The following is a 55,820-nucleotide window of genomic DNA, read 5'->3' as shown; positions in this document are numbered from 1 at the left end:
TGTAGGCGAGCACACCGAGCGCCGCGAGGCCGCCGTAGGTGACGACCTTGCCGCCCATCTTGCGCGCCTTCTTGCTGCCCATCAGCAGGCCCAGCGCGCCCGCCGCCAGGGCACCGCCACCGGCGCCGGAGAGCAGACTGCCAAGGTCCAGGCCGCCTTTGCCGGATGAAGAGGGCTGGCCGCCGTCCTGCCGGGCCATGCCGTTGTTCTGCAGGAGGTCCTGGCCGGATTTGAGCAACTGGTCGAGCAGGCCGCGTGTGTTCATGGCGATCTCCACTGTCTCTTGGAATCGAAAAATGTGGATTCCGACTCTAGCCCGACGAGCGATTCAGACAGAGCGACAGTGTGCTTCCGAATATTGCGAGCCCTTCCCGGCGGGCCCGCAGGGCAATAAGCAGCTTTCCTTCGATAAAAAAGAATGGTCCTATAGATTTTCGATAATCAACAATGAAAAGGGCTGGAGTGCCGTTCTAGACGCCTGCACTCTGCCATCACCGATTCGCAAGCGGCCCACCGCCCATGATGACGCTCCGCCAGATCCGCCATTTCATCGCCGTCGCCGAGACCGGCTCGATTTCCGCCGCCGCCCAGGCCGTGTTCATTTCCCAATCGACCCTGACGCTGGCCATCCAGCAGCTGGAAGAGGAAATCGGCGTGCGCCTGTTCGACCGCCACGCCAAGGGGATGACCCTGACCCACCAGGGCCACCAGTTCCTGCGCCAGGCGCACCTGATCCTGGCCACGGTGGAGAACGCCAAGCGCAGCCTGCAGCAGAGCACCGACCAGGTGGCCGGCAGCCTGACCATCGGGGTGACCAGCCTGGTGGCGGGCTATTACCTGGCGGACCTGATCAACCGCTTCCAGCGCGCCTATCCCAACGTGCAGACCCGCGTGGTGGAGGACGAGCGCCCCTACATCGAACACCTGCTGGTGAGCGGCGAGATCGACGTCGGCGTGCTGATCCTCTCCAACCTGGAAGACCGCCACGCGCTGCAGACCGAAGTGCTGACCCACTCGCCGCACCGCCTCTGGCTGCCGGCGCAGCATCCTCTCCTGGAACGCGACAGCATCGCCCTGGCTGATGTGGCCGGCGAGCCTTTGATCCAGCTGAACGCCGACGAGATGGGCCTGCACACCCAGCGCATCTGGTCCCGCGCCGGGCTGGTGCCGCAGGTGACGCTGCGCACCGCCTCGGTGGAAGCCGTGCGAAGCCTGGTGGCGGCGGGCCTGGGCCTGTCGATCCAGCCGGACATGACCTACCGCCCCTGGTCCCTGGAAGGCGACATCATCGAGGCGCGGCCGCTGGTGGACCTGTCCGAGCCGCTGGACGTTGGCCTGGCCTGGCGTCGTGGCACCGCCCGCCCGCCGCTGGTGGACCCGTTCCTCACCGTGGCCCGCGAGCAGCCCAACGCGAAGAAGCTTTCCATCTGAACGTAGGGCGCATAACCGCTTGCGGTTATGCGCCAACAGGAATCGCGGAGGCACCGACGGCGGATAACGCTTGCAGCGTTATGCGCCCTACGACTCTGGCACCCGTGAACCAATCATTCGATTTAATAGAACGCCGCTTTCAGTAATTAGAATTTGTCGACCCCACGCCCGGACTCTAGTCTCTGCCTCCATACAAAGGGCCAGCTCCGGGTATCGCCCCATCCGGAGCACGCACATGGCCACCGAAAACAAGACAGATAAAAGACGAGCTTCGAAGATGACCGGCGCAACCCTGCACACCGCCTTGCTGATCGACGGCCAACTGGTCGCCGGCGACGGCATTGCCGAGCCGATCATCAACCCCGCCAGCGGCGAGACCCTCATCAGCATCGCCGACGCTTCCATCGATCAGGTCGAGCAGGCCATCGCCAGCGCGCACCGCGCCTTCCCCGCCTGGTCCCGCACCACGCCAGCCCAGCGCGCCGCCGCCCTGCTCGCAATTGCCGATGCCATCGACAAGCGCGCCAATGATCTCGCCCAGCTGGAATCGCTGAACTGCGGCAAGCCGCTGCATCTCGCTCGCCAGGACGATATCCCGGCCACCGCCGACGTGTTCCGTTTCTTCGCTGGTGCCGTGCGCTGCCAGCAGGGCCAGCTGGCCGGCGAATACGTGCCCGGCCACACCAGCATGGTGCGCCGCGACCCGGTGGGCGTGGTCGCCTCCATCGCGCCGTGGAACTACCCGCTGATGATGGCCGCGTGGAAGATCGCCCCGGCCCTGGCCGCCGGCAACACGCTGGTGTTCAAGCCGTCCGAGCACACCCCGCTGAGCATCCTGGCGCTGGCCCCGGCCCTGGCGGAAATCCTTCCCGCCGGTGTGATCAACATCGTCTGCGGCGGCGGCGAAGGCGTCGGCAGCCATCTGGTCAGCCACCCGAAGGTGCGTATGGTGTCGCTCACCGGCGACATCGTCACCGGGCAGAAGATTCTCCAGGCCGCCTCGCGCACGCTCAAACGCACCCACCTGGAGCTGGGCGGCAAAGCGCCGGTGATCGTCTGCAACGACGCCGACCTCGAAGCCGTGGTCCAGGGCGTACGCACCCACGGCTACTACAACGCAGGCCAGGACTGCACCGCCGCCTGCCGCATCTACGCCCAGGCCGGTATCCATGACCGCCTCGTCGCCGAACTGGGCGACGCCGTGGGGAGCATCCGCTTTGCCCGCAAGCGCGACGCCGACAACGAGATCAGCCCGCTGATCAGCGCCCGCCAGCGCGACCGCGTGGCCAGCTTCGTCGAGCGCGCCCTCGGCCAGCCGCACATCGAACGCGTCACCGGCGCCGCCGTGCATTCCGGCCCCGGCTTCTACTACCAGCCGACCCTGCTGGCCGGCTGCAAGCAGCAGGACGAGATCGTCCAGCGCGAGGTGTTCGGCCCGGTGGTCACCGTGACCCGCTTCGACCAGCTGGAGCAGGCGGTGGACTGGGCCAACGACTCCGAATACGGCCTGGCCTCATCGGTGTGGACGCAGAACCTGGACAAGGCCTTCCAGATCGCCAACCGCCTGCAGTACGGCTGCACCTGGATCAACACCCATTTCATGCTCGCCAGCGAGATGCCCCACGGCGGGCTCAAGCGCTCGGGCTACGGCAAGGACCTGTCCAGCGACTCGCTGCAGGACTACAGCGTGGTGCGCCACATCATGGCGCGTCACGGCCAGCGACTGGATTGAACCATCCGGCGGGGCACCCGCCGGCACATAAGAAACGCCCCGGCGGTACGCCGCGCGAGGGCTGTTGCTCGATTGAACTGCCCCACCAATAGAGACAACAACGAGAGGGAGACACCCGATGCGCAAGACCGCACTGCTCAGTGCCATCACCACCGCCCTGCTGGCCAGCGCCGGCGTCCAGGCCGCCGAGGCCCTGAAGGAAGTCGGCAAAGGCGAAGGCCGCCTGGACATCATCGCCTGGCCCGGCTACATCGAGCGCGGCCAGTCGGACAAGAACTACGACTGGGTGACCCAGTTCGAGAAGGACACCGGCTGCCAGGTTAACGTGAAGACCGCCGCCACCTCCGACGAGATGGTCAGCCTGATGGCCAAGGGCGGCTACGACCTGGTCACCGCCTCGGGCGACGCCTCCCTGCGCCTGATCTACGGCAAGCGCGTGCAGCCGATCGACCCGTCGCTGATCCCCAACTGGAAGAACATCGACCCGCGCCTGAAGGACGCCGCCTGGTACGTGGTCAACGGCAAGACCTACGGCGCGCCGTACCAGTGGGGCCCGAACCTGCTGATGTACAACACCAAGGTCTTCCCCACTGCGCCGGACAGCTGGAAGGTCGTGTTCGACGCCCAGAACCTGCCCGACGGCAAGCCGAACAAGGGCCGCGTGCAGGCCTACGACGGCCCGATCTACGTCGCCGATGCCGCGCTGTACCTGAAGGCCACCCAGCCGGAACTGGGCATCACCGATCCGTACCAGCTCGACGAGAAGCAGTACGCCGCCGTGGTTGAACTGCTGCGCAAGCAGCATGACCTGATCCACCGCTACTGGCACGACACCACCGTGCAGATGAGCGACTTCAAGAACGAAGGCGTCGCCGCTTCCAGCGCCTGGCCGTACCAGGCCAACGCCCTGAAGGCCGAAGGTCAGCCGATCGCCACCGTGTTCCCGAAAGAGGGCGTCACCGGCTGGGCCGACACCACCATGCTGCACGCCGAAGCCCAGCACCCCAGTTGCGCCTACAAGTGGCTGAACTGGTCGCTGGAGCCCAAGGTCCAGGGCGACGTGGCGGCCTGGTTCGGCTCCGTGCCGGCGGTGCCCGAAGGCTGCAAGGCCAGCACCCTGCTGGGCGGCGAAGGCTGCGCCACCAACGGCTACAACCAGTTCGACAAGATCGCGTTCTGGAAGACCCCGGTGGCCGAGGGCGGCAAGTTCGTCCCGTACAGCCGCTGGACCCAGGACTATATCGGGATCATGGGCGGCCGTTAAAAGTCATCAGGTAGCTGCTGCGCGGCCCTGATCCGCGCCCGGGCAGTGCTCGGAATCCTCACGTACTGAAGTACGCTGCGGTTCCTGCGCGCTGGCCGGACGCGGCTGAGGGCCTGCTCGCGACGCTTCCTGAAAGACTTTTCCGCTTTTTTCTATTTATCGATTCACCCGTATCTCAGATTCACGGGCAGGGCTCCCCTACGCCGGATTCCTGCCCCTTGGAGCGTGCACCATGACCACTCCCGCTGTTCAATTCACCCAGGTCTCCCGCCAGTTCGGCGAGGTGAAAGCCGTTGACCGGGTGTCCATCGACATCAAGGACGGCGAGTTCTTCTCCATGCTCGGCCCGTCGGGTTCGGGCAAGACCACCTGCCTGCGCCTGATCGCCGGCTTCGAGCAACCCACCGCAGGCTCCATCCGCATCCATGGCGAGGAGGCCGCGGGCCTTCCGCCCTACCAGCGCGACGTCAACACGGTGTTCCAGGACTACGCGCTGTTCCCGCACATGAGCGTGCTGGAGAACGTCGCCTACGGCCTGAAGGTGAAAGGCATCGCCAAGGCCGAACGCCTGAAGCGCGCCGAAGAAGCGCTGAGAATGGTCGCCCTGGGCGGCTACGGCGTGCGCAAGCCGGTGCAGCTCTCCGGCGGCCAGCGCCAGCGCGTGGCCCTGGCCCGCGCCCTGGTGAACCGTCCGCGCGTGCTGCTGCTGGACGAACCCCTCGGCGCGCTGGACCTCAAACTGCGCGAGCAGATGCAGAGCGAGCTGAAGAAGCTGCAGCGCCAGCTGGGCATCACCTTCATCTTCGTCACCCACGACCAGAGCGAAGCGCTGTCCATGTCCGACCGCGTGGCGGTGTTCAACAAGGGCCGCATCGAGCAGGTCGACACCCCGCGCAACCTCTACATGAAGCCGGCCACCCCGTTCGTGGCCGAGTTCGTCGGTACCTCCAACGTGCTGCGCGGCGACATCGCCCAGAATCTCACCGGCAACGCCCAGCCCTTCTCCATTCGCCCCGAGCACATCCGTTTCGCCAACGGCGAGCGCGGCACCTCGGACATCGAGATCAGCGGCCTGCTGCACGACATCCAGTACCAGGGCGCGGCGACCCGCTACGAGATCCGCCTCGACAACGGCCAGAACCTCTGCCTCAGCCAGGCCAACAGCCAGTGGGCCGACATCGACCTCGCCCACCAGCCCGGCCAGCGCGTGACCGCCCGCTGGTCGCGCGAGGCGATGGTGGTGCTGAACGAGGGCGCGTGACATGGAACTGACGATGAACGCACCGCTGCCGGCGGCCAGCAATGGCCCCCTGCGCCGCCTGTCGAACCTGCTGTACCGCAAGCCGACGCTGTACCTCTCGCTGCTGCTGGTGCCGCCGCTGCTGTGGTTCGGCGCGATCTACCTGGGCTCGCTGCTGACCCTGCTGTGGCAGGGTTTCTACACCTTCGACGACTTCACCATGACGGTGACGCCGGACCTGACCTGGGCCAACTTCGGTTCGCTGCTGAGCGGCTCCAACTTCGACATCATCCAGCGCACGGTGCTGATGGCGGTCGCGGTGTCCATCGCCAGCGGCGCAGTGGCCTTCCCCATTGCCTACTACATGGCGCGCTACACCACCGGCAAGACCAAGGCGTTCTTCTACATCGCCGTGATGATGCCGATGTGGGCCAGCTACATCGTCAAGGCCTACGCCTGGACCCTGCTGCTGGCCAAGGGCGGCGTCGCCATGTGGTTCGTCCAGCACCTGGGTCTCGAGCCCGTGCTGAACCTGCTGCTGGGCCTGCCGGGCGTCGGCGGCAACACGCTGTCGACCTCCAGCTTCGGGCGCTTCCTGGTGTTCGTGTACATCTGGCTGCCGTTCATGATCCTGCCGATCCAGGCGTCCCTGGAGCGCCTGCCGCCGTCGCTGCTGCAAGCCTCGGCGGACCTGGGCGCGCACCCGCGGCAGACCTTCTTCCAGGTGATCCTGCCGCTGTCGATCCCCGGCATCGCCGCCGGCTCGATCTTCACCTTCAGCCTGACCCTGGGCGACTTCATCGTGCCGCAACTGGTGGGCCCGCCGGGCTACTTCATCGGCAGCATGGTCTACGCCCAGCAGGGCGCGATCGGCAACATGCCGATGGCCGCCGCCTTCACTCTCGTGCCGATCGTGCTGATCGCCGTGTACCTGTCCATCGTCAAACGTCTGGGGGCCTTCGATGCACTCTGAGAAAGCTTCCTGGGGGCTCAAAGCGGCCGCCTGGGGCGGGCTGGTGTTCCTGCACTTCCCGATCCTGATCATCTTCATGTACGCCTTCAACACCGAGGACGCGGCCTTCAGCTTCCCGCCCAAGGGCTTCACCCTGCACTGGTTCAGCGTCGCCTTCGCGCGCCAGGACGTGCTCGAAGCCATCGAGCTGTCGGTGAAGGTCGCCAGCATCGCCACGCTGATCGCCATGGCGCTGGGCACCCTGGCCGCGGCCGCGCTGTACCGCCGCGACTTCTTCGGCAAGGAAGGCATCTCGCTGATGCTGATCCTGCCGATCGCCCTGCCCGGCATCATCACCGGTATCGCACTGCTGTCGGCGTTCAAGACCCTCGGCATCGAGCCGGGCATGATGACCATCGTCATCGGCCACGCCACCTTCTGCGTGGTGATCGTCTACAACAACGTCATCGCGCGCTTCCGCCGCACCTCCCACAGCCTCATCGAAGCCTCGATGGACCTGGGCGCCGACGGCTGGCAGACCTTCCGCTACGTGATCCTGCCGAACCTGGGCTCCGCGCTGCTGGCCGGCGGCATGCTGGCGTTCGCGCTGTCCTTCGACGAGATCATCGTCACCACCTTCACCGCCGGCCATGAACGCACCCTGCCGATCTGGCTGCTCAACCAGCTGGGCCGCCCGCGCGACGTGCCAGTGACCAACGTGGTCGCCATGCTGGTGATGATCGTGACCATGCTGCCGATCCTCGGCGCCTACTACCTGACCAAGGGTGGCGAAGGCGTGGCGGGGAGCGGGAAATAACCTGGGTGCCGTGCAGCCCTCACCCTAACCCTCTCCCGGAGGGAGAGGGGATGACCGTGCAGCGGGATGTCAGCGAGCTGCGGACGGCCCCCTCTCCCCTTGGGAGAGGGCTGGGGTGAGGGAAACGCCCAGCACCGGAACGACACAGAACCCCTCAGGCCCGCCGGCCCCAAAACCGGCAGGCCCCCAAGAAGAAACACCCGAACCGAATTTGCACCACGCTCCTGAACTAGAGGACTCAACCATGCAAACCAAACTGCTGATCAACGGCCAACTGGTCGCTGGCGAAGGCGAGAAACTCGCCGTCCTGAACCCGTCCCAGGGCACCACCCTGGTGGAAATCGCCGAGGCCACCCCGGCCCAGGTCGACGCCGCCGTGCTGGCCGCCGACGCCGCCTTCGACAGCTGGTCGCAGACTGCGCCCAAAGACCGCTCCCTGCTCCTGCTGGCACTGGCCGACGCCATCGACGCCAACGCTGAGGAACTGGCCCGCCTGGAGTCGAACAACTGCGGCAAGCCCTACTCTGCCGCGCTGAACGACGAACTACCGGCCGTGGCCGACGTGTTCCGCTTCTTCGCCGGTGCCTGCCGCGTGATGCAAGGCTCCGCCGCCGGTGAATACCTGCCGGGCCACACCTCGATGATCCGCCGCGACCCGGTGGGCGTGGTCGCCTCCATCGCGCCGTGGAACTACCCGCTGATGATGGTCGCGTGGAAACTCGGCCCGGCCCTGGCCGCCGGCAACACCGTGGTGCTCAAGCCGTCCGAGCAGACCCCGCTGACCGCCCTGCGCCTGGCCGAACTGATGGCCGGCATCTTCCCCGCCGGCGTGGTCAACCTGGTGTTCGGCCGTGGTCCGAGCGTCGGCGAGCCGCTGACCACCCACCCGAAAGTGCGCATGGTCTCCCTGACCGGCTCGGTTGCCACCGGCAGCCGCATCATCGCCGGCACCGCCGACACCGTGAAGCGCATGCACATGGAACTGGGCGGCAAGGCCCCGGTGCTGATCTTCGACGACGCCGACATCGACGCCGCCGTGGAAGGCATCCGCACCTTCGGCTTCTACAACGCAGGGCAAGACTGCACCGCCGCCTGCCGCATCTACGCGCAGAAGGGCATCTACGCCAAGTTCGTGCAGAAGCTCGGCGAGGCCGTCGGCAGCATCCAGTACGGCGAGCAGGACGACCCAAACACCGAGCTGGGCCCGGTCATCACCGAGCAGCATCTGGAGCGCGTCATCGGCTTCGTCGAGCGCGCCCGCAAGGTGCCGCACATCGAAGTGGTCACCGGCGGCAAGCGTGCCGACCGTCCGGGCTTCTTCTTCGAGCCGACCGTGCTCGCCGGCGCCCGCCAGGACGACGAAGTGGTCCGCCGCGAAATCTTCGGCCCGGTGGTCTCGGTCACCGAGTTCGACGACGAAGCGCAGGCGCTGGCCTGGGCGAATGACTCCGACTACGGCCTGGCCTCCTCGGTCTGGACCAGCGACATCGGCCGCGCCCATCGCCTGTCCGCCCGCCTGCAGTACGGCTGCACCTGGGTCAACACGCACTTCATGCTGACCACCGAGATGCCCCACGGCGGCATGAAGCTGTCGGGCTACGGCAAGGATATGTCCATGTACGGTCTCGAAGACTACACCGCGATCCGTCACGTGATGATCAAGCATTAAGCAGTGACAAGTCGGGCCCTCACACGAGGGCCCGATGTTTTACGGCGCCCCGCTCGACCGGGCCCGCCGCGCGGCCACGCATGCCGCCTACCCTTCCGGAGGGAAGGGCAAAACCATGACAGCCCCTGCCCCGGGCCATCACCTTGCAAGGATTTCCCATGACCATCACCCGCCGCGACTTTCTCAACGGCGTAGCCCTCACCATCGGCGCGGGCCTCACCCCGCTGCAGCTTCTCCAGGCCGCCCCGTCCGGCCGCTACTACCCGCCCGCCCTCACCGGCCTGCGCGGCAGCCATCCCGGCGCGTTCGAGGTCGCGCACCAGATGGGCTGGGAGAAGAAGGTGTTCGACACCGATGGCCTGAAGATCGAGGAGCAGTACGACCTGGTGGTGGTCGGCGGCGGTATCAGCGGCCTGTCCGCGGCCTGGTTCTACCGGCAGAAGCACCCCAAGGCGCGCGTGCTGATCATCGAGAACCACGACGACTTCGGCGGCCACGCCAAGCGCAACGAATTCCAGGCCGGCGGCCGGATGATCCTCGGCTACGGCGGCAGCGAAGCCTTCCAGTCGCCCAAGCACCTCTACAGCGACACCGTGAACGGCCTGCTCAAGCAGTTGAACGTCGATGTGGACCGCTTCGAAACCGCCTTCGACCGTGACTTCTACCCCAGCCTGGGCCTGTCGCGCGGCGTGTTCTTCGACAAGGCCGGCTTCGGCGAAGCCAAGCTGGTGACCGGCGACCCGACGCCGATGGTGGCCGACGACATCGCCCCGGAAAAACTCAACGCCCGCAGCTGGCGCGCGTTCATCTCCGACTTCCCGCTGCCCGAGGCCGACCGCCAGGCGCTGATCGACCTGCACGAAGCGCCCAGGGACTACCTCGTCGGCAAGACCCGCGAGGAGAAGGAAGCGCACCTGGCCAAGACCAGCTACCAGGACTTCCTGCGCAAGGACGTGGGCCTGAGCGAAGCCGCCACCCGCTACTTCCTGAGCCGCACCAACGACTTCTCGGCGCTGAGCATCGACGCCGTCTCGGCCGACTCCGCCTACTCCGTGGGCTTCCCCGGCTTCGCCGCGCTGGACCTTTCGCCCATCAGCGAGGAAGCCAAGGCCGAGATGGAAGAGCCGTACATCTACCACTTCCCCGACGGCAACGCCTCGCTGGCACGCCTGCTGGTGCGCGGCCTGATTCCGGGCGTGGCGCCGGGCAAGGACATGAACGACATCGTCCTGGCCACCTTCGACTATTCGAAACTGGACCAGCCGAAAAACGCCGTGCGCCTGCGCCTGAACAGCACCGCCGTGAGCGTGAAGAACCGCGACGGCGGCGTCGACGTCGGCTACAGCCGCGCCGGCGCCCTGCACCGCGTGCGCGCCAGGCACTGCGTGCTGGCCTGCTACAACATGATCATCCCCTACATCCTGCGCGACCTCTCCGCCGAGCAGAGCCACGCCCTGGCGCAGAACGTGAAGTTCCCGCTGGTGTACACCAAGGTGGTGATCCGCAACTGGCAGAGCTTCATGAAGCTGGGCGTGCATGAGATCTACGCGCCAAGCCAGCCGTACAGCCGCGTGAAGCTGGACTACCCGGTGGACATCGGCGGCTACAGCCACCCGCGCGACCCGAACCAGCCCATCGGCCTGCACATGGTCTACGTGCCCACCAGCCCCAACGCCGGCATGGACGCGCGCACCCAGGCCCGCGTCGGCCGCGGCAAGCTCTACGCCATGAGTTTCGAGCAGATGGAAGGCATGATCCGCGACCAGCTGCAGGCCATGCTCGGCCCGGCCGGTTTCGATCATCAGAAGGATATCCAGGCGATCACCATCAACCGTTGGTCGCACGGCTATTCGTACTTCTCCAATAGCCTCTTCGATGATGAGGAAGAGAGCGAAAAAACGATGAACCTGGCTCGCACCAAGGTCGGCAACGTCACCATCGCCAACTCCGACGCCGCCTGGGACGCCTATGCCCACGCGGCCATCGACGAGGCCTGGCGCGCGGTGGGCGAACTGTCCTGATGAACCCGGCGCCACGCCTCGCGTGGCGTCACTTACAACGGCCGTCCGGCCGACAACCCGCGGGCACGCCCGCAACGGAGGCAAGCATGCGTCACCTCGTCAGAGCGTTTTACCTGCTGTCGCTGTTCACCTTTGCCGGCCTTGTACAGGCAGCAGAGTCACCCAAGCAAATCGTCGACGCCTACATGGCCGCGTGGAACGCCCACGATGCCGAGAAGGCCGCCGGCTACCTGGCCAAGGATGCGGAATACTTCGACGTCACCGTCGGCACCCCGCAGAAAGGCCGCGAAGCCGCGCGCGACAATGTGATCAAGGTGTTCGTAGGGGCCGTCCCGGACCTGAAGTGGAAGATGAACGGCAAGCCGATCGTCGACAAGGACGGCATCGCCTTCCAGTGGACCTTCAGCGGTACCAACACCGGCGCCTGGGACGCCCAGACCCCGGCCACCAACAAGCCGCTGTCGTTCGACGGCGTGAGCTACGTGAAGGTGAAGAACGGCAAGATCGTCTACCAGGGGGATTACTACGACGCCCTGGGCCTGCACAAGCAGCTCGGCTGGTAAGGCTGTTCGCAGGAGCGGAACGTAGGGCGCATAACCCGGAACGGGTTATCCGCCGTCCAGCCATGACGGCGGATAACGCTGCGCGTTTTTCGCCCTACGGGTCGATATCCGGCATTTGTGTTCTACAGCCGCGCCTGAAGGCGCGGCTGACAAAACAAGTAGGCAAGCCCTCACCTTCCCATCTGCCCTCATCCGTCACAGCAGTCGCAAGCCATGCCAACCACACTCGAAAAACGGCCCGCCAAGGCCGAAGACAGCTCCAGCACCCGCTCCACCATCGACCAGGTCAAGCAACTGATCGCCGACCTCAACGTACGCTGGACCGAGATCAGCAAGGTCTCCGAAGTCATCAAGCAGATCGCCAAGAACACCAACCTGGTGGCGCTCAACGCCGCCATCGAAGCCGCCCGCGCCGGGGAAAGCGGCCGCGGCTTCGCGGTGGTCGCCGATGAGGTGCGCCGCCTGGCCACCCAGTCGGCCAACGCCACCGCCGACATCGGCAACGTCGTCGCCTCGATCAAGAGCGAGAGCGCCAAGGCCCTGGCCGATGTCGAGCAGGCCGAGCATTCCAGCCTGCTCGACACCGCCCGCGTGGTGCTGGCCAGCGAGACCCAGCGCCTGGAAGCGCGCTTCGCCGTGATGGCCACCGCGCTCTACGGCCTGAAGAACTTCCTGATCGGCATGAAGACCCGCAACCTCGGCCCGCAGCGCGAGCAGATCGACGCGGTGATGCACGAATACCTGACCCGCAACCCCGAGCTGCTGGCCTTCGCCTGCGGCTGCGAGCCCAACGCCTTCGACGGCCGCGACGGCGAATTCGTCGATGCCCCGGGGCACGACGCCAGCGGCCGCCTCATGGCCTACTGGCACCGGGGCAGCGGCGTGGCACAGCGCGAATGCCTGGTCGGCTACGACAAGGCCGACGGCAGCGGCGACTGGTACCAGATCCCCCGCGACAAGGGCCGCGACGTGTTCATGGAACCCTACGAGTACAGCGTCGGCGGCAGCACCGTGCTGATGACCTCGTTCATGTCGCCCATGTTCGCCAACGGCCGCTTCCTCGGTATCCTCGGCGCCGACTACACCCTGCACCAGTTGCAGGAGAGTCTCGGCAAGCTCACGCCCATGGGCAACGGCCAGTACGCGCTGATCTCCAATGCCGGCGTCTACGTCACCCACCCCGACGCCCGCCGCCTGGGCGACAAGGCCAGCGAACTGCCGCAGGACGCGCGCAGCGCCATTGCGCAGGGCAAGAGCTGGGAACAGGTGAAAGACCGCCGCGTGGAACTGCTGCAGCCCATTCGTGTGGGCGACAGCGACGCCCCCTGGGCCTTGATGATGAGCTTCGAGCTGGCGCCGGCGGGGGAGTGACAGTCGACAGGGGCGCCCTTCGGGCGCCTTTCGCGGAGAAGCCAGGACACGTAGGGCGTATAACGTTCGACGTTATACGCCCTACCCGCGCTCCGGCAGCTCGGTGATATGGATTTCAGTCACCAGCGTCGGCTTCACCAACGGTGTACGCGCCAGCAACGGACAGTAACGTGACAGGGCGCCGATCAGCTCCCACTGGGTGTCCAGCGACTTCGACAGCACGTCCACATCCGCCAGCACCCGCTGTCCCACGCGTTGCAGATGCGGGTCCGGGCTGTGGCCGAGCTCCACCGACAGCTGGGTGATCAGGGTGCTAAGGCTGGTCATGTTGCGAGTGGCGAGCGCAAGGATATTCGCCAACAGGGCGATCTCGGATTGCGGAATGGCGTCGGGCGTGGCAGATGCGTCCATGCGTGCTCCGGGGGGTAGTTGCGCGGTCCTTGCGCGAGCAGGGCAAGCCTAGCACCAGAATGCCGATTTGCGACAGATATCACATTTCATTTCTTTTCCCAGCCTGGCGGTCCCACGCCAGAGCACTTCACCCCCACTCCACCCCGGAGACCTGGCCCAAAACGCGACCTGATACTCAGATTCCCTCCTCGGCAACGGAAACGGCAGCGCGCATTTGAGTGCCGGATATCGGCTACCTATGATCCGCGACCATTTTTCGAACTTCTTCAACCGCTTGAAGATGCAGCCCCGATGGAACCGATCGCGAATCCCTCCCCAAATACCGATGCTCGGACGCCTCCGAATGGTTCGACCCCGGTAGCGGTTCCCCCGACTGAACGGCATGTCGACGGACAAGCTCCAGCTCGTAGCGACGACTCGTACGCCGAAACGCGCGATACCAGCCCGGAGCATTCGGCTCCCGCAGAGCCCCTGAGCAGCTGGGACGGGCCGGGCACCGCCTACACGCTGCCGCCCCTCCCGTTGATAGGCACGCCCGTCGCCGCGCAGCCGTCTGCGCCACGCCCGGAAACGCAGGACGACTCCCAATCGGCGCCCGAGTTGCCTCCGCTCGAATCCATACCCAGGCCGAGAACGAGCAGGACGCTGATCGCGTGCGTGGCCGCCGGTACGCTGATCACGGCTGCCGCAATAGCGCTCTGCAAGCCCTGGTCAATCGATGGCATAGCCACTGCCCCTGTCAACCCCAGGCCCATCGCCGACAGCGCTGCCCCCCAAGCGCAGCACCTCGTGGACGAAGATCTGCTGACCATCCCGCCCTCCGAGCCGGTGCCAGAGTTACTGCCCGCAGAGGCTGCCGATCAAACGCAACCTACCCCGGTGGATGCCCAGGTTCAGGCGCAAACGCCTTCGGAGTCCCTGGCGCCGGTCCAGCCGCAGGCCCCGGGGAGCGCCGCGCAAAGCCGGCCAGAATCGGCTCCGCCTGCCATTGGGGTACGCAAAGAGCCGCCGGCGCCTTCGCCACCCATGACCATCACCGCGAAAAGGCCCGAAAGGCCGGCGAAGCCCCAAAGTCGCAGCAGGGCTCCCTCACCCGCCACGAACGGCAGCCTGACCATCGCCATCAAGCCCTGGGGAGAGGTATGGATTGACGGCCAGAAGCGTGGCATCAGCCCACCGCTGTTCAAGCTGCAACTGCGCCCCGGCACCTATCAGATCGAGCTGCGCAACCCCGGTTTGCCCAGCCATGAGCAGAGGCTGGAGATCATGGCCGGCCAGTCCGTGACGCTGCAGCACAACTTCCAGTAAAGCGCTGGACTGATCGATTTCCGCCTACGGACAACCCGATGAAGACGCTCCGCCAACTCACGACTCTGCTCCTGATCACTTGCCTGGCGGCAGTCTCAGGTTGCAGGACTCGCCTCGTAGAACCACCCGCGCCCGCCGTGGACGAGACACAAGTACGGGCTGAAAGGGCCCTCGCCGAAGGGCAGCGGCTGTACGACGCCGGACACTACTATCTCGCCGAAGAGCAGTTCCTCGCACCGGACATCTGGAGCAGCAGTGCCAAGGTGCAACTCAAGGCCGCCAAGTACCTGGCGTTCAGCTACTGCGTGACGGAACGGATGATTCAGTGCCGCTTCGCCTTCGAACGCGCCCTGCAGATCAACCCGGCCTTCCGCCTGGACAGCGCCGAAGCGGGCCATCCCCTGTGGGGCCCGGTTTTCGCTCAGGTGAGCCGTCGCTGAGCCCCACCGGGCGGCACCTTTCCCATCCAGCTTCTGAACGCGAGGCTCCCATGCGTTACCTCCACCGGCTGCTCCGCCCTTTTCTTGCACTGCCTCTGCTTGGCGCCGTGCAGCTCAGCCATGCCGAGGTGGATGACAGCCTGGTCGCCGCCATCGACAGCATCTGGCAGACGCCGCCGCCTCAGGTTTCATTGCTCAGCGAGCATTTCGACAACAGGACGTCGAATGCCGGAACCGCTTATCGAGCCGAAGTGAAAGGCTCTCCGACCTATCTGGTGACTGGCGACGAAGCGGCATCGGTGGTGGCAGGGCGAAAGCGCTTCAATGCCGTCAGCACTCCTTGGGGCAATTTCCCGAAGCTTCAGATGCAGAACGCCAGGTTGCTTGAAATGCGCCTGCCGAAAAAACGCTATCGGATACTGGCAGGTCCCGGAGTTGGCCTCTTCAGCGTCGGCGACTGGCAGCGCTACAGCTTCCTCCATGTGCTCGACGTGAGCACGCCTTCCGCGCCGGTCTACTACCCGTTGTTTTCCGACGCTTATCTGGGCGAACGAGTCCTCGGGCAACTGCCGGATTCAGCGGTGCTCAACTTTGCCCGGCTGGTGCCCTCGAGCCGTAGCGGGGACGGCAGCACGGATGCCTACGAAGTCACCCTGTATGCCCTTGGGCACAAGGGACCGCAGCCGGTGATCAAGGATGGCCACGTACTTGCCTATGCCCTGAAACGGGAAGATGGCAGCTGGGTGATCAGCAGCCTGGACAGGGCAGTCGCAACCAATGCCCGGGACGAGGAGAAACGCCCCTTCGTCGCCGCCCCACGCCCTGCCCTGTTCGTGAATGCACCCCCAGCCGCCGCAGTCACCGACAAGCAATGAACGGCTGCGCTTTCCGGCGTTCGTAAAAAGAGCGTCGTCGTCGGGGCACGCGGGCATCGCCCACATGCCCCGTTCGAGTATCACGCTTGCCCGAACGCCTTGCGCTGTGGCGTACCACGCTGGGCGGCGCGCAGGTACTGCGGCGGCCACGGGACCGGCAGGCCCCCCAGTTCGTCGGCGGCGTGCAACGGCCAGTAAGGATCGCGCAGCAGCTCGCGGGCCAGCAGGATCAGGTCGGCCTGGCCGGTACGCAGGATGTGCTCGGCCTGTACCGGCTCGGTGATCATTCCGACGGTGCCACTGGCGATACCGGCTTCCTTGCGTACGCGCTCGGAGAACTGTGTCTGGTAGCCCGGCCCCACCGGAATCTCGGCGTTCACCGCCGTGCCGCCGGAGGACACGTCGATCAGATCCACGCCCAGGCTCTTCAGGCGGCGCGCCAGCTCCACCGTCTCGTCGGGGTTCCAGCCGTCCTCCACCCAGTCGGTGGCGGACAGGCGGACGAACAACGGCAGTTCCTGCGGCCATACCGCGCGCACGGCCTCGGTGACCTCCAGGAGGAAGCGGATGCGGTTCTCGAAACAGGTGCCGTACTGGTCACGGCGCTGATTGGACAGCGGAGAGAGGAACTGATGCAGCAGGTAACCGTGGGCTGCGTGCACCTCGACGATCTTGAAGCCGGCGGCCAGGGCGCGCTCGGCGCCGCGCACGAACTGCTGCTTGATGGTCGCCATCTGCTCTTCGCTCAGGGCGATGGGCACGGTGTGCTGCGGGTCGAAGGCAATGGCGGACGGCGCCACAGGGGTCCAGCCGCCCTCGCTGATCGGCACCGAGCCGTGCTTGCCCAGCCAGGGCGCCCAGGTACTGGCCTTGCGCCCGGCGTGGGCCAGTTGAACGCCGGCCACCGCGCCCTGGGATTCGAGGAAGCGGGTGATGCGGCGTAGCGGTTCGATCTGTTCGTCGTTCCAGATACCCAGGTCCTCGGCGCTGATCCGCCCTTCCGGGGCGACGGCCGTGGCTTCGACTATCACCAGCCCGGCGCCCCCCACGGCGCGGCTACCCAGGTGGACCAGGTGCCAATCGTTGGCCAGTCCGTCCTGGGCGGAGTACTGGCACATGGGGGAAACGGCGATGCGGTTGGACAGGGTCAGCTGGCGCAGGGTCAAGGGCTCGAACAACTGGCTCATGGCGAAACTCCCTCTGGTCGTGTACTTCACACTGTAGACCGGGATCGCCGGGCAGAGCGGGACAGTCGTCGCCCGATGCCGTATTTCAGCCGTCCGCCGGGACCGCGCCCCTGGCCGGCGCGCTGCCGAAAATCGCCTCAGCGCGGCGCGATATGCGCCACCATCAGCTGCACGCTTTCGTTGCCGCGGAACTCGTTGACGTCGAGCTTGTAGGCCACTTCCGCCCAGCGCACGGTGGGGTTGGGCCAGACCTCGCGGTCGATGTTGAAGGCGATGGCGTCCAGCTGCAGCGAGCCGCATTCGGTCTTGAGCACCAGCTTGAGGTGACGCTCGCCGACGATGCGCTGCTGGACGATCTGGAACACGCCGTGGAACAGCGGCTCGGGGAAGTGCTGCCCCCAGGGGCCGGCCTGGCGGATCGCCCGCGCCAGCTCCAGGTGGAACTCCTCGGCGCCGAGCTGACCATCGGAAAGCAGGCGGCCGGTGAGGTCGTCCTCGTCCAGCTGGCGGCGCACCTCGGCGTCGAAGGCAGCGGCGAAGGCACCAAAGTTTTCCTGCGGCAGCGACAGGCCGGCGGCCATGGCGTGGCCGCCGAACTTGCTGATCAACCCGGGATGGCGCGCGGCCACGGCGTCCAGCGCGTCGCGGATATGGAAGCCCGGCACCGAGCGCGCCGAGCCCTTGAGGCTGCCGTCGCCGGCATCGGCGAAGGCGATGGTCGGGCGGTGGTAACGCTCCTTCAGGCGCGAGGCGAGGATACCGATCACGCCCTGGTGCCATTCGGCGTCGAACAGGCACAGGCCGAAGGGCATCTCCTCCACCGGCAGTTCCTTGAGCTGGGCCAGCGCCTCGCGCTGCATGCCCTGCTCGATGGCCTTGCGGTCCTGGTTGAGCGCGTCGAGCTGCACTGCCATCTCGCGGGCCAGGCCCTCGTCCTCGCAGAGCAGCATTTCGATGCCCAAGGACATGTCGTCCAGGCGGCCGGCGGCGTTCAGGCGCGGGCCAAGGATGAAGCCCAGGTCCGTGGAGGTGATCCGCCGGCAATCGCGCCCGGCCACTTCCAGCAACGCACGCAGCCCCGGACGGGCACGGCCGGCGCGGATGCGCGCCAGGCCCTGGTGCACCAGAATGCGGTTGTTGGCGTCCAGCGGCACCACGTCGGCGACGCTGCCCAGGGAGACCAGGTCGAGCAGTTCGGCGAGGTTCGGCTCGGCGAGGCCGCGCGCGGCGAACCAGCCCCGCTCACGCAGGCGCGCGCGCAGGGCGAGCATCACATAGAAGATCACGCCAACGCCGGCCATGGCCTTGCTGGGGAAATCGCAGCCGGGTTGGTTCGGGTTGACGATGGCGTCGGCGTCGGGCAACTCCGGCCCCGGCAGGTGGTGATCGGTGACCAGCACGCGCAGGCCGGCGGCCTTGGCGGCGGCGACGCCGTCGATGCTGGAGATGCCGTTGTCCACGGTCACCAGCAGGTCCGGGCGCTTCTCCAGCGCCACGGCGACGATCTCGGGAGTCAGGCCGTAGCCGTATTCGAAGCGGTTCGGCACCAGGTAGTCGACCCAGGCCGCGCCGAGCATGCGCAGCGCCAGCACGCCGACGCTGCTGGCGGTGGCGCCGTCGGCGTCGAAGTCGCCGACGTAGAGAATCCGCTGGCCCTTCTCCAGCGCATCGACCAGCAGCTCCACCGCCGCGTCCACACCCTTGAGCTGCTGGTACGGGATCAGCCGCGCCAGCCCCTTGTCCAGTTCGGCGGCACTCTGCACGCCACGGGCGGCGTAGAGACGAGTCAGCAGCGGCGGCAGGTCGCCCAGGTCAGGCAGGGTTTGCGGGAGGGGGCGGGATTCGATGCGCATGGGTGTTCCAGTCGATTCATTCAGGCGCCGATCCCGGCGCCCAGATTACAGCGGGTACAGCAGGCGATCAGCGTTCGCCCATCAGCCACTCCACCTGGAGTTCGTGCTGGCCGCGCTCGTCGGTCACGAAGATGGTTCCTTCGCTGATCATCACGGTCCAGTTGATCGAACGCGGCAGGTCGCGGGAGATTTCCTCCAGCGGCTCCTGGGGCATGGCGACGACGTTGAGGTTCTTCAGGTGGCGCACGGTGTCGAGCACCTTGGTGGTCCACACGCGCAGGTTGCCGTAGGCGACCAGGGTCAGCTTCTCGCAGCGGCGCGAGCACCAGGTCAGGCGCTCGGCGTCGGGCTGGCCGACTTCGATCCAGTGCAGCACGCGGTCGTCCAGGCTCTTTTCCCAGAGCGAGGGCTCCTCCACGTCCGACAGGCCGCGACCGAAGGCCAGCTGCTCGTTGTACCAGACGACATAGGCCAGCAGACGCACCGCCAGGCGCTCCTCGGTTTCCGAGGGGTGGCGGGCGACGGTGAAGCGCAGGGTCTCGTAGACCCCACGGTCGAGGTCGGTCAGGCTGATATCGGCTTTGTAGGGCGTGGCGGACAGGGCCATGGGGATTCCCGGCGAATTTTGGAAGGCGGCAAGTCTACCGCGAAAGCGCAGGGTTGGTGGTTCAATCCCGGCTACGGCGGTCGGTTCCCGGCTCCGGCGCGGCCAGTTCGATGCGGTTGCGGCCCTTGGCCTTGGCGGCGTAGAGCGCCTGGTCGGCCAACGCCAGCAGGCGCGTCAGGTCGTGCCCGGCCTCGCGGGTGGTGGCGATGCCGATGCTCACGCTGAGCTGCCCTTCGGCCATGAACGGCAACTCGGCGAATTCGCGGCGCACCCGCTCGGCCACCTGGCAGGCACCCTCGGTATCGGCGGCCACCAGCAGGCAGGCGAACTCCTCCCCGCCGATGCGCGCGAACAGGTCCTGCTTGCGCATGCGCGAGGCAGTGATGCGGCTGAATTCCACCAGCACCCGGTCCCCGGCGGGATGGCCGAAGGAGTCGTTGAGGCGCTTGAAGTTGTCCAGGTCGCAGAGCAGCAGCGAAGCCTGCTCGCCGCGCTCGGCGCACAGGCGCAAGGCGCGCTCGCCGGAATCCATGAAGGCCCGGCGGTTGCCGGCGCCGGTCAGCGGGTCGCTCAGCGCGGCGCTGCGGAACCCCAGTTCGGCGCGCTCCTTGACCATCGCCAGGGTCGCGAAGGCGATGCCGATGGCGTAGAGCATGGTTTCGAAGACCAGCAGGGTGAAGAAGGTACTGCCCTGGCCATTGTTGCTGGCACTCTCGAATGGCATGCCACGGTCGACCGCCAGGCGCACCATGTAGAAGCCGCCGTGGAACAGCATCAGCGCCAGGGTCGGGCGCAGCTCCACCTCCAGCTTGCGGCGGCTGCGCAGCAGTTCGCTGACGGAGGCCAGGCAATAGGCGATAGTGATCGAGGTGCTGACGAAAACCCGCGCCTCCAGCGACTCGTAGAACGTCGGCCAGAGGCACAGCAACGCCCACAGTGCCGCGCCAGCGCCGATCAACGGCCAGTGCGGGCGGCGCCCGGCGAACACCCGCATGGACGTCCAGTTCATCGCCGCGCAAAGGTGCAGGATGACGTTGCCCAGCAGGATCGGCACCAGATCGATGCCCATCCCTCGCAAGGTGCCCAGGAAGGTGCCGAGGGCCCCCAGGAGAAGCATCGCGCTCATGTAGCCGAGCGTCGGCTCGCGGCGGCCGCTGTGCCAGGCGAATGCCATCAGCACCCCGACCAGGGTGAGCACGTAGAGATCGACCACGACCAGCGTCGGCAGGCTCAGGACCATGCCACCCCCTTGCCATCCGCCTGCACGCCTCCCGAAGGGAGCGCCGGAGGGCCGGGGAAGTGGAATGACGGAAGCGCGCGCATCGGGGGTTACCCTGCCCAGAGTCGGGCGAGCTGACAGAAGTGTCCTCGGATAGGATAACTCTACGCGCGCCCATCGCCGGCGCAAAGCTCCGATGGTAGACGGGCGGCCCGGCGGCCTGTTCGAACGCGCGCGCGGGCGGTAAAGTCCGCCGACCACCCGCCGAACGGACCGACCGATGAACACCACCAGCAAACCCCTCGCCGGCCTCAAAGTGATCGAACTGGGCACGTTGATCGCCGGTCCCTTCGCCTCGCGCCTGTGCGCGGAATTCGGCGCCGAGGTGATCAAGGTCGAATCGCCCGACGGCGGCGACCCGCTGCGCAAGTGGCGCAAGCTCTACGAAGGCACCTCGCTATGGTGGTTCGTGCAGGCCCGCAACAAGCGTTCGCTGACCCTCAACCTCAAGCACGAGGCCGGGCGCGAGGTGCTGAAGAAGCTGCTGGCCGAGGCCGACATCCTGATCGAGAACTTCCGCCCCGGCGTGCTGGAAAAGCTCGGCCTGGGCTGGGACGTGATCCATGCGCTGAATCCGAAGCTGGTCATGGTGCGCCTCTCCGGTTTCGGCCAGAGCGGCCCCTACAAGGACCAGCCGGGCTTTGGCGCGGTGGGCGAGTCCATGGGCGGGCTGCGCTACATCACCGGCTTCGAGGACCGCCCGCCGGTGCGCACCGGCATTTCCATCGGCGACTCCATCGCCGCGCTGTGGGGCGTGATCGGCGCGCTCATGGCGCTGCGCCACCGCGAGGTCAACGGCGGCCAGGGCCAGGTGGTGGACGTGGCGCTGTATGAAGCGGTGTTCGCCATGATGGAATCGATGGTGCCGGAGTTCGACGTATTCGGCTTCATCCGCGAGCGCAGCGGCAACATCATGCCCGGCATCACGCCCTCCTCCGTGCACACCACCGCCGACGGCAAGCACGTGCAGATCGCCGCCAACGGCGACGCGATCTTCCGTCGATTCATGCTCGCCATCGGCCGCACCGACCTGGCGGACGATCCGCAGCTGGCGGACAACGCTGGACGCGACCAGCGCCGCGACGAGCTGTACGGGGTGATCGACCGCTGGGCGCGCTCGGAGTCCCTGGACACCGTGCTGAAGGTACTGGGCGAGGCCGAGGTGCCGGCCAGCCGCATCTATTCCGCCGAGGACATGTTCGCCGACCCGCAGTTCCTCGCCCGCGAGATGTTCCTCTCGGCGAAGCTGCCGGACGGCAAGCCGTTCCGCATGCCGGGCATCGTGCCCAAGCTCTCCGACACCCCCGGCTCGGCCGACTGGATCGGCCCGGGCCTGGGCGAGCATACCGACGAAGTGCTCGGTGGCCTGGGTTATGACGCAGCGGCTATCGCGGCGCTGCGTCAGCAGGGGGCGGTGTAGGGCGTACAACCGTTCGCGGTTGTACGCCGATACGCCCATTCTTTCGCCGCTCCGCAGCCAATCGGAGTGGCCTGACGCCAAGGTCAATCGGCGGATAACGTCGAGCGTTATCCGCCCTACGGCTGCCAGAGGCGTAGGCGACAACGGGACGGGAATATTCCTGCCAACAGGATGTATCACCTGGCAGACAAACACCTTGCTGGCGGCGAAGCATCGCCGGACAAGACAAGGAGAGCCGTCATGCATCCCCACGCCCATACCGAAAGCCTGCAACTACTGCGCAAGCTGGCCAACGGCATAGATCCCCGCCACGACGTTCCCCTGGCGGCCAATGATCCCTGCCAGTCGCCTGACGTCATCCGCGCCCTGTTCCATGCCATCCAAGCCCTGGAAAGCGCCCCCGACAAGGAACGCGCTTCGCCCGTGAAGGCCGGTAAGCCCTGGACACAGGAAGAGGAAGCGACACTGATCGGACGTCATGAAGCGGGCGAGCCGCTGACCGCGATCGCCCGCGCCCACGGCCGCACGACAGGCGGCATACGCTCGCGCCTGAAGCACCTGGGCTTGATCCAATAACACAAACGCCGCCCTAGGGGCGGCGTTTCAACTTGCGTAGACCAGGAAAAATCACGTCCCGTAACTGAGCACCTGGGCGCGCTGGCGCAACGCGACGATGACATCGTCCTCCATCCGCCCCTCCTGGATCAGCAGGTCACGGCGAACCGACTGGATCGCTTCCTCGCGCTGGTTTTCATCGGCCAGTTGCTGGCCATCGATCACCCGGCGCAATACCACCTCGCCGTCGTCGTTGGTCAGAGTCAGGATGCGGCCACCATCGGGGCGCGCCGGGCTCAGGGCCGGAGTGTAGGGAGCGAAGGTCTCGGTCAGCAGCACGCTTAGCCGGTCCATGTCATATCTCCTTGTTGCGAAATGAAAAACCTGAAGAGAAGACATCGCGGCCGGCGATTAAGTTCGTCCTGCTTATTACCGCTGGTCCATAAAGGCCTGACAGTCGCCCATGAAAAAGCCCGCCATGAAGGCGGGCTTTTTCATCGATCCGTCACGGATCAGAGCGGCTTGCCACGGTTGCCGTGGGCGCTGACGAAGGCCTGGACCTTGGCCAGTTCGTTCGGCAACACAGTGCAACGCTCTTCGCGCTGGAACAGGTCGGCCAGGTGCGCCGGCAGCGCCGGAACGGCTTTGATGCCGGCCTTCTCCACGGCTTCCGGGAACTTGACCGGATGCGCGGTACCCAGGGTGACCATGGGCACGGCCAGGCTGCGACGGCATTCGCGGGCCGCACGCACGCCGATGGCGGTGTGCGGGTCGAGCAGTTCGCCACACTCGGCGTAGACCTGGGCGATGGTCTCGCAGGTCTCTTCGTCGTTCACCGCCAGGGAATCGAACAGGCGGCGGGCTTCGGTCCAGCGGTCATCTTCGACGGCCAGCTTGCCGGTGGCCTTGAAGTTGTCCATCAGCTCGGCGACGGCCTTGCCGTTGCGGCCGTGCAGGTCGAACAGCAGGCGCTCGAAGTTGGACGAGACCATGATGTCCATGGACGGCGACAGCGACGCGTGCAGGGTGTCCTTGTCGTAGCGGTTGCCGGACATGAAGCGGTGCAGGATGTCGTTGCGGTTGGTCGCGACGATCAGCTGGCTGACCGGCAGGCCCATGTTGCGCGCCAGGTAGCCGGCGAAGATATCACCGAAGTTGCCGGTGGGCACCGAGAACGCAACGGAACGGGCCGGCGCGCCGAGCTGCAGGGCAGCGTGGAAGTAGTAGACGATCTGGGCCATGATCCGCGCCCAGTTGATCGAGTTCACCGCCACCAGACGGGTGCCCTTCAGGAAGCCCTGGTCGGCGAAGCTGGCCTTGACCATCTCCTGGCAGTCGTCGAAGTTGCCTTCGATGGCGATGTTGTGGATGTTTTCGCCGAGGATGGTGGTCATCTGGCGGCGCTGCACCTCGGACACACGGTTGTGCGGGTGCATGATGAAGATGTCGACGTTCTCGCAGGCCTTGCAGCCTTCGATGGCGGCCGAGCCGGTATCGCCGGAAGTGGCGCCCATGATCACCACGCGCTCGCCGCGCTTGGTCAGCACGTGGTCGAGCAGGCGGCCGAGCAGCTGCAGGGCGAAATCCTTGAAGGCCAGGGTCGGGCCGTGGAACAGCTCCAGCACCCACTCGTTGCCGTTCAGCTGACGCAGCGGCGCCACGGCGTTGTGGGCAAAGACACCATAGGTCTCTTCGAGGATCTTCTTGAAGTCGGCGTCGGAGATGCTGCCGGCAACGAACGGGCGCATCACGCGGAAGGCCAGCTCGTGGTACGGCAGGCCGGCCCAGGAGGCGATCTCTTCGACGGTGAAGCGCGGCAGGTTTTCCGGCACGTAGAGGCCGCCGTCGCTGGCGAGGCCAGCCAGCAGCACGTCTTCGAAGTTCAGCGCGGGCGCCTGGCCGCGGGTACTGATGTAACGCATGGTGTGAAACCTTCGGGTTGGCGGCGGCGCGCAGGCGCCGCCGCGTTCGATTCAGTTCAGTTGTTCGACGCGGATGCGTACGACATTGCCGACGACGTCATCCAGCGCTTCCAGCGCGGCGATGGCTTCGATGATGCGGGACTCGAGCACGCGGTGGGTAACCAGGATCATCGGCACCAGACCGTCATGCTCTTCGACTTCCATCTGCATGATCGATTCGATGTTGATGCCGCGCTCGGAGAGGATGGTCGCCACCTGGGCCAGTACGCCCGGATGGTCCTTGGCCTGGATGCGCAGGTAGTAGGCGCTTTCGCAGGCGTCGATCGGCAGGATCGGGTGGTCGGAGAGCGAGTCCGGCTGGAAGGCCAGGTGCGGCACGCGGTTCTCCGGGTCGGCAGTCATGGCGCGAACCACGTCCACCAGGTCGGCGACCACCGAGGAAGCGGTGGGCTCCATGCCGGCGCCGGCGCCGTAGAACAGCGTGGAACCGGCGGCATCGCCGTTGACCATGACCGCGTTCATCACGCCGTTCACATTGGCGATCAGGCGGTCGGCCGGGATCAGGGTCGGGTGCACGCGCAGCTCGATACCGCTGTCGGTACGGCGCGCTACGCCCAGATGCTTGATGCGGTAGCCCAGCGCCTCGGCGTAGTTCACGTCGGCGGTGGTCAGCTGGGTGATGCCTTCGGTGTAGGCCTTGTCGAACTGCAGCGGGATGCCGAAGGCGATGGACGCCAGGATGGTCAGCTTGTGCGCGGCGTCGATGCCTTCGACGTCGAAGGTCGGGTCGGCTTCGGCGTAGCCCAGGGCCTGGGCTTCCTTCAGCACGTCGGCGAAGGCGCGGCCTTTCTCACGCATTTCGGTGAGGATGAAGTTGCCGGTGCCGTTGATGATGCCGGCCAGCCAGTTGATGCGGTTGGCGGCCAGGCCCTCGCGGATCGCCTTGATCACCGGGATGCCACCGGCCACGGCGGCTTCAAAGGCGACGATGACGCCCTTCTCGCGGGCCTTGGCGAAGATCTCGTTGCCGTGCACGGCGATCAGTGCCTTGTTGGCGGTGACCACGTGCTTGCCGTTCTCGATGGCCTTGAGCACCAGCTCGTGGGCCAAGGTGTAGCCACCGATCAGCTCGATGACCACGTCGATTTCCGGGTTGTTCGCCACGTCGAAGATGTCGGCAGTAATGGGGGTACTGCCGGTATCACACTTCGGATTGGGGCGACGGGCGGCAATCTGCGCAACCTCGATACCACGCCCGGCACGGCGGGCAATCTCCTCGGCGTTGCGTTTGAGTACATTGAAGGTACCGCCACCGACGGTCCCCAACCCACAGATTCCCACTTTCACCGGATTCACGCTGAAACTCCCCATGATTACAGCATCGGGGCGCCTGACGCACCGATGCCCGCAACGAAGCGGGCATGGGAGCAGGCGCCAAATCAGAACAGGCGGACTGCCTGTTCCATAGTCAAAAGGAACCGAACATTACGAAGCGGTTCCCCATTAGTCAATGCAAGCGCAGCCCGCGGCTTACTTGGCTTCCAGCGCCAGCTTGGCGATCTGGCCGGCCGGCTGGTAGCCCGGCAGCATCTGGCCGTTGGCCAGGATGATCGCCGGGGTGCCCTGCACACCGACCATCTGGCCCAGTTCCAGCTGCTTGTTCACCGGGTTGTCGCACTTGGCGGCTTTCACTTCCTTCTCATGGAACATGTCGCTCATCGCCGCCTGGCGGTCCTTGGAGCACCACACGGCCTGCAGCTGGGCATCGCCCGGCGAGTTCGGGCCCTGGCGCGGGAAGGCCAGGTAGCGCACTTCGATGCCGCGCTTCTGCAGTTCCGGCACTTCGGCGTGCAGCTTCTGGCAGTACGGGCAGGTGGTGTCGGTGAAGACAGTGATGTGCGCCTTGGTCTCGCCCTTGGCCGGGAAGACCACCATGTCGGCGGTCGGAATGGCGTTGATGGTCTTGGCCACGCCCGCGCTTTCGGCAGCTTCGGTCAGGTTGGTCGGCTTGCCGTCCTTCACCTGGTAGATATTGCCCTGGACGACGAACTGGCCGTCGGCGCTGGCATAGAGCACGCGGCCGCCCTTGAGCTGCACCTGGTAGATGCCTTCGAGGGGGCTCTTGGCGATGGCCTCGATGGGCAGGTCAGGTTGCAGGGACTGCAGAGTGGCACGGATTGCCTGGTCCGGCTCGGCGGCCAGGGCAAGGGTGCTGGCGAGGCCGAGGGCCGCGGCAGCCAGAAGTCGGGACAAACGCATGGAAAACTCCTGATGTCGGTCGGCGAAGACTATCACACAAGCCCTCGCGGGCCGAGCCGTGGGCTTGTAGCTGAAAGCTACGGGGTTCGCAGGGCCGGAAAGATCGAAGGAATTCGAACGGGACGCATATCCGAGCAAGGGTGATCGTAGCGGCGACTCACCCGCGAGGATGGTGCTGAGCATGAAGGTCCTGCAATCGGGCCCGGGCAATGTGGGTATAGATCTGCGTTGTGGAAAGATCACTGTGTCCCAGCAGCATCTGCACCACCCGCAGATCGGCGCCGTGATTGAGCAGATGAGTGGCGAAGGCGTGGCGCAGGGTGTGCGGCGACAGGCTCTTGCCGATGCCGGCGACCTTCGCGTGCAGCTTGATGCGGTGCCAGAAGGTCTGGCGGGTCATCTGCTCGCCGCGCAGGCTGGGGAACAGCACATCGCTGGGCTTGCCACCCAGCAGGTCCGCACGCGCTTCACGCATATAGCGCTCGATCCACAGGATGGCTTCCTCGCCCAGCGGCACCAGCCGCTCCTTGCTGCCCTTGCCCATGACGCGCACCACGCCCTGGCGCAGGTTGACCTGTTCCAGGGTCAGCCCGACCAGCTCGCTGACCCGCAGGCCGCAGGCGTAGAGCACTTCCAGCATGGTGCGATCGCGCAGGCCGAGCGGGTCGTCGGTCTCCGGCGCGGCCAGCAGCGCTTCGACATCGGCTTCCGAGAGCGATTTGGGCAGCGGCTTGCCCAGTTGCGGCAGCTCCACCAGCAGCGTCGGGTCTTCGCCGATCAGCCCCTCGCGCAGGCAGTAGCGGTAAAAGCCGCGCAGCCCCGAAAGGAAGCGCGCCGTGGAGCGCGCCTTGTAGCCCTCGCCCAGGCGCCAGGCCAGGTGATCGAGGATCACCTCGCGCCCCGCCGCCTCCAGCGCCACCCCGCGCTCGTCGAGCCAGCCGTTGAACAGCGCCAGGTCGCTGCCGTAGGCACTGCGGGTGTTATCGGAGAGGCCCTTTTCCAGCCAAAGGGCGTCGAGGAAACGGTCGATCAGTGAATGTGAAACCGGCATCATGTCAGGCTATATCGATAGAGAAAGCATCGGACTAGTCTTCCACAGCCTCCCCCCGCAACTCCACCGTCAACAGCGCAAGGACCCTGGCTCCAGCATGGACGAACACAGCACCTACTTCGCCTTCGCCGGCATTGGCATCGCCTCTCTGTTCAGCCAGTGGCTGGCCTGGCGCCTGCGCCTGCCGGCCATCCTGTTCCTGCTGCTGAGCGGTATTCTGATCGGCCCCGTGCTGCACCTGCTGACACCGGAACACCTGTTCGGCCCGCTGCTGTTCCCCGTGGTTTCCCTCGCGGTGGCCCTGGTGCTGTTCGAAGGCAGCCTGACCCTGCGCCTGGACGAATGGAAGGAAATCGGCACCGTGGTCCGCCGGATGGTTACCCTCGGCGCGCTCACCACCTGGGGCGTGATCGCCCTGGCGACCCGCTACCTGCTGGGCTTTACCTGGGAAATGGCCCTGCTGTTCGGCGCCCTCACCCTGGTCACCGGCCCCACGGTGATCGTGCCGATGCTGCGGGTGGTGCGCCCCAACGCGACCATCGCCAACATCCTGCGCTGGGAAGGCATCGTCATCGACCCCATCGGCGCGCTACTGGCGGTGGTGGTCTACACCTTCATCGCCGCCAGCGACATCGGCCAGGGCTGGCAGGACAGCCTGCTGACGTTCGTCAGCGTGATCGGCTGCGGCATCGCCTTCGGCCTGGTCGGCGGCCAGGCGCTGGGGGTCGCCCTGCGCCGGCACTGGCTGCCCGACTACCTGCACAACCTGGCGTCGCTGTCCGTGGTCCTGGGCGTGTTCGTGCTGTCGAACAACGTGATGTCGGAGTCGGGACTGCTGGCCGTGACCGTGATGGGCCTGCGCATGGCCAACATGCCGGGCGTCGACGTGAAGCACATCCTGCACTTCAAGGAAAACCTCAGCGTGCTGCTGATCTCCGGGCTGTTCGTGCTGCTTGCCGCGCGCCTGGACATGTCGGCGCTGCTCGGCCTCGGCCCAGCGGCACTGCTGGTGCTGGCGCTGATCCAGTTCGTCGCCCGGCCGCTGAGCGTGATGGTCTCCACCGCCGGCTCCGCGCTGAACTGGCGCGAACGCGCGCTGCTGAGCTGGATCGCCCCGCGCGGCATCGTCGCCGCGGCGGTGTCGGCGATCTTCGCCATCCGCCTGATGGAATCCGGCCACGCCCAGGCCGGGGTACTGGTGCCCCTCACCTTCCTGGTGATCATCGGCACCGTGGTCCTGCAAAGCGCCACCGCGCGCCCGCTGGCCCGGCTGCTGAAGGTCGCCGAACCGGTGCCCACCGGCTTCCTGATCGTCGGCGCCAACCCGGTCGCCCGGGCTATCGGCGTCGGCCTGCAGAACGCCGGGGTGCAAGTGCTGCTCACCGACTCCAGCTGGGAGAACACCCGTGCCGCGCGCATGGAGAACCTGCCGACCTACTTCGGCAACCCCGCCTCGCAGCATGCCGAGGCGCACCTGGACCTGATCGGCCTGGGGCACTTGCTGGCGCTGTCGCCCAATGCCGAACTGAACGCCCTGATGTGCATGAGCTTCCGCCACGAATTCAGCCCCTGGCAGCGCTTCATCCTGCCCAGCGGCCAGGACAGCCGCCGCAGCGAGAAACACCGCATCAGCGATCGCCATCGCGGCCATCCCCTGGGCCAGACGTCCATCACCTACCCGCAGATGGCCAGCCTGATCGCGCGCGGCGCGGAAGTCCGCTCGACGCTGCTCAGCGACAACTTCGGCTGGCCGGAATACCAGGCCCAGCATGGCAGCCGTGCGCTGCTGCTGTTCGCCCGCGACACCAACGGCCGCCTGCACATCGCAAGCCCCGACCGGCCACTGACGCCCGGCACCGGCTGGACACTGATCTCGCTGGTGGAGGAAGCCCCGGAAAATGCCGCGGGTACAAACGAAACGGCACAAGCCGCGACAACCTGACAATCGGCCACGTCAGCCTATCTTTAGGTGGGTGACAGAATCTGCCTGACAGACAATGATTGCATCACGCCATCATTGCGCACACGAAGCTTACCGTCATGCCCAGTCAACAGAACTCCCGCCTCGGTCAGATCCTGGTCAGCAAGGGACTGATCACCGCCCAACAGCTGGACCAGGCCATCCAGCTCCAGCTCGGCAACGGCCTGCGCCTGGGTGAAACCCTGATCCAGCAGGGCTGGATCAGTGAGCGCCAGCTCGGGCGGGCGCTGAAGAAGCAGAACAACGTGCGCCTGGCGGCGACTCTCCTTGCGGCGCTGCTCAGCCCGTTCCAGCTGGCCAGCGCGGACGTGCAGCGTCAGGCTCCGGCGAGCATCACCCGCCATGAAGCGCCCCATGGCCTGAAGCCGCTCAGCGACCACGAGATGAGCGACATCAACGCCCAGGGCTTCGATGACACCCTGCAGAGCCTGCTGGTCAGCGCCGAAGGCGGCGACGGTGTGGGCACCGTCAAGCAGCTCGCGCGGCTGGTGCTGCCGGTGGTGGACAGCCTGGATGCCGAGACCTCCATGCGCGACGTGCAGTACGACACCGCGCACGCCTCCTCGACCCTCAATGCCGACGGCTCGATCAACGTGCGCCTGCCCAGCTCCATCGGCGAAGTGCGTTTCGACAACATCCGCGTCGCCGGCGCGCCGAAGAGCCAGAGCATGGGTAGCCTGAGCCTGCAGAACATCGACCTGTCCCAGGCCTCGCTGAAGATCAGCCTGCGCCACTGAGGCTCGTCCGGAATGAAAAAAGGCGCCCCTGGGCGCCTTCTTTCGTTTCACCGACCGACTCAGACCTCGAAACCGGGCAGGACCGGCACCGGGCGCTTCTCGTCATCGATGGCGACGAAGCTGAACAGCCCGTGGATGGCCTTCTCGCGGCCGTCGGCGGACATGCTCTCGACGAACACCTCCACTTCGACCTTCAGGCTGGTGTTGCCGACCTTCACTACCCGGCCGATCAGCTCGACGATGGAGCCGGCGGGAATCGGGTGCTTGAAGTCGATGCGGTCGGTGGACACGGTCACCAACGGCAAACGGCAGAAACGGGTCGCGGCGATGAACGAGACTTCGTCCATCCAGGCCAGCGCGGTGCCGCCGAACAGGGTGTTGTGGTGGTTGGTGGTGGGCGGGAAGATCGCCTTGGTCACGCGGGTTTCCGCAAGCGCCGTGCGGCGAAGGATTTCTTGCTCTCTGGGGCTCATGCCACTGCTACCTGATGCATTGAAGGTGGCTGCCGGTGCTGCGGGTGTTGTGCTTGTAGTGCGCTGCCGGGGGCAGATGGGGCGGCCGGACCGATCGGCCGGCAAATTCCGGGCAAGAAAAAAGCAGCCCGTGGGCTGCTTTTTTTCGGGAAGAACCGGCGAATTAGGCCAGTTTTTCCTTGATGCGCGCTGCCTTGCCGGACAGGTCGCGGAGGTAGTACAGCTTGGCCTTGCGCACGTCGCCGCGACGCTTGACGGAGATGCTGTCTACCAGCGGGCTGTAGGTCTGGAAGGTACGCTCAACGCCTACGCCGTTGGAGATCTTGCGAACGGTGAAAGCACTGTTCAGGCCGCGGTTACGCTTGCCGATTACAACGCCTTCGAAGGCCTGCAGACGCTGACGGTCGCCTTCCTTCACTTTAACCTGGACGATTACGGTGTCGCCGGGGGCGAACGCCGGAATCTCTTTGCTCATCTGTTCAGCTTCGATCTGCTGAATGATCTTGTTGGTCATTTCGTGCTCCTAAGACAAGCGCTCGGCGCTCGCCATCGATACGTTAACTATCGTCCCGCTGGCGGATGTATTCCTCCAGCAGCTTCTTCTCTTCTCCAGAAAGCGAGCGGCAATCCAGAAGATCGGCACGTCGTTCCCAGGTCCTGCCTAAGGACTGCTGCAAACGCCAGCGCCGGATGTGTTCGTGGTTGCCGCTGAGCAGCACCTCAGGAACACGTTTGTCTGCGTACACCTCGGGTCGGGTGTAGTGCGGACAGTCGAGCAGGCCGTCCGTGAAGGAGTCCTCCTCGGCGGAGTCCACGTGGCCCAGTGCACCGGGCAACAACCGCGTGACCGCGTCAATCAGCACCATGGCCGGAAGCTCACCCCCGGACAGGACATAATCGCCAACTGACCATTCCTCATCGACATGCTCTTCAATGAAGCGCTCGTCGATGCCTTCGTAACGCCCGGCGATCAGGATCAGTCGTTCCTCGTTCGCCAGTTCTTTCACGGCCGCCTGCGTCAGCTTGCGACCTTGCGGCGAGAGATAGATCACCTTCGCCGGTCCGCCTGCGGCTTGCCGGGCATCGCCCAGTGCGCCTTCGAGCGGCTTGATTTTCATCACCATGCCGGGACCACCGCCGAAAGGCCGGTCGTCCACCGTCTGGTGACGGTCCTCGGTGTTGCTCCGCGGGTTGAAGCAATCGAGCTGAATCAGCCCCTGCTTGACCGCGCGACTCGTGATGCCATAGTCGCTGATGGCGCGAAACATCTCCGGAAAGATGCTAATTACCCCTATCCACATGCGCTGAAGGCTCTCATCCACATGGGTTAGAAGTCCGCGTCCCAGTCCACCCGGATCTCACCGGCATCCAGATCCACCGCTTGCACGCACTGATCCGTATACGGGAGCAGGCGTTCACGGTCGTCCAGGCTGCCTGCGCAGGGCTTGACTACCATCACATCGTTGGCGCCGGTCTCCAGCATGTGGTCGAGAATCCCGAACAGTTGCCCGTTCTGGTCGATCACCTTGAGACCTTCCAACTGGCTCCAGTAGAACTCGCCATCGTCCAGCACCGGCAGCTCGCTGCGCGGGACCAGGATTTCGAATTCCGCGAAGGTGCGGGCGATCTCGCGATCATCCAGTCCCTTCAGCTTCGCGACCAGGACATTGCCCTGCACGCGACCTTGAACCAGCTCAGCCTGTCGAACCTCGTTGCCACGCTTGAGCGTCCAGCGACGGTAGTCCAGCAGGTTGTCCAACGGATCGGTAAAGGAATAGACCTTCACCTCACCACGAATGCCGTGCACCGATACGATCTTGCCGAGAACAATCATCTCCTCGGCGGGAGCAGGCTTCGTGTTCATCGATCTCAGGCAGCCTTGGCGGCTTCCTTGATCAGCTGAGCAACACGCTCAGACGGTTGAGCGCCTTGGCTCAGCCAGTAGTTCAGACGTTCCTGGTTGATCGAGACTTTGACCTCGGCACCAGTAGCGACAGGGTTGAAGAAACCGACGCGCTCGACGAAACGGCCGTCACGAGCGTTGCGGCTGTTGGTCACGGTCAGGTGGTAGAACGGGCGCTTCTTGGAGCCGCCACGAGCCAGACGAATGGTTACCATGCGTACGTTGTTCCTATGGTTTGCTTGCAAAAAAGAAATGCAGCCCTCGGGCACATAGCCCGAAAGGCCGCATATTCTATGAGCTAAAGCCCCGCGCCGCAAGCCGCAGCGCGTCCGGCCCGCCGGGCGGCGAGCCGTCTGGGGTCACATCTTGGGCATGCCGCCGGGGAACATGCTCCCCATGCCGCGCATCATCTTGGCCATGCCGCCCTTGGCGGTGACCTTCTTCATCACCTTTTGCATCTGCTTGTGCTGCTTGATGAGACGGCCGACGTCCTGCACCTGGGTGCCGGAACCCAGGGCGATGCGGCGCTTGCGCGAACCGCTGATCACTTCCGGGTCGCGGCGCTCGGCCGGGGTCATGGAGTTGATGATCGCCTCCATCTGCTTGAACTGCTTCTCCGCCGCGTTCTGCGCGTTGCCCATCTGCGACAGGTTGACGCCACCGAGCATCGGCAGCTTGTCCATCAGGCTGCCGAGGCCGCCCATGTTCTTCATCTGTTGCAGCTGATCACGGAAGTCTTCGAGGTCGAAGCCCTTGCCCTTCTTGATCTTCTTCGCGAGCTTCTCGGCCTTCTCGCGATCCATATTCTGCTCGGCCTGCTCGATCAGGCTGAGCACGTCGCCCATGCCGAGGATGCGCGAGGCCACGCGGTCGGGGTGGAACGGGTCGAGCGCTTCGCTCTTCTCGCCCATGCCGAGGAACTTGATCGGCTTGCCGGTGATGGCGCGCACGGACAGCGCGGCACCGCCACGGGCGTCACCGTCGACCTTGGTCAGCACCACGCCGGTCAGCGGCAGGGCGTCGTTGAAGGCCTTGGCGGTATTGGCGGCGTCCTGGCCGGTCATGGCGTCGACCACGAACAGGGTTTCCACCGGTTTGATCGCCGCGTGGACCTGCTTGATCTCCTCCATCATCTCGGCGTCGACGTGCAGGCGACCGGCGGTATCCACGATCACTACGTCGATGAACTTCAGCTTCGCCTCGCGGATCGCCGCTTCGGCGATGGCCACCGGCTTCTGGCTGGTATCGGACGGGAAGAAGGTCACGCCGATGTCGCTGGCCAGGGTTTCCAGCTGCTTGATCGCCGCCGGGCGGTAGACGTCGGCGGACACCACCAGCACGGACTTCTTCTTGCGCTCCTTGAGGAAACGCGCCAGCTTGCCGGCGGTGGTGGTCTTGCCCGCGCCCTGCAGGCCGGCCATCAGAATGACCGCCGGCGGAGCGGCGTTGAGGTCCAGGTCCTCGTTGGCCGCGCCCATCAGCTCGACCAGTTCGGCCTGGACGATCTTCACGAAGGCCTGGCCCGGGGTCAGGCTCTTGGAAACCTCGGTGCCGACCGCGCGCTCCTTGATCTTGGCGACGAAGTCCTTGACCACCGGCAGGGCCACGTCGGCCTCCAGCAGGGCCATCCGCACTTCGCGGAGCGTGTCCTTGATGTTGTCCTCGGTCAGCTTGGCCTTGCCGGTGACGTGGCGCAGCGTTTGCGAGAGGCGATCTGTAAGGTTTTCGAACATGCGCGTTCCTAATCAGACCCGGTCGGGTCAGGGTTTGGCTTGTCAGCAAGCTGGCGATTATAGCGAAGTGCGGCCAGCGCCAACACCGCCGATGATCCCTCTGTGACGGACCGCGCCCAGGCTAGAAGCGAACTGTTCTCAGCGGCTTTCTAGACCCGGCCGTTCTGTGCCACACTCACGGCCTTTCGGGTCCCCCTTCCAAGGACTGTTCCAAGGACTTATGCAACCTCTGCTGCCCAGCCTGATCGCCGCCGTCCTCTATATCGGCACTACCGTCTACCAGAGCGTTAGCCTGGCCCGCCGCACCCCGCCGCAGAAACCGCTGCTCCTCCTGCTGGGCCTGGTCGCCCTGCTCTGCCAGGCCTTCAGCCTGAGCCAGGAGCTGCTGACGCCCGGCGGCCTGGTGCTGGACTTCTTCAATGCCGCCAACCTGATCTCCGCCGAGGTCATCGCACTGACGCTGCTGGCCTGCCTGCGCATCCCGGTGCACAACCTGCTGATCGTTCTTTATCCGCTCGGCGCCCTGACCACCCTGCTGGCAACGCTGGTACCCCACGGCACCATCGAGCCGATCAACGAGCAGCCGGGCATCCTCGCGCACATCCTGCTGTCGATCCTCGCCTACGGCCTGCTGACCATCGCCGTGGTCCAGGCGCTGCTGTTGCTGGTGCAGGACCACCAGCTCAAGCACAAGCATCCGTCGGGGCTGATCCGCAACTTCCCGCCGCTGCAGACCATGGAAAGCCTGCTATTCGGCTTCCTCTGGGGCGGCTGGTCGCTGCTTTCGCTGTCGCTGATCTCCGGCTGGCTGTTCGTCGACAACCTGTTCGCCCAGCACCTGGCGCACAAGACCATCCTGTCCTGCTTCGCCTGGGTGGTGTTCGCCGTGCTGCTGTGGGGCCGCCACCAGTTGGGCTGGCGCGGGCACAAGGCCATCCGCTGGACCCTGGCGGGCTTCTGCCTGTTGATGCTGGCCTATTTCGGCAGCAAGCTGGTCAAGGAATTCATCCTGCACATCTGACGCTGGCGGCGGTACCGCACCGCCGCGAAACGCCGAAGGAACCTGACGCATGGGCGACATCCACCCCGGCTACATGATCGGCCTGCTGGTCTTCCTGCTGCTGTGTTCCGCATTCTTCTCCAGCGTCGAAACCGGCGTCCTGAGCCTCGACCGCTACCGCCTGCGCCACCTGTCCAAGCAGGGCAACCGCGGCGCGCGGCGCACCAGCTGGCTGCTGCTGCGCACCGACCGGCTGCTGGGCACCATCCTGATCGGCAACAACTTCGTCAACATCGTCGCCTCCGCCCTGGCCACCCTGCTGGCCCTGCGCCTGTGGGGCGAAGCCGCCGTCGCGCCGACCACCATCGTCCTGACCCTGGTGCTGCTGATCTTCGGCGAGATCACCCCCAAGACCTACGCCACCCTGCGCCCTGAAAACGTCGCCTTCCCCGCCAGCCTGCCGCTGCTGTGGCTGCAGAAGCTGTTCAGCCCGCTGCTGTGGCTGATGACCGGGGTGAGCAACCTGCTGCTGCGGGCCTGCGGCCTCGACCCGACCCAGCGCGTCAGCAAGCCGCTGAGCAGCGAGGAACTCAAGAGCGTGGTCAGCGAGTCCAGCGAGAAGCTCACCGCCAACCGGCAGAACATGCTGCTGAGCATCCTCGATCTGGAAAAGATCACCGTGAACGACCTGATGGTGCCGCGCAACGAGGTGCAGGGCATCGACCTGGACGACGAGCTGGAAACCATCATCGGCCAGCTGCGCAACACCACCCACACCCGCCTGCCGGTGTTCCGCAACGACATCAACCAGGTCGAGGGCGTAGTGCACATGCGCCAGATCGCGCGCCTGCTGACGCACAACCAGTTGACCAAGGAAAGTCTCAAGGCCGCGTGCCTGGAGCCCTACTTCGTGCCCGAGAGCACGCCGCTGTCGACCCAGCTGATCAACTTCCAGAAGCAGAAGCGGCGCATCGGCATTGTCGTCGACGAATATGGCGAGGTGATCGGCATCATCACCCTGGAAGACATCCTCGAAGAGATAGTCGGCGAGTTCAGCAACCAGGATGCCCTGCGCAACCCCGACATCCACCCGCAAGCCGACGGCACCTATGTGATCGACGGCTCGGCCAACCTGCGCGACCTCAACCGCGCCCTGGGCTGGCAACTGCCCAGCGACGGCCCCAAGACCCTCAACGGCCTGGTCACCGAAGCCCTGGAGCAGATTCCCGACTGCGCCGTGTGCCTGAAGATCGGCCGCTACCGCCTGGAAATCCTCCAGTCCGGAGAAAACCGCGTGAAGAGCGTGCGCGTCTGGCAGCCCGGGATCCCCACGCCGCCCACGCCACTCCGCGACGAGCTTGCCTGAGCCGCCCCGCCCGCCCCTATAATCCGGACGGCTTACCCAGCCTCCCGCCTGCGCCCGCCGCCACCCGCGACGCCTCGCCGGCCAGTCAATCGCACGCCCCGCCGAGCCTCGACCCCGTGTCGTTGCCTTGCGAAGCAGCCGGCCTCGCCCTGACCCGCCGCGAGCCGCGCCTTCCCTGCCCCGACCCCGGGCCGCGCTTCCCTCTCGCGCCACGGCGATGCCTTCCATGAAGCCGGACACGACCGCAGAGTCGTCTGCCGAGCAGGACTGCCAGGGACCGACCCGCATGACCAGCACCACACTCGACGCCGGACAGCCGGCCGAACAGACCAATTCCACCACCCGTGTCGCGGTAGCCAGCTTCATCGGCACCGCCATCGAGTTCTACGACTTCTACGTCTACGCCACCGCCGCAGCGTTGGTGATCGGCCCGGTGTTCTTCCCGCAGACCTCCGGCACCGCCCAGGCGCTCAGCGCCTTCCTCACCTTCGGCATCGCCTTCCTCGCCCGTCCGCTGGGTTCGGCGCTGTTCGGCCACTTCGGCGACCGCATCGGACGCAAATCGACCCTGGTGGCTTCGCTGCTGCTGATGGGCGTCTCGACCACCCTGATTGGCCTGCTGCCGGGCTACGACAGCATCGGCGCCTGGGCACCCGTCCTGCTCTGCGTGCTGCGTTTCGGCCAGGGACTGGGGTTGGGCGGCGAATGGGGCGGCGCCGCGCTGCTGGCCACGGAGAACGCGCCCAAGGGTCGCCGCGCCTGGTTCGGCATGTTCCCGCAGATGGGCCCGTCGATCGGCTTCCTCGCCGCCAACGGCCTGTTCCTCTGCCTGGCCATGCTGCTCAGCGAAGAACAATTCCGCGCCTGGGGCTGGCGGATTCCCTTCGTGCTCAGCGCCGTGCTGGTGATCGTCGGCCTCTACGTACGGCTGAAGCTGGTGGAAACCCCGGTGTTCGCCAAGGCCATGGAGCGCCACGAGCGCGCCAACTTGCCGATTGCCGAGCTGTTCGCCAAACACTGGCGGCCGACCCTGCTCGGCGCCCTGGCGATGGTGGTGTGCTACGCCCTCTTCTATATCTCCACGGTGTTCTCGCTGAGCTACGGGGTGACCAGCCTGGGTTACAGTCGCGAGCAGTTCCTCGGCCTGCTGTGCTTCGCCGTGCTCTTCATGGCTGCCGCCACGCCGCTCTCCGCCTGGCTGAGCGACCGTTTCGGGCGTCGGCCGGTGCTGATCGTCGGCTGTATCGCCGCCATCGCCTCGGGTTTCGCCATGCAACCGCTACTGAGCCAGGGCTCGTCGGTAGAGGTGGCGATCTTCCTGGCGCTGGAGCTGTTCCTGATGGGCGTGACCTTCGCCCCCATGGGCGCCCTGCTGCCGGAACTCTTCCCCACCCACGTGCGCTACACCGGCGCCTCGGCGGCGTACAACCTGGGCGGCATTCTTGGCGCCTCGGTGGCGCCGTATATCGCGCAGAAGCTGGTGGGCATGGGTGGACTGAGCTGGGTGGGCGGTTACGTCTCGGTAGCGGCGGCACTCAGCCTGCTGGCTGTGCTGTGCCTGCGGGAGACGCGCGAGAACGATCTGAACAGCATTCGCTAACGCCCCCCTGTAGGAGCGAGCTTGCTCGCGAACAGAGCTATCCGGCTGCTCTGGTGCTGGGCGGTTCGCGAGCAAGCTCGCTCCTACAACAAGCAAGACGCTCCGGACTCAGGCCTGGAGCCGCGGCAGTATCGGCGTACAACCGCGAACGGTTGTACGCCCTACGACTGCACCAGCCACTGCGCCAGGTGCTCGCCCCAGACCTGATAGCCAAGCGCCGACGGGTGATAGCCGTCGATGGCTAGGAACTGCGGCTGCATCTCCAGGCTGACCTCGCAATAACCGGCGCCCTGGGCCAGGGCTAGCGTGCCGAGCTGGCGATCCAGCAACGCCGCACGCCAGCCCAGCAGTTGCCGCAACAACCAGGGCAACGCGGTGAAATGCTGCAGCGGCGGCACCGCCGTGCAGACCACTCGCGCACCACGGGCCTGGAAATGCCCGATCAGTTGTTCGAGGGAGCCCAACCAGCGCTGGCTGGAACTGAAATGGGTGGTGTCGTTGACGCCGAAGACCAGCGCCACCAGGTCGTAATCCTGATCCGCCGCCATCGGCAGCAAGCGTTCGCAGGCCTCGCCCGCGGTGATGCCGTTCTCCCCCACCGCGCGCCAGGCGACGGGACGCTGCAGGCGGCTGGAAAGCGCCCGTGCCAGGCGCCCGGCCAGGGCAAGATCCAGACAGGATGCGCCGACCCCGGCGACCGTGGACTCACCCAGCAATAGAAGGCGGAAGGAATCGCCCGGCCACTCGATGCCAGCGATGCCTTCACAGACGCCGGCGGCCGGAGCCAGGCGCAAGGCCGTGCGCCGGGTGCGCACGGCCATGGGCAGGGCCAGCGGCAGCAGCGGCAACGCCGCCGCCCACCACATCAACCCCGCCCAGCGGCTCACAGCTCGACGTTGACCGCCTGGGCCGAGCGGGTCGCCTTGGCGCGGGCGGCGTCGATGGACGTGTCGCGCGCCAGGGCCACGCCCATGCGGCGCTGGCCGTCCACTTCCGGCTTGCCGAACAGGCGCAGCGCGGTATCCGGCTCGCTCAGGGCGGCACCGAGGTTGGCGAAGGCCACCTTGTCGGACTTGCCCTCGACCAGGATCACCGCCGAGGCGGAATCGCCCAGCTGGCGGATCACCGGGATCGGCAGGCCAAGGATGGCGCGGGCGTGCAAGGCGAACTCGGAGAGGTCCTGGGAGATCAAGGTGACCAGGCCGGTGTCATGCGGGCGCGGCGAGACTTCGCTGAACCACACTTCATCGCCCTTCACGAACAGCTCCACGCCGAACAGGCCGCGGCCGCCCAACGCCTCGGTGACCGCCTTGGCCACGCGCTCGGACTCGGCCAGCGCCTTCGGGCTCATGGCCTGGGGCTGCCAGGACTCGTGGTAGTCGCCCTTCACCTGACGGTGACCGATGGGCGCGCAGAAGGTGGTGCCGCCTATGTGGCGGACGGTCAGCAGGGTGATCTCGTAGTCGAAGTCGATGAAGCCCTCGACGATCACCCGGCCCTTGCCGGCGCGGCCGCCTTCCTGGGCGTAGTCCCAGGCAGCCTTCAGGTCGGCGTCGGATTTCAGCACGCTCTGGCCCTTGCCGGAGGAACTCATGATCGGCTTGACCACGCAGGGGTAGCCCACGGCGGCGACACCGGCGGCGTATTGCTCGTAGGTATCGGCAAAGTGGTACGGCGAGGTGGGCAGGCCCAGCTCCTCGGCGGCCAGGCGGCGGATGCCCTCGCGGTTCATGGTCAGCTGCGCGGCGCGGGCGGTGGGGACGACGGTATAGCCTTCGCTCTCCAGCTCTACCAGGGTCGCGGTGGCGATGGCTTCGATCTCCGGCACGATGTAGTGCGGCTTTTCCTGCTCGATCACTGCGCGCAAGGCGACGCCGTCGAGCATGCTGATCACATGACTGCGGTGCGCCACCTGCATGGCCGGTGCGTTCTCGTAGCGGTCGACGGCGATCACTTCGCAGCCCAGGCGCTGCAGCTCGATCGCCACTTCCTTGCCCAGCTCGCCGGAGCCACAGAGCAGTACACGGGTCGCGCTCGGCGACAGGGGAGTTCCAATACGGGGCATTGTGTGAAACCTCGGGAAGGGAAAGTTCGGAAATGGAAAGCTCGGAAACGAATAGGCCCGGCGGCGCGCTAGATCAGCACGCCCTGCTGGCGGGCGCGCTCTTCGCAGCGCACGAGTACCTCGCGGCGCTCGGCGTTTTCCATGCGCCCCCAGCGGGTGATTTCGTCGGCGCTGCGCTGGCAGCCCAGGCAGATGTCGGCGTCATCCAGTGCGCAGACATGCACGCAGGGCGAGGCCACGGGACGTTCGACAGTCATTCTTCCTGCTCGGCCAGCTCGCGGGCGTAGCGCTGGGCGTTGTGCACGTAATGGGCGGCGCTGGCTTCGAGGATCTTCTTCTGTGCCTCGGTCAGCTCGCGCACCACCTTGCCGGGCGAGCCCATCACCAGGGAACCGTCGGGAATCTCCTTGCCCTCGGGGATCAGCGCATTGGCGCCGATGATGCAGTACTTGCCGATCTTCGCGCCGTTCAAGACCACCGCGTTGATGCCGATCAGGCTGTAGTCGCCCACCTGGCAGCCGTGCAGCATGGCGTTGTGGCCGATGGTCACGCCCTTGCCCAGGGCCAGCGGGAAGCCCATGTCGGTGTGGATCACGGTACCGTCCTGCACGTTGGAGTTCTCGCCGATGTGGATCAGCTCGTTATCGCCGCGCAGCACGGCGTTGAACCACACGCTGGCACCGGCATCCAGGCGGACCTTGCCGATCACCGTGGCGTTCGGGGCGATCCAGCTTTCCGGATGGGTTTCGACTCGGGACGAGCCCAGGCGGTACTTCATGGGTATTTCCTCAGGCGGTGGCCGCTCGTTCGGCTCTTTATATGAATCAGCTCAGCTTGATGAACTGCGCGGGCGGTTGATGCAGGTCGATGCGGGCGTCATACAGCAGATTGACCAGCTCGACCAGCATGATCGCCGACAGCCCCCAGATCTTGTACCCCTCGTAGAGGTAGCTGGGGACATACCAGCTGCGGCCGAAATAATCGATGCGATGGGTGGTTTCCCGCGGGTCGCCGCGGAAAAACTCCAGCGGAACCTTGAAGACTTCAGCGATCTCGCCGTCATTGGGACGGTACTCGACGAAGTCAGGAACAAAGCCGACGAATGGCTTGACCAGGATGCCGTGACGGGACAGCAGGGTGCTCAGTGGCCCGACCACTTCCACCAGCCCCGGCGGCAGGGCGATCTCCTCTTCCGCCTCGCGCAGGGCGGTATGGATCAGGTCGACGTCCTCGGGGTCGCGTCGCCCACCGGGGAACGCCACCTCGCCGCTGTGGGTGGACAACCCCGTGGCCCGCAGGGTGAGCACGAGTTCTTCCCGGGGAGTGATGGGCAGCAGGACCGCCGCTTCCGGGAAGCTGCGATCCGTTTCGATATCGCGAGGCGTGTGCGCCTGTATGCGTTGGCGCAGCTGGTCCAGCATGCCGAACATCCTGCGGGAATGGGCCGATTCTTTTAATTGAACGATCATGGCACGAAAGACCGAACTGCCCAAGCCCCGCCCCCTTGCTGCGTACCCGGCGCAGCGCGCAAGATGGACGCACATTCGAACAAGGAACCGGCATGAACTTCTGCAGTCAGTGCGGTGCTCCCGTGAGCCTGCGCATCCCCAGCGGCGACAACCGCCCGCGCTATGTCTGCGACCAGTGCCATGCCGTGCATTACCAGAACCCCCGGATCGTCGCCGGCTGCCTGCCGGTGTGGGAAGGCCGCATCCTCCTCTGCCGCCGCGCCATCCAACCGCGCCAGGGCTTCTGGACCCTGCCGGCCGGCTTCATGGAGAACGGCGAGACCCTGGAACAGGCCGCCGCCCGGGAAACCCTCGAAGAAGCCTGCGCCCACGTCCGCGACCTGCAGCTCTATACCCTCTTCGACCTGCCGCACATCAGCCAGGTGTACATGTTCTTCCGCGCCGAGTTGGCCGACCTGGACTTTCGCGCCGGGGAGGAAAGCCTGGAAGTGCAACTGTTCGAAGAATCCGACATCCCGTGGGGTGAGCTGGCTTTCCCCACCGTGGGCCGTACCTTAGAATGCTACTTTGCGGACCGGATCAAGCGGAGCTTCCCGGTACGCAACGAAGCCATCGCACCGATGCTGGCACAGAAAAAGAACTAAAAGACCTGTACACCGCCTCTAAGGCATTAGGATCACTGGGGAATACGTTTCAATGCGCTGGCTGATCGCCGTCCTTTGTCTTACCTTCGCAGCGTTCTCGAACGCCAGTGCGACGCCTACGCTCGACGGTCACATCGACAAGATTCTCGTGCTCAAGTCCGAGCGCAAACTGCACCTGATGAGCAACGGCAAGATTCTCAAGAGCTATCGCGTGTCCCTGGGCAAGCGTCCGCAAGGGCCGAAGCTCGCCGAGGGCGACAACCGCACACCGGAAGGCTTCTACTGGATCGACTGGCGCAAGACCAGCGACAAGTACAACCTCTCCATGCACATCTCCTACCCCAATGCGCGCGACGTGGCCAAGGCACGGGAGAAGAACCTGTCGCCAGGCGGCATGATCATGATCCACGGTACTCCGGTGGATGAGGAATACCCCGAGTGGTACTTCTCTACCCTGGACTGGACCAACGGCTGCATCGCCATGACCAACTCCGACCTGCGCGAGGTCTGGAGCCTGGTCAAGGACGGCACGCTGATCGAGATCCGTCCCTGACCGGACACGCCAATGAAAAAGGCGCCTCAGGGCGCCTTTTTCATTTGTGTCAGAACACCATGTCCGACAGCCGCCACACCTCGAAGGCCGGCGTCTCGTAAGGGTGCGCCGCCTTCAGGGCCTTGACCGAGTCATGGATCAGCTCATCGGCCACCACCATCTCGACCTTCCACTCGGCCACCTGTTCGACGGTGCCCGCCTGACCGATGAACGGGTTGCTGCCCTGCAGCGGCCGGAATTGCCCCTGTCCCAATGCCTGCCAGCAGCAGCTGTCATAGGCACCGATGCGTCCTGCACCTGCGGCGAATACCGCCTTCTTGACCGGTTCCAGATGACTCTCCGGAACGTAGAAACAAAGTTTGTACATCGAGTGCTCCGAAACAGGGAGATCGAAACAGGAAACTCCGTGGCAGATGGCGCCACGTATGACAAATGCTGCCACAAATAGTGGCACATTGCCTCTTATGACTCGCGAGTCACCGGGAAAGTTCGACCGCCTGGTGCCGTGGCCGTTCGCCCGCGCGCGACTTTGTACGGAATCTGTGACCGACTTCGAGATCAGCGTCCCATGAAGCGTTCCCAGCGCGCCTTCAGGCCGGGCGCCTCGGGTGCGTGAGCGCCATCGCAATAAGGCAGATTAGTCGAACGGCCACAGCGGCAAAGCAACAAGTGACGCTCGCGCCCCACTTTCAGCTCCAGCGCGTCCCCGCAGCCTTCGGCGGCGTCCGGAAGGCTCGCGCATCGCCCGCAGCGGCACAGGCGCAGAACCTGCCCGGCCTCGACCGGGCGGACTTCAGGAAGCCTCTGATCAGCCAAAGCCACCTCCTCTTCCGCATACCAGGCTGATCGGGAGCGCAGGGCGTATGACGTTCGACGTTATACGCCGATTGACCGTGGCCCAAGGCCCGCTCGACGTTTGGCCGGACTCCAGCGAGACGGCATACAACCGCGAACGGTTGTACGCCCTACGGACAAAGAAAAAGGGGAAAGCCGAAGCTTTCCCCTTTTCGTGTTTCACCCGGAAACCGGACTCAACCCACCCAGACGCGGGCGTTGCGGAACATGCGCATCCAGCCGCCGTCCTCTTCCCACTCGTCCGGACGCCAGGAGTTCTGCACGGCGCGGAACACGCGCTCCGGGTGCGGCATCATGATGGTGACGCGACCGTCGCGGCTGGTCAGGCCGGTGATGCCGCGGGGCGAGCCGTTGGGGTTCGCCGGGTAGGCCTCGGTGACCTTGCCCTGGTTGTCGACGAAACGCAGGGCCACGGTGCCGGACAGATCGGACTCCAGCAGCGCCTCTTCGCTCTCGAACTCCGCATGGCCTTCGCCGTGGGCGATGGCGATCGGCAGGCGGGAACCGGCCATGCCCTGCAGGAAGATCGACTGTGATTCCTGGACCTGGACCATCGCCACGCGCGCTTCGAACTGCTCGGAGCGGTTGCGCACGAAGTGCGGCCAGAACTCGGTGCCGGGGATCAGTTCGTGCAGGTTGGACATCATCTGGCAACCGTTGCACACGCCGAGCGCGAAGCTGTCCTTGCGCTCGAAGAAGGCCTGGAAGCCCTCACGGGCACGGGTGTTGAAGAGGATGGACTTGGCCCAGCCCTCGCCAGCGCCGAGCACGTCGCCGTAGGAGAAGCCGCCGCAGGCCACCAGGCCCTTGAACTGCTCCAGGCTGACGCGGCCGGACAGGATGTCGCTCATGTGCACGTCGATCGCGGCGAAGCCGGCGCGGTCGAAGGCGGCAGCCATTTCCACCTGGCCGTTGACGCCCTGCTCGCGCAGGATCGCCACTTGCGGACGCACGCCCTTCTTGATGTACGGCGCGGCGATGTCGTCGTTGACGTCGAAGCTCAGCTTCACCGACAGACCCGGATTGCCATCATCCAGCAGACCGTCGAATTCCTGGTCGGCGCAGTCGGCGTTGTCACGCATGCGCTGGATGCGGTAGCTGGTCTCGCTCCAGATGCGCTGCAGGTCACGGCGCTGGGCGTTGAACACTTGCTCACCGTTGAAGGCCAGCTCGATATCGGCGCCGTTGACCGGCTGGCCGATCACCGCGACGCAGTCTTCCAGGCCGGCGGCACTGAACTGGGCCAGCACTTCCGGCGTGGCGCCGCTGCGAACCTGGATCACCGCACCCAGCTCTTCGTTGAACAGGGCAGCGGTCAGCTCGTCACGGCTGTCGGCCAGCGCGTCGAGGTTCAGGTCGAGGCCGCAATGGCCGGCGAAGGCCATTTCCACCACGGTGGCCATCAGGCCGCCGTCGGAACGGTCGTGATAAGCCAGCAGGTGGCCGTCGGCGTTCAGGCCCTGGATCACGGCAAAGAAGGCCTTCAGGTCTTCGGCATCGTCGACGTCCGGCGCGGCGCGGCCGATCTGGCCGTTGACCTGGGCGAGGATGGAGCCGCCCATGCGGTTCTTGCCACGACCGAGGTCGATGACGATCAGGTCGGTCTCGCCCTTGTCCAGGCGCAGCTGCGGGGTGAGGGTCTTGCGGATGTCACTCACCGGGGCGAAGCCAGAGATGATCAGCGACATCGGCGAGGTGACGCTCTTCTCGGCGTCGCCATCCTGCCAGCGGGTCTTCATGGACATGGAGTCCTTGCCCACCGGAATGGTGATGCCCAACGCCGGGCACAGCTCCATGCCGACAGCCTTGACGGTGTCGTACAGGCGCGCGTCCTCGCCCGGGTGGCCGGCGGCGGCCATCCAGTTGGCGGAGAGCTTGATCTCGGAGATCTTGTCGATGCTGGCGGCGGCCAGGTTGGTGATGGTCTCGCCGATCGCCATGCGGCCGGAGGCCGGGGCATCGATCAGGGCCAGCGGGGTGCGCTCGCCCATGGCCATGGCCTCACCGGTGTAGACGTCGAAGCTGGTGGCGGTGACGGCGCAGTCCGCCACCGGAACCTGCCACGGGCCGACCATCTGGTCACGGGCAACCAGGCCGGTGATAGTGCGGTCGCCGATGGTGATCAGGAAGTTCTTGCTGGCCACGGCGGGGTGGCGCAGCACACGCTCGGTGGACTCGGAGAGATCCAGGCCGGCGGCGGCGAAGTCATCGCCCAGCTCGGCTTCGCGGGCGACCGAACGGTGCATGCGCGGCGGCTTGCCCAGCAGTACGTCGAGCGGCATGTCCACCGGCTTGTTGCCGAAGTGGCTGTCGGCGACGGTCAGTTGCTTCTCTTCGGTGGCTTCGCCGACCACGGCGAACGGGCAACGCTCGCGTTCGCAGATGGCCTTGAAGGTCTCGAAGTCGGCGGCGTCCACCGACATCACGTAGCGTTCCTGTGACTCGTTGCACCAGATTTCCAGCGGGCTCATGCCCGGCTCGTCGTTGGGCACGTTGCGCAGCTGGAAGCGGCCGCCACGGCCACCGTCGTTGATCAGTTCCGGCAGGGCGTTGGAGATACCGCCCGCGCCCACGTCGTGGATGAACTTGATCGGGTTGTTGTCGCCCATCTGCCAGCAGCGGTCGATGACCTCCTGGCAACGGCGTTCCATTTCCGGGTTCTCGCGCTGCACCGAGGCGAAGTCCAGGTCAGCGGCGGAGGCGCCGGTGGCCATGGAGGAAGCGGCGCCGCCGCCCAGGCCGATCAGCATGGCCGGGCCGCCGAGCACGATCAGCTTGGCGCCGACCGAGATCTCGCCCTTCTGCACGTGGTCTTCGCGGATGTTGCCCATGCCGCCGGCGATCATGATCGGCTTGTGGTAGCCACGGACTTCCTCGCCGCGCGGGGTGGCGATGGTCTGCTCGAAGGTACGGAAGTAGCCGGCCAGGTTCGGGCGGCCGAATTCGTTGTTGAACGCGGCGCCGCCCAGCGGGCCTTCGATCATGATGTCCAGCGGGGTGACGATGCGCTCGGGCTTGCCGTAGGGCACTTCCCAGGGCTGCTCGAAACCGGGGATGTTCAGGTTGGAGACGGTGAAGCCGACCAGGCCGGCCTTGGGCTTGGCGCCGCGGCCGGTCGCGCCTTCGTCGCGGATCTCGCCGCCGGAGCCGGTGGAGGCGCCGGGGAAGGGAGCGATGGCGGTCGGGTGGTTGTGGGTCTCCACCTTCATCAGGATGTGCACGGGCTCTTCGCTGGCACCGTACTGGCGGGTCTCGGCATTCGGGTAGAAGCGGCCGGCGACGTAGCCCTTCATGACCGCGGCGTTGTCCTTGTACGCGGACAGCACGCCTTCGCGGTGCATTTCATAGGTGTTCTTGATCATGCCGAACAGGCTCTTGTCCTGAGCCTGGCCGTCGATGTCCCAACTGGCGTTGAAGATCTTGTGGCGGCAGTGTTCGGAGTTGGCCTGGGCGAACATCATCAGCTCGACGTCGTGCGGGTTGCGGCCCAGCTCGACGAAGCTCTTCACCAGGTAGTCGATCTCGTCTTCGGCCAGGGCCAGGCCCAGGTCGAGGTTGGCCTGCTCCAGCGCGGCGCGACCGCCGGCGAGGATGTCCACCACGGTCAGCGGCTTGGGCTGGGCATGGCTGAACAGGGCGGAAGCTTCTTCGAGCTGGTTCAGCACCAGTTGGGTCATGCGGTCGTGCAGGCGGGCGGCGACGGCTTGCGCGTCGGCCTCGCTCAGCTCACCGCTGACGTAGTAGGCGATGCCGCGCTCGATACGCTCGATCTTGGCCAGGCCGCAGTTGCGGGCGATGTCCGATGCCTTGCTCGACCAGGGCGAGATGGTGCCGAAGCGCGGCACGACCAGGAACAGGCGGCCGCTGGGCTCCTGCACCGGTACGCTGGGGCCGTACTTGAGCAGGCGGGCGAGGACCTGTTCTTCCTCGGCGTTGAGGGCTCCGGTGACCTCGGCGAAGTGCGCAAACTCGGCATACAGCCCGGTGACGGCGGGCACCTGCTGGGTCAGCAGGTCGAGCAGTTTGCCGTGGCGGAAAGCGGAAAGGGCGGGAGCACCGCGCAGGATCAGCATTGTCGGAACAGCCTCTGGAGACGGGGAAGTGTGTGGGGCCGGGCGGGCCGGCCCACAGAGGCCGTGCATTCTACCGTAAAGCGTGGGGCGACGGCACCTTTCCAGCGCCTTCCTCGCGACCACCGTCATCGGCTCGTTTTTTCACCTTCGAACAGCTTCGACCGGCCTGCGTCCAACGCGCCTAGCCCGGCCTTGCGCGCCAAAATGCCGACGAACGGCACGTCAGCTAGCAGAGAAGCGCCAAGCTGTCGAGATATGGCGCCACACGGCCTTTGCGTATACTGCGTCGATGCTTGCCCTGACTGCGTCCCGCGTGCGTCGCACCGCCTGGTTCTTGGCGACCTGTATCTTTCTGCTGCTTTCCGGCTGTACCGAGGCGAAAGTCCCGACAGCCCTGGAGCGTGTGCAGAAGGACGGCGTCCTGCGCGTGATCACCCGCAACAGCCCCGCTACCTACTTCCAGGATCGCAACGGCGATACCGGCTTCGAATACGAGCTGGCCAAACGCTTCGCCGATAGCCTGGGGGTCAAGCTGGAAATCGAAACCGCCGACAACCTGGACGACCTCTATGGCCAGCTTGGCCGTGACGGTGGCCCCAGCCTCGCCGCCGCGGGCCTGACCCCGGGTGGCGACCGCAGCGCCCAGGTGCGCTACTCGCACTCCTATCTCGATGTCACTCCCCAGGTCGTCTACCGCAATGGCGAGCAGCGCCCCACCCGCCCCGAGGACCTGGAGGACAAGCGCATCGTCGTGCTCAAAGGCAGCAGCCATGCCACCCAGCTGGCCGAACTGAAGAAGCGATTCCCCAAGATCGCGTACCGCGAATCCGATGCCGACGAGATGGTCGACCTGCTACGCATGGTGGACGTCGGCGAGATCGACCTTACCCTGGTCGACTCCAATGAACTGGCGATGAACCAGGTGTACTTCCCCAACGTCCGCGTCGCCTTCGACCTCGGCGACTCCCGTGGCCTGGCCTGGGCGCTGCCGGCTGGCGACGACAACAGCCTGCTGGAGAAGGTCAACGCCTTCCTCGACAAGGCCAAGCAGGATGGACTGCTGCAACGCCTGAAGGACCGCTACTACGGCCACGTCGACGTATTGGGCTACGTCGGCGCCTACACCTTCGCCCAGCACCTGCAACAGCGCCTGCCCAAGTACGAACCGCACTTCCGCCAGAGCGGCCAGAAGCTCGAAGCCGACTGGCGCCTGCTGGCCGCCATCGGCTACCAGGAATCTATGTGGCAGCCCGACGCTACCTCCAAGACCGGCGTGCGCGGCCTGATGATGCTGACCAACCGCACCGCGCAGGCGATGGGCGTGGCCAACCGCCTGGACCCGAAGCAGAGCATCCAGGGCGGCAGCAAGTACTACATCCAGGTCAAGGACGAGTTGCCCGACAGCATCAAGGACCCGGACCGCACCTGGTTCGCCCTGGCCGCCTACAACATTGGCGGTGCCCACCTGGACGACGCGCGCAAGCTCGCCGAGCAGGAAGGCCTGAACCCGAACAAGTGGCTCGACGTGAAGAAGATGCTGCCGCGCCTGTCGCAGAAGCAGTGGTACCGCAAGACCCGCTACGGTTATGCGCGTGGCGGCGAGACGGTGCACTTCGTACAGAACATCCGGCGCTACTACGACATCCTCACCTGGGTAACCCAGCCGCAGATGGAAGGTGGCCAACTTGCCGAGAGCGGCCTGCACCTGCCCGGGGTGAACAAGACCAAGCCGCAGGACAACCCGCAGGACGAGAAGCTCTAAGCGCTCTTCGGAAAGAGAATCCAGATATGAAAAAGCCCGGCATCAGCCGGGCTTTTTCATTCAGCGACAGACGACTTACCAGCCCGAAGGCAGCAGGTTCAGCGCACTGCAGATCGCGTAGACGGCACTGGACAGGTAGATCAGCACGATCACCACCTGGATCGCCGGATGAGCAATCCAGCCGCATTTCCAGGCCGGCTCGAAGTCACCGTTCCTGCGCGCCGAACGCAGCATCAGGATCGGCATGATCGACAGGATCACCCCGCTGAAGGCACCGGCGAAGTACAGCGCGTTGACGAAGCCCACCAAGCCGCTGTAGGCCAGCACGAAGGGCGGCAGCGCCACGATGGCCAGCACCAGCAGGCGGGTCTTCGGCTCGCTTTCCGGGCCGAGCTTGTGGAACTTGTCGAAGATGTTGGTCAGGAAGCTGCCGCCCAGGCCCCAGTACGAGGTCAGCATGGCGCACAGGGCGAAGGTGTTGGCGGTGAAGAACGCCCACTGCCCCAGCGCCTGGCCCCAGGCCAGGGTCGCGACTTCCGACTGATTCTCAAGGCCGGTCAGCGCGATCACCGACATCGGCACCACGCTCAAGAGGACGAAGGTGGTCAGCATCCCGGTGATCACCGCCTTGGGCAGTTGCCTGGGCGCATGGCTGAAGCCGCGCGCCATCTCCGGCACGATGTACTGGGCGGAGAAGCAGAACACCGCGATGTTGAACACCGGCACCATGTAGATCCAGTCGCCTTCGAGCAGGCGGACGAACTCGGTGTTCTCGTTCAGCAGGGTGGCGGCCACCAGGATCAGGATCATGCTGACCATGCCGATGCTGATGAACTTCTCGCCCTTGCCGATGGCGCCCAGGCCCATGTAGAGCACGGCGGCGGCCGGGACGAAGAACAGCAGGCTGCCCAGCGCCGGACTGATGCCGAAGAACGCCGCGAGGATCTTGCCGCTGCCGCTCATGTAGGCGATCAGCGCGCCGATGCTGTTGACCGCCACCGACAGGAAGATCGCCCAGGCGCCGAAGGAGCCGACATAGCGCTGGGCAAGACCGCTCAGCTGGTTGTGGGTACGGGTGCGCAGCGCCGTCTCGGAGACGTAGAGCATGGAGATGGTGGTGAACACGCCGGCCACTGCCAGCCACAGCAGCAGCGGCATGAAGCCTGCCTTGCGGCTGGCGTAGGCCATGGACAGCACGCCGGCGCCGATGTTGGTGCCGACGATCATCGCCACGGCTTCGAGGAAGCTCAGGCGCTTCACCTCAAGACCGGACGAATCCACCGCCTCGCTGGCGGTGGGGTCCTGGAACGTGGGGTTCCCGGGTTGGCTCATAACAAGTCCTCTACATGTTAATGACGAGCTCCGGGGCGACCAGCGTCGGCGTGCTGATGGCCTTCCAGGACAACGGCATTGCAGAACAGCGAGGAACAAGGGCGCCTCCGGGTCGTTCATGGGCAGCATGAAACGTTGGAGTGCCGCAGGCGTCCTGGCTTTTGTTCTTGGACTTGCGCGCCTGTCAGCGCCGCCGCGAGGGCGGGCGTGCAAAATAACACACGAAAATCAGGAATCCGGGGGACGGGATACGACTTTAGGCGCAGAAGAGGCGACCCAATCTTTACAGCAAGTTACTGAAACGTATTGGTTTTCAGTAAGAGCATTCGATCAGGCCGGCCCCAAGGCCATCGTTCATCTATTCGAACGACTCAAGCTGTCGGAGGCTTGCTCGCCCGTCGCGCCTTGAAGAAGGCGGAGAGCATGGTGCTGCACTCCTCGGCGAGCACGCCGCCCTCCACCAGCACCCGGTGGTTGAGGAAGTCCTGCTCGAAGAAGGCGCCCCGGCTGACCACCACGCCCGACTTGGGCTCGGTCGCACCGTACACCACGCGCTGGATGCGCGAGTGGACGATCAGTCCGGCGCACATGCTGCACGGCTCCAGGGTGACGTAGAGCGTGGCGCCCGGCAGGCGGTAGTTCTGCAGCGCGGCGGCCGCCTCGCGGATGGCGACCATTTCGGCATGGGCACTGGGATCGTGAGAGGTGATCGGCCGGTTGAAGCCGCGGCCGATGACCTGGCCGTCCAGCACCAGCACGGCGCCCACCGGCACTTCGCCCAGGGCCGCACCCTGCTCGGCCAGGGCCATGGCCTCGCGCATGAAGGGGATGTCCTGGCTACGGTCGATGATCGGCCGCAGCCCCTTCACGGTCGGATGCCCTTTGCTGTTGGTCAGCCGCACCATGCCTCGCCCACCGCGATGGTTCCCATCAGCCCGGTCTCCATGTGATCGATCACGTGGCAGTGGAACATCCACAGGCCGGGGTTGTCCGCCACCAGCGCCACGCGTGCAGTCTCATTCTTGCCCAGCAGGTAGGTGTCGGTGAAGTACGGGATGATGTCCCGGCGATCCGAATCCAGCACCTTGAAAGCCATGCCGTGCAGGTGGATCGGGTGCTGGTACTGGGTCATGTTGCGCAGCACGAAGATATAGCTGTTGCCTTCCTTGAGCTTGGCCAGGGGCGGTGCGTTGTGCTTGTGCTCCTCGCCGCCCTGCCAGGCCACGCCGTTGATCTGCCACAGCGAAGGCGCCGACTGGCCCTTGGAGTAGTCGGACATCGCGCCGACCCACTCGAACTTGAAGTTGATGGTCTCTGCGTTCTTCAGGTCCGGTTCGGCCACCGGATTGTGCGGCAGCGGCGCCGGCCACCTGGCCGTGGGCGCTTTCGGATTGGCCACGCCACGGATGGTCGCCAGGCGTACCGGCCCATTGCGCAACGACAGCTCGGTGCCTTCGGCCGGGCCACGGATGCCCAGTTCCAGGCGCATGCCCGGGCCGATCCAGTACTGATCGTTGGGCCCCTTGCCGAAGTCGCGAGGCTCCACCGGGTGACCGTCGATGGCGTAGATCTTCGCCTCGGCGTCCGGCAGGTTGAGGCGATAAGTCACGGTGCTGTCGACGTTGAGCAGGCGCACCCGGACGATCTCGCCGGCCGGCAGCTCAATCACCGGATTGCGCTCGCCGTTGATGGTCGACAGGCGCCCACGGGTGCCCTCGCGCGCCGCCTCGCGGGGAACGCTGAAGGGCGTGAAGTTGCCCTCCTCGTCCACATGCCAGGTCTTCAGGCAGAGAATCTTCTCGCTGCTGAACTCGGTGGGCTCGCGCTCGTCGATGATCAGCGGGCCGACCAGGCCACGGCCCAGCTGCTCGCTGCTCATCAGGTGCGGGTGGTACCAGTAGCTGCCGGCGTCCGGCGTCTTGAACTGGTAAATGAAGCTCTCGCCTGGCTGCACCGGCGGCTGCGAGATGTAGGGCACGCCGTCCATCTCGATGGGCAGGCGGATGCCGTGCCAGTGGATAGTGGTCGGCTCGTCCAGCTTGTTGGTGAAGCGCACCCGCAGCCAGTCGCCCTGGCGTGCACGGATTTCCACCCCGGGCGCCTTCCCGCCGTAGGCCAAGCCGGGGGTCTTGTGGCGGGGCACCAGCTCCAGGTCCAGCGGGGCGGCGATCAGTTCGTAATCGTGTTCGGCGGCCACTTCCGGGCGCGCCAGCCAGATGCGCGCGCCACCGGCGCCCAGGCCGAGCACGGCGAGGCCGGCGATACCGCCGAGTACTTGTCTACGGGTGAAAGACATGGGGGTCCTGCTCCTGGAATCGAAGTCAATGCGGCCCCATCAGGCGCTCGAGGGGAAGCCGACTCTGGCGGTCAGCCTGGCAACGCAGTTGAACCTGTAATGGCGCAGCCCGCCGTGCGCCGAATCAATCGCGGGCGCCGCACTGGAGGTGCTGGCAAGTCACGGGACATGCAGTTCTCAGCCGCGGCGACAAGGACGCGGATGATACTGCAAATGACAATCAGTGTCAGGACGGCCTTCACCGGTCGCCGAGTGGCGCTCGCCGGAAACGACAAGGGGCAGCCGTGGCTGCCCCTTGTCGGGTCGGACCGCGCGGGCTCAGGCCCACACGGAATCGATCATTCCCACTCGATCGTTGCCGGCGGCTTGCTCGACACGTCGTAGGTGACGCGGGAGATGCCTTCGATCTCGTTGATGATACGGTTCGAAACCTTCTCCAGCAGCTCGTACGGCAGGTGCGCCCAGCGAGCGGTCATGAAGTCGATGGTTTCCACGGCGCGCAGGGCGACGACCCAGGCGTAGCGACGGCCATCGCCGACCACGCCGACGGATTTCACCGGCTGGAACACCACGAAGGCCTGGCTGGTCTTGTGGTACCAGTCGAAGTTGCGCAGCTCTTCGATGAAGATGTGGTCGGCGCGACGCAGCAGGTCGGCGTATTCCTTCTTCACTTCGCCGAGGATGCGCACGCCCAGGCCCGGGCCCGGGAACGGGTGGCGGTAGACCATGTCGTAGGGCAGGCCCAGCTCCAGGCCGATCTTGCGGACTTCGTCCTTGAACAGCTCGCGCAGCGGCTCGACCAGTTCGAACTGCATGTCCTCGGGCAGGCCGCCGACGTTGTGGTGCGACTTGATCACGTGGGCCTTGCCGGTCTTGGCGCCGGCCGACTCGATCACGTCGGGGTAGATGGTGCCCTGGGCGAGGAACTTCACGTCCTGCAGCTTGGTGGCTTCCTGATCGAAGACTTCGATGAAGCTGCCGCCAATGATCTTGCGTTTCTGCTCCGGGTCGCTGACGCCGGCCAGGCGGCCGAGGAACAGCTCTTCGGCGTTGGCGCGGATGACCTTCACGCCCATGTTCTCGGCGAACATGGCCATCACCTGGTCACCTTCGTGCAGGCGCAGCAGGCCGTTGTCGACGAAGACGCAGGTCAGCTGGTCGCCGATGGCCTTGTGCAGCAGCGCCGCGACCACCGAGGAGTCCACGCCGCCGGACAGGCCCAGCAGCACCTTGGACGAGCCTACCTGGGCGCGAACGGTGGCGATGGCGTCGTTGACGATGTTGGACGGGGTCCACAGGGCTTCGCAGCCGCAGATGTCCAGCACGAAGCGGGAGAGGATGCGACCGCCCTGCTTGGTGTGGGTCACTTCCGGGTGGAACTGCACGCCGTAGTAGCCACGGGCGTCGTCCGCCATGGCGGCGATCGGGCAGCTCGGAGTGCTGGCGAGGATGTGGAAGCCGGCCGGGATCTCGGTGACCTTGTCGCCGTGGCTCATCCACACATCGAGGCCGAATAAGCCGTCTTCATCCACGTGGTCTTCGATGCCGTCGAGCAGACGGGCCTTGCCGACCACATCGACGCGGGCATAACCGAATTCGCGCAGGTCCGAGCCCAGCACCTTGCCACCCATCTGCTCGGCCATGGTCTGCATGCCGTAGCAGATGCCGAACAGCGGCACCTTCAGGTCGAACACGGCCTGCGGCGCGCGCGGGCTGTTGGCTTCATGCACCGACTCCGGGCCGCCGGCCAG

At 65.7% G+C, this 55,820-nt stretch carries 52 protein-coding genes and 1 pseudogene (2 of these 53 running past the window's edge); 24 read left to right on the top strand and 29 right to left on the bottom strand.

The genetic code is table 11. The features are described 5' to 3' along the window. Positions 1 to 265, bottom strand: the 5' portion of a protein-coding gene (locus ACNFBT_RS02090) for a tellurite resistance TerB family protein (protein ID WP_416746014.1). Its footprint begins 452 nt before the window's first position; 265 of the gene's 717 nt are visible here — the first part of the coding sequence; it begins with the start codon at positions 263 to 265; its stop codon lies beyond the left edge, outside the window. A 254-nt stretch (positions 266 to 519) separates the two neighbouring features. Here ACNFBT_RS02090 and ACNFBT_RS02085 point away from each other — a divergent pair, with 254 nt between their 5' ends. The 11 genes and pseudogenes from ACNFBT_RS02085 to ACNFBT_RS02035 all read left to right on the top strand — a co-directional run bounded on the left by ACNFBT_RS02085 (position 520) and on the right by ACNFBT_RS02035 (position 13,060). After that, a complete protein-coding gene (locus ACNFBT_RS02085; RefSeq protein ID WP_259756729.1) occupies positions 520 to 1,431 on the top strand; it encodes a LysR family transcriptional regulator in 912 nt (303 codons plus the stop codon). Positions 1,432 to 1,708: 277 nt separating this feature from the next. Continuing rightward, positions 1,709 to 3,163, top strand: a complete 1,455-nt coding sequence (locus tag ACNFBT_RS02080; RefSeq protein WP_416746012.1) for a gamma-aminobutyraldehyde dehydrogenase — start codon at positions 1,709 to 1,711, stop codon at positions 3,161 to 3,163. 118 nt (positions 3,164 to 3,281) lie between these two features. Further along, positions 3,282 to 4,427 carry a putative ABC transporter substrate-binding protein YdcS gene (gene ydcS, locus ACNFBT_RS02075; protein ID WP_024765696.1) on the top strand — a complete coding sequence of 382 codons (1,146 nt, stop codon included), beginning with the start codon at positions 3,282 to 3,284 and terminating at the stop codon, positions 4,425 to 4,427. Positions 4,428 to 4,659: 232 nt separating this feature from the next. Continuing rightward, positions 4,660 to 5,688, top strand: coding sequence for an ABC transporter ATP-binding protein (locus ACNFBT_RS02070; RefSeq protein WP_416746010.1), 1,029 nt, complete (start codon positions 4,660 to 4,662; stop codon positions 5,686 to 5,688). Between the two features lies 1 nt (position 5,689). Beyond that, positions 5,690 to 6,640 carry an ABC transporter permease gene (locus ACNFBT_RS02065; RefSeq protein WP_416746008.1) on the top strand — a complete coding sequence of 317 codons (951 nt, stop codon included), beginning with the start codon at positions 5,690 to 5,692 and terminating at the stop codon, positions 6,638 to 6,640. Then, the gene (locus tag ACNFBT_RS02060) at positions 6,630 to 7,436 is read left to right on the top strand and encodes an ABC transporter permease (RefSeq protein ID WP_416746005.1); all 807 of its coding nucleotides are present in this window, start codon (positions 6,630 to 6,632) and stop codon (positions 7,434 to 7,436) included. Before ACNFBT_RS02065 ends, ACNFBT_RS02060 begins: the two co-directional genes overlap by 11 nt. 244 nt (positions 7,437 to 7,680) lie before the next feature. Continuing rightward, the gene (locus ACNFBT_RS02055) at positions 7,681 to 9,105 is read left to right on the top strand and encodes a gamma-aminobutyraldehyde dehydrogenase (protein ID WP_416746004.1); all 1,425 of its coding nucleotides are present in this window, start codon (positions 7,681 to 7,683) and stop codon (positions 9,103 to 9,105) included. A 158-nt stretch (positions 9,106 to 9,263) separates the two neighbouring features. After that, the gene (locus ACNFBT_RS02050) at positions 9,264 to 11,126 is read left to right on the top strand and encodes an FAD-dependent oxidoreductase (RefSeq protein WP_416746002.1); all 1,863 of its coding nucleotides are present in this window, start codon (positions 9,264 to 9,266) and stop codon (positions 11,124 to 11,126) included. Positions 11,127 to 11,212: 86 nt separating this feature from the next. Then, a complete protein-coding gene (locus ACNFBT_RS02045) occupies positions 11,213 to 11,689 on the top strand; it encodes an ester cyclase (protein ID WP_275608304.1) in 477 nt (158 codons plus the stop codon). Positions 11,690 to 11,902: 213 nt separating this feature from the next. Beyond that, positions 11,903 to 12,196: pseudogene (locus ACNFBT_RS02040) on the top strand (methyl-accepting chemotaxis protein); the annotation flags it as partial. A 132-nt stretch (positions 12,197 to 12,328) separates the two neighbouring features. Continuing rightward, positions 12,329 to 13,060 carry a hypothetical protein gene (locus tag ACNFBT_RS02035; RefSeq protein WP_416747173.1) on the top strand — a complete coding sequence of 244 codons (732 nt, stop codon included), beginning with the start codon at positions 12,329 to 12,331 and terminating at the stop codon, positions 13,058 to 13,060. Between the two features lie 81 nt (positions 13,061 to 13,141). Here the strand turns inward: ACNFBT_RS02035 and ACNFBT_RS02030 are convergent, their stop codons facing one another. Then, on the bottom strand, positions 13,142 to 13,471 hold the full coding sequence (locus tag ACNFBT_RS02030) for a hypothetical protein (protein ID WP_416746000.1): 330 nt from the start codon (positions 13,469 to 13,471) through the stop codon (positions 13,142 to 13,144). Between the two features lie 789 nt (positions 13,472 to 14,260). Between ACNFBT_RS02030 and ACNFBT_RS02025 the strand changes: the two genes are divergently transcribed. From ACNFBT_RS02025 to ACNFBT_RS02015, 3 genes are all read left to right on the top strand, one after another. Continuing rightward, the gene (locus ACNFBT_RS02025; RefSeq protein WP_416745998.1) at positions 14,261 to 14,779 is read left to right on the top strand and encodes a hypothetical protein; all 519 of its coding nucleotides are present in this window, start codon (positions 14,261 to 14,263) and stop codon (positions 14,777 to 14,779) included. Positions 14,780 to 14,916: 137 nt separating this feature from the next. Continuing rightward, positions 14,917 to 15,219, top strand: a complete 303-nt coding sequence (locus ACNFBT_RS02020; RefSeq protein WP_416745996.1) for a TssQ family T6SS-associated lipoprotein — start codon at positions 14,917 to 14,919, stop codon at positions 15,217 to 15,219. Positions 15,220 to 15,269: 50 nt separating this feature from the next. Next, entirely contained in the window at positions 15,270 to 16,094 is an 825-nt protein-coding gene (locus ACNFBT_RS02015; RefSeq protein ID WP_416745994.1) for a hypothetical protein, read from the top strand. 80 nt (positions 16,095 to 16,174) lie between these two features. Here ACNFBT_RS02015 and ACNFBT_RS02010 read toward each other — a convergent pair whose 3' ends face one another. The 4 genes from ACNFBT_RS02010 to ACNFBT_RS01995 all read right to left on the bottom strand — a co-directional run bounded on the left by ACNFBT_RS02010 (position 16,175) and on the right by ACNFBT_RS01995 (position 20,981). Continuing rightward, entirely contained in the window at positions 16,175 to 17,281 is a 1,107-nt protein-coding gene (locus ACNFBT_RS02010) for an NADH:flavin oxidoreductase/NADH oxidase (RefSeq protein WP_416745992.1), read from the bottom strand. A gap of 137 nt (positions 17,282 to 17,418) precedes the next feature. Next, a complete protein-coding gene (gene recJ, locus ACNFBT_RS02005; RefSeq protein ID WP_416745990.1) occupies positions 17,419 to 19,134 on the bottom strand; it encodes a single-stranded-DNA-specific exonuclease RecJ in 1,716 nt (571 codons plus the stop codon). A gap of 67 nt (positions 19,135 to 19,201) precedes the next feature. Further along, on the bottom strand, positions 19,202 to 19,741 hold the full coding sequence (locus ACNFBT_RS02000) for a YaeQ family protein (RefSeq protein WP_416745988.1): 540 nt from the start codon (positions 19,739 to 19,741) through the stop codon (positions 19,202 to 19,204). 61 nt (positions 19,742 to 19,802) lie between these two features. Continuing rightward, on the bottom strand, positions 19,803 to 20,981 hold the full coding sequence (locus ACNFBT_RS01995) for a diguanylate cyclase (protein WP_416745986.1): 1,179 nt from the start codon (positions 20,979 to 20,981) through the stop codon (positions 19,803 to 19,805). Positions 20,982 to 21,240: 259 nt separating this feature from the next. Between ACNFBT_RS01995 and ACNFBT_RS01990 the strand changes: the two genes are divergently transcribed. Beyond that, the gene (locus ACNFBT_RS01990; protein ID WP_416745984.1) at positions 21,241 to 22,440 is read left to right on the top strand and encodes a CaiB/BaiF CoA transferase family protein; all 1,200 of its coding nucleotides are present in this window, start codon (positions 21,241 to 21,243) and stop codon (positions 22,438 to 22,440) included. 240 nt (positions 22,441 to 22,680) lie between these two features. Continuing rightward, entirely contained in the window at positions 22,681 to 23,016 is a 336-nt protein-coding gene (locus tag ACNFBT_RS01985; protein WP_416745982.1) for a hypothetical protein, read from the top strand. A gap of 51 nt (positions 23,017 to 23,067) precedes the next feature. On the opposite strand, the gene ACNFBT_RS01980 is transcribed toward ACNFBT_RS01985, so the two are convergent. The 5 genes from ACNFBT_RS01980 to xerD all read right to left on the bottom strand — a co-directional run bounded on the left by ACNFBT_RS01980 (position 23,068) and on the right by xerD (position 28,230). Further along, positions 23,068 to 23,349, bottom strand: a complete 282-nt coding sequence (locus ACNFBT_RS01980; protein WP_416745980.1) for a DUF3509 domain-containing protein — start codon at positions 23,347 to 23,349, stop codon at positions 23,068 to 23,070. A 158-nt stretch (positions 23,350 to 23,507) separates the two neighbouring features. Further along, positions 23,508 to 24,917: a threonine synthase gene (gene thrC, locus ACNFBT_RS01975; RefSeq protein WP_416745978.1), complete on the bottom strand. Its 1,410-nt coding sequence runs from the start codon at positions 24,915 to 24,917 to the stop codon at positions 23,508 to 23,510. A gap of 51 nt (positions 24,918 to 24,968) precedes the next feature. Then, positions 24,969 to 26,273: a homoserine dehydrogenase gene (locus tag ACNFBT_RS01970; RefSeq protein WP_207888031.1), complete on the bottom strand. Its 1,305-nt coding sequence runs from the start codon at positions 26,271 to 26,273 to the stop codon at positions 24,969 to 24,971. Positions 26,274 to 26,447: 174 nt separating this feature from the next. Then, positions 26,448 to 27,176 carry a DsbC family protein gene (locus ACNFBT_RS01965; protein WP_416745976.1) on the bottom strand — a complete coding sequence of 243 codons (729 nt, stop codon included), beginning with the start codon at positions 27,174 to 27,176 and terminating at the stop codon, positions 26,448 to 26,450. 157 nt (positions 27,177 to 27,333) lie between these two features. Further along, entirely contained in the window at positions 27,334 to 28,230 is an 897-nt protein-coding gene (xerD, locus tag ACNFBT_RS01960) for a site-specific tyrosine recombinase XerD (protein WP_416745974.1), read from the bottom strand. A gap of 94 nt (positions 28,231 to 28,324) precedes the next feature. Here xerD and ACNFBT_RS01955 point away from each other — a divergent pair, with 94 nt between their 5' ends. Next, entirely contained in the window at positions 28,325 to 30,169 is a 1,845-nt protein-coding gene (locus ACNFBT_RS01955; protein ID WP_416745972.1) for a cation:proton antiporter, read from the top strand. A gap of 98 nt (positions 30,170 to 30,267) precedes the next feature. Continuing rightward, positions 30,268 to 30,945: a hypothetical protein gene (locus ACNFBT_RS01950; RefSeq protein WP_416745970.1), complete on the top strand. Its 678-nt coding sequence runs from the start codon at positions 30,268 to 30,270 to the stop codon at positions 30,943 to 30,945. Between the two features lie 59 nt (positions 30,946 to 31,004). Here ACNFBT_RS01950 and ACNFBT_RS01945 read toward each other — a convergent pair whose 3' ends face one another. The 6 genes from ACNFBT_RS01945 to ffh all read right to left on the bottom strand — a co-directional run bounded on the left by ACNFBT_RS01945 (position 31,005) and on the right by ffh (position 35,054). Beyond that, positions 31,005 to 31,418, bottom strand: coding sequence for an acyl-CoA thioesterase (locus ACNFBT_RS01945; RefSeq protein WP_416745968.1), 414 nt, complete (start codon positions 31,416 to 31,418; stop codon positions 31,005 to 31,007). A gap of 163 nt (positions 31,419 to 31,581) precedes the next feature. Next, positions 31,582 to 31,932 (bottom strand): 50S ribosomal protein L19, encoded by a 351-nt coding sequence (gene rplS / locus ACNFBT_RS01940; protein ID WP_416745966.1) that lies wholly within the window; start codon positions 31,930 to 31,932, stop codon positions 31,582 to 31,584. Positions 31,933 to 31,975: 43 nt separating this feature from the next. After that, on the bottom strand, positions 31,976 to 32,719 hold the full coding sequence (trmD, locus tag ACNFBT_RS01935; RefSeq protein ID WP_416747171.1) for a tRNA (guanosine(37)-N1)-methyltransferase TrmD: 744 nt from the start codon (positions 32,717 to 32,719) through the stop codon (positions 31,976 to 31,978). Between the two features lie 26 nt (positions 32,720 to 32,745). Then, positions 32,746 to 33,282, bottom strand: coding sequence for a ribosome maturation factor RimM (gene rimM / locus ACNFBT_RS01930; protein ID WP_416745964.1), 537 nt, complete (start codon positions 33,280 to 33,282; stop codon positions 32,746 to 32,748). A gap of 5 nt (positions 33,283 to 33,287) precedes the next feature. Then, positions 33,288 to 33,536 carry a 30S ribosomal protein S16 gene (gene rpsP / locus ACNFBT_RS01925; RefSeq protein WP_015478455.1) on the bottom strand — a complete coding sequence of 83 codons (249 nt, stop codon included), beginning with the start codon at positions 33,534 to 33,536 and terminating at the stop codon, positions 33,288 to 33,290. A gap of 144 nt (positions 33,537 to 33,680) precedes the next feature. Then, positions 33,681 to 35,054: a signal recognition particle protein gene (gene ffh, locus ACNFBT_RS01920; protein WP_416745961.1), complete on the bottom strand. Its 1,374-nt coding sequence runs from the start codon at positions 35,052 to 35,054 to the stop codon at positions 33,681 to 33,683. A 220-nt stretch (positions 35,055 to 35,274) separates the two neighbouring features. Here ffh and ACNFBT_RS01915 point away from each other — a divergent pair, with 220 nt between their 5' ends. The 3 genes from ACNFBT_RS01915 (at position 35,275) to ACNFBT_RS01905 (ending at position 39,020) form a co-directional block, all read left to right on the top strand. Beyond that, complete coding sequence (locus ACNFBT_RS01915) at positions 35,275 to 36,075, top strand: cytochrome C assembly family protein (protein ID WP_416745959.1); 801 nt, start codon at positions 35,275 to 35,277, stop codon at positions 36,073 to 36,075. A 49-nt stretch (positions 36,076 to 36,124) separates the two neighbouring features. Beyond that, complete coding sequence (locus ACNFBT_RS01910) at positions 36,125 to 37,420, top strand: HlyC/CorC family transporter (RefSeq protein WP_416745957.1); 1,296 nt, start codon at positions 36,125 to 36,127, stop codon at positions 37,418 to 37,420. 286 nt (positions 37,421 to 37,706) lie between these two features. Next, positions 37,707 to 39,020 carry an MFS transporter gene (locus tag ACNFBT_RS01905; RefSeq protein WP_416745955.1) on the top strand — a complete coding sequence of 438 codons (1,314 nt, stop codon included), beginning with the start codon at positions 37,707 to 37,709 and terminating at the stop codon, positions 39,018 to 39,020. 161 nt (positions 39,021 to 39,181) lie between these two features. Here the strand turns inward: ACNFBT_RS01905 and ACNFBT_RS01900 are convergent, their stop codons facing one another. The 5 genes from ACNFBT_RS01900 to ACNFBT_RS01880 all read right to left on the bottom strand — a co-directional run bounded on the left by ACNFBT_RS01900 (position 39,182) and on the right by ACNFBT_RS01880 (position 42,506). After that, positions 39,182 to 39,907, bottom strand: coding sequence for an SGNH/GDSL hydrolase family protein (locus tag ACNFBT_RS01900; RefSeq protein WP_416745953.1), 726 nt, complete (start codon positions 39,905 to 39,907; stop codon positions 39,182 to 39,184). Further along, positions 39,904 to 41,085, bottom strand: coding sequence for a formate-dependent phosphoribosylglycinamide formyltransferase (gene purT / locus ACNFBT_RS01895; RefSeq protein WP_416745951.1), 1,182 nt, complete (start codon positions 41,083 to 41,085; stop codon positions 39,904 to 39,906). Before purT ends, ACNFBT_RS01900 begins: the two co-directional genes overlap by 4 nt. Positions 41,086 to 41,153: 68 nt before the next feature. Beyond that, a complete protein-coding gene (locus ACNFBT_RS01890; protein WP_416745949.1) occupies positions 41,154 to 41,342 on the bottom strand; it encodes a DUF1289 domain-containing protein in 189 nt (62 codons plus the stop codon). Next, the gene (locus ACNFBT_RS01885) at positions 41,339 to 41,863 is read right to left on the bottom strand and encodes a gamma carbonic anhydrase family protein (protein ID WP_416745947.1); all 525 of its coding nucleotides are present in this window, start codon (positions 41,861 to 41,863) and stop codon (positions 41,339 to 41,341) included. Before ACNFBT_RS01885 ends, ACNFBT_RS01890 begins: the two co-directional genes overlap by 4 nt. 46 nt (positions 41,864 to 41,909) lie before the next feature. Next, positions 41,910 to 42,506 (bottom strand): CoA pyrophosphatase, encoded by a 597-nt coding sequence (locus ACNFBT_RS01880; protein ID WP_416745945.1) that lies wholly within the window; start codon positions 42,504 to 42,506, stop codon positions 41,910 to 41,912. Between the two features lie 140 nt (positions 42,507 to 42,646). On the opposite strand from ACNFBT_RS01880, the gene ACNFBT_RS01875 reads away from it, so the two are divergent. Both ACNFBT_RS01875 and ACNFBT_RS01870 read left to right on the top strand, forming a co-directional pair. Continuing rightward, positions 42,647 to 43,198, top strand: a complete 552-nt coding sequence (locus ACNFBT_RS01875; protein ID WP_416745943.1) for an NUDIX hydrolase — start codon at positions 42,647 to 42,649, stop codon at positions 43,196 to 43,198. Positions 43,199 to 43,250: 52 nt separating this feature from the next. Then, entirely contained in the window at positions 43,251 to 43,751 is a 501-nt protein-coding gene (locus ACNFBT_RS01870; protein WP_416745942.1) for a L,D-transpeptidase family protein, read from the top strand. A 49-nt stretch (positions 43,752 to 43,800) separates the two neighbouring features. Here the strand turns inward: ACNFBT_RS01870 and ACNFBT_RS01865 are convergent, their stop codons facing one another. From ACNFBT_RS01865 to purL, 3 genes are all read right to left on the bottom strand, one after another. Next, positions 43,801 to 44,118: a YqfO family protein gene (locus tag ACNFBT_RS01865; RefSeq protein WP_207887456.1), complete on the bottom strand. Its 318-nt coding sequence runs from the start codon at positions 44,116 to 44,118 to the stop codon at positions 43,801 to 43,803. 191 nt (positions 44,119 to 44,309) lie between these two features. Then, positions 44,310 to 44,438: a CDGSH iron-sulfur domain-containing protein gene (locus ACNFBT_RS01860; protein ID WP_416747169.1), complete on the bottom strand. Its 129-nt coding sequence runs from the start codon at positions 44,436 to 44,438 to the stop codon at positions 44,310 to 44,312. Positions 44,439 to 44,782: 344 nt separating this feature from the next. Continuing rightward, positions 44,783 to 48,679 (bottom strand): phosphoribosylformylglycinamidine synthase, encoded by a 3,897-nt coding sequence (gene purL, locus ACNFBT_RS01855; protein ID WP_416745939.1) that lies wholly within the window; start codon positions 48,677 to 48,679, stop codon positions 44,783 to 44,785. A 289-nt stretch (positions 48,680 to 48,968) separates the two neighbouring features. On the opposite strand from purL, the gene mltF reads away from it, so the two are divergent. After that, a complete protein-coding gene (mltF, locus tag ACNFBT_RS01850) occupies positions 48,969 to 50,441 on the top strand; it encodes a membrane-bound lytic murein transglycosylase MltF (RefSeq protein ID WP_416745938.1) in 1,473 nt (490 codons plus the stop codon). Positions 50,442 to 50,516: 75 nt separating this feature from the next. Here mltF and ACNFBT_RS01845 read toward each other — a convergent pair whose 3' ends face one another. The 4 genes from ACNFBT_RS01845 to guaA form a co-directional block, all read right to left on the bottom strand. After that, on the bottom strand, positions 50,517 to 51,773 hold the full coding sequence (locus ACNFBT_RS01845) for an aromatic amino acid transport family protein (RefSeq protein WP_416745936.1): 1,257 nt from the start codon (positions 51,771 to 51,773) through the stop codon (positions 50,517 to 50,519). Positions 51,774 to 52,144: 371 nt separating this feature from the next. Next, positions 52,145 to 52,678 carry a tRNA adenosine(34) deaminase TadA gene (tadA, locus tag ACNFBT_RS01840; RefSeq protein ID WP_416745934.1) on the bottom strand — a complete coding sequence of 178 codons (534 nt, stop codon included), beginning with the start codon at positions 52,676 to 52,678 and terminating at the stop codon, positions 52,145 to 52,147. Then, on the bottom strand, positions 52,666 to 54,069 hold the full coding sequence (locus tag ACNFBT_RS01835; protein WP_416745932.1) for a multicopper oxidase family protein: 1,404 nt from the start codon (positions 54,067 to 54,069) through the stop codon (positions 52,666 to 52,668). Before ACNFBT_RS01835 ends, tadA begins: the two co-directional genes overlap by 13 nt. Positions 54,070 to 54,407: 338 nt before the next feature. Continuing rightward, positions 54,408 to 55,820: the 3' portion of a glutamine-hydrolyzing GMP synthase gene (guaA, locus tag ACNFBT_RS01830; RefSeq protein WP_416745930.1), read on the bottom strand. It continues 165 nt past the right edge of the window; the window shows 1,413 of its 1,578 coding nt (coding positions 166–1,578); its start codon lies beyond the right edge, outside the window — the gene reads right to left on this strand; it ends in the stop codon at positions 54,408 to 54,410.

This window comes from Pseudomonas sp. NY15181, assembly GCF_048068055.1.
Taxonomy (GTDB): Bacteria; Pseudomonadota; Gammaproteobacteria; order Pseudomonadales; family Pseudomonadaceae; genus Pseudomonas.
Note: the sequence above shows the minus strand (reverse complement) of the source record. Positions and strands in the feature narration are given on the sequence as shown.

What these genes read in the sequence shown, in the direction of transcription:
- ACNFBT_RS01905 (WP_416745955.1), top strand. Translation starts at nt 37,707, where the DNA reads ATGACCAGCACCACACTCGACGCCGGACAGCCGGCCGAACAGACCAAT.
- ACNFBT_RS02085 (WP_259756729.1), top strand. Translation starts at nt 520, where the DNA reads ATGATGACGCTCCGCCAGATCCGCCATTTCATCGCCGTCGCCGAGACC.
- ACNFBT_RS01950 (WP_416745970.1), top strand. Translation starts at nt 30,268, where the DNA reads ATGCCCAGTCAACAGAACTCCCGCCTCGGTCAGATCCTGGTCAGCAAG.
- ACNFBT_RS01910 (WP_416745957.1), top strand. Translation starts at nt 36,125, where the DNA reads ATGGGCGACATCCACCCCGGCTACATGATCGGCCTGCTGGTCTTCCTG.
- trmD (WP_416747171.1), bottom strand. Translation starts at nt 32,719, where the DNA reads ATGTGGATAGGGGTAATTAGCATCTTTCCGGAGATGTTTCGCGCCATC.
- ACNFBT_RS02000 (WP_416745988.1), bottom strand. Translation starts at nt 19,741, where the DNA reads ATGGCCCTGTCCGCCACGCCCTACAAAGCCGATATCAGCCTGACCGAC.
- ACNFBT_RS01870 (WP_416745942.1), top strand. Translation starts at nt 43,251, where the DNA reads ATGCGCTGGCTGATCGCCGTCCTTTGTCTTACCTTCGCAGCGTTCTCG.
- ACNFBT_RS01875 (WP_416745943.1), top strand. Translation starts at nt 42,647, where the DNA reads ATGAACTTCTGCAGTCAGTGCGGTGCTCCCGTGAGCCTGCGCATCCCC.
- ACNFBT_RS01980 (WP_416745980.1), bottom strand. Translation starts at nt 23,349, where the DNA reads ATGGACCGGCTAAGCGTGCTGCTGACCGAGACCTTCGCTCCCTACACT.
- thrC (WP_416745978.1), bottom strand. Translation starts at nt 24,917, where the DNA reads ATGCGTTACATCAGTACCCGCGGCCAGGCGCCCGCGCTGAACTTCGAA.
- ACNFBT_RS01890 (WP_416745949.1), bottom strand. Translation starts at nt 41,342, where the DNA reads ATGACTGTCGAACGTCCCGTGGCCTCGCCCTGCGTGCATGTCTGCGCA.
- purL (WP_416745939.1), bottom strand. Translation starts at nt 48,679, where the DNA reads ATGCTGATCCTGCGCGGTGCTCCCGCCCTTTCCGCTTTCCGCCACGGC.
- ACNFBT_RS02045 (WP_275608304.1), top strand. Translation starts at nt 11,213, where the DNA reads ATGCGTCACCTCGTCAGAGCGTTTTACCTGCTGTCGCTGTTCACCTTT.
- ACNFBT_RS01915 (WP_416745959.1), top strand. Translation starts at nt 35,275, where the DNA reads ATGCAACCTCTGCTGCCCAGCCTGATCGCCGCCGTCCTCTATATCGGC.
- ffh (WP_416745961.1), bottom strand. Translation starts at nt 35,054, where the DNA reads ATGTTCGAAAACCTTACAGATCGCCTCTCGCAAACGCTGCGCCACGTC.
- mltF (WP_416745938.1), top strand. Translation starts at nt 48,969, where the DNA reads ATGCTTGCCCTGACTGCGTCCCGCGTGCGTCGCACCGCCTGGTTCTTG.
- rpsP (WP_015478455.1), bottom strand. Translation starts at nt 33,536, where the DNA reads ATGGTAACCATTCGTCTGGCTCGTGGCGGCTCCAAGAAGCGCCCGTTC.
- ACNFBT_RS01835 (WP_416745932.1), bottom strand. Translation starts at nt 54,069, where the DNA reads ATGTCTTTCACCCGTAGACAAGTACTCGGCGGTATCGCCGGCCTCGCC.
- ACNFBT_RS01845 (WP_416745936.1), bottom strand. Translation starts at nt 51,773, where the DNA reads ATGAGCCAACCCGGGAACCCCACGTTCCAGGACCCCACCGCCAGCGAG.
- ACNFBT_RS02050 (WP_416746002.1), top strand. Translation starts at nt 9,264, where the DNA reads ATGACCATCACCCGCCGCGACTTTCTCAACGGCGTAGCCCTCACCATC.
- ACNFBT_RS01885 (WP_416745947.1), bottom strand. Translation starts at nt 41,863, where the DNA reads ATGAAGTACCGCCTGGGCTCGTCCCGAGTCGAAACCCATCCGGAAAGC.
- ACNFBT_RS01945 (WP_416745968.1), bottom strand. Translation starts at nt 31,418, where the DNA reads ATGAGCCCCAGAGAGCAAGAAATCCTTCGCCGCACGGCGCTTGCGGAA.
- ACNFBT_RS01865 (WP_207887456.1), bottom strand. Translation starts at nt 44,118, where the DNA reads ATGTACAAACTTTGTTTCTACGTTCCGGAGAGTCATCTGGAACCGGTC.
- ACNFBT_RS01990 (WP_416745984.1), top strand. Translation starts at nt 21,241, where the DNA reads ATGAACACCACCAGCAAACCCCTCGCCGGCCTCAAAGTGATCGAACTG.
- ACNFBT_RS02065 (WP_416746008.1), top strand. Translation starts at nt 5,690, where the DNA reads ATGGAACTGACGATGAACGCACCGCTGCCGGCGGCCAGCAATGGCCCC.
- ACNFBT_RS02015 (WP_416745994.1), top strand. Translation starts at nt 15,270, where the DNA reads ATGCGTTACCTCCACCGGCTGCTCCGCCCTTTTCTTGCACTGCCTCTG.
- purT (WP_416745951.1), bottom strand. Translation starts at nt 41,085, where the DNA reads ATGCCCCGTATTGGAACTCCCCTGTCGCCGAGCGCGACCCGTGTACTG.
- ACNFBT_RS02030 (WP_416746000.1), bottom strand. Translation starts at nt 13,471, where the DNA reads ATGGACGCATCTGCCACGCCCGACGCCATTCCGCAATCCGAGATCGCC.
- ACNFBT_RS01955 (WP_416745972.1), top strand. Translation starts at nt 28,325, where the DNA reads ATGGACGAACACAGCACCTACTTCGCCTTCGCCGGCATTGGCATCGCC.
- ACNFBT_RS02070 (WP_416746010.1), top strand. Translation starts at nt 4,660, where the DNA reads ATGACCACTCCCGCTGTTCAATTCACCCAGGTCTCCCGCCAGTTCGGC.
- ACNFBT_RS02055 (WP_416746004.1), top strand. Translation starts at nt 7,681, where the DNA reads ATGCAAACCAAACTGCTGATCAACGGCCAACTGGTCGCTGGCGAAGGC.
- ACNFBT_RS02010 (WP_416745992.1), bottom strand. Translation starts at nt 17,281, where the DNA reads ATGAGCCAGTTGTTCGAGCCCTTGACCCTGCGCCAGCTGACCCTGTCC.
- recJ (WP_416745990.1), bottom strand. Translation starts at nt 19,134, where the DNA reads ATGCGCATCGAATCCCGCCCCCTCCCGCAAACCCTGCCTGACCTGGGC.
- xerD (WP_416745974.1), bottom strand. Translation starts at nt 28,230, where the DNA reads ATGATGCCGGTTTCACATTCACTGATCGACCGTTTCCTCGACGCCCTT.
- rplS (WP_416745966.1), bottom strand. Translation starts at nt 31,932, where the DNA reads ATGACCAACAAGATCATTCAGCAGATCGAAGCTGAACAGATGAGCAAA.
- rimM (WP_416745964.1), bottom strand. Translation starts at nt 33,282, where the DNA reads ATGAACACGAAGCCTGCTCCCGCCGAGGAGATGATTGTTCTCGGCAAG.
- tadA (WP_416745934.1), bottom strand. Translation starts at nt 52,678, where the DNA reads ATGGTGCGGCTGACCAACAGCAAAGGGCATCCGACCGTGAAGGGGCTG.
- ACNFBT_RS01880 (WP_416745945.1), bottom strand. Translation starts at nt 42,506, where the DNA reads ATGCTGGACCAGCTGCGCCAACGCATACAGGCGCACACGCCTCGCGAT.
- ACNFBT_RS02080 (WP_416746012.1), top strand. Translation starts at nt 1,709, where the DNA reads ATGACCGGCGCAACCCTGCACACCGCCTTGCTGATCGACGGCCAACTG.
- ACNFBT_RS01985 (WP_416745982.1), top strand. Translation starts at nt 22,681, where the DNA reads ATGCATCCCCACGCCCATACCGAAAGCCTGCAACTACTGCGCAAGCTG.
- ACNFBT_RS02060 (WP_416746005.1), top strand. Translation starts at nt 6,630, where the DNA reads ATGCACTCTGAGAAAGCTTCCTGGGGGCTCAAAGCGGCCGCCTGGGGC.
- ACNFBT_RS01995 (WP_416745986.1), bottom strand. Translation starts at nt 20,981, where the DNA reads ATGGTCCTGAGCCTGCCGACGCTGGTCGTGGTCGATCTCTACGTGCTC.
- ACNFBT_RS02035 (WP_416747173.1), top strand. Translation starts at nt 12,329, where the DNA reads ATGGCCACCGCGCTCTACGGCCTGAAGAACTTCCTGATCGGCATGAAG.
- ydcS (WP_024765696.1), top strand. Translation starts at nt 3,282, where the DNA reads ATGCGCAAGACCGCACTGCTCAGTGCCATCACCACCGCCCTGCTGGCC.
- ACNFBT_RS01965 (WP_416745976.1), bottom strand. Translation starts at nt 27,176, where the DNA reads ATGCGTTTGTCCCGACTTCTGGCTGCCGCGGCCCTCGGCCTCGCCAGC.